45 protein-coding genes and 2 tRNA genes (2 of these 47 only partly in view) are annotated in these 57,671 nt (G+C 30.7%); 13 read left to right on the forward strand and 34 right to left on the reverse strand.

Annotated elements, in window-relative coordinates:
* Nucleotides 1–600: the 3' end of a hypothetical protein gene (locus HALO113_RS07225; protein ID WP_159778381.1), read on the forward strand. The gene continues 639 nt to the left of window position 1, outside the view; the window shows 600 of its 1,239 coding nt (coding positions 640–1,239); its start codon lies beyond the left edge, outside the window; the stop codon is at nucleotides 598–600.
* Nucleotides 584–2,137, forward strand: a complete 1,554-nt coding sequence (locus HALO113_RS07230; RefSeq protein ID WP_159778382.1) for a cellulase family glycosylhydrolase — start codon at nucleotides 584–586, stop codon at nucleotides 2,135–2,137. The genes HALO113_RS07225 and HALO113_RS07230 overlap by 17 nt, the downstream gene beginning before the upstream one ends.
* On the opposite strand, the gene HALO113_RS07235 is transcribed toward HALO113_RS07230, so the two are convergent.
* The 3 genes from HALO113_RS07235 to HALO113_RS07245 are packed head-to-tail and all read right to left on the reverse strand — an operon-like array spanning nucleotide 2,134 to nucleotide 4,025.
* Nucleotides 2,134–3,342, reverse strand: coding sequence for a glycosyltransferase (locus HALO113_RS07235; protein ID WP_159778383.1), 1,209 nt, complete (start codon nucleotides 3,340–3,342; stop codon nucleotides 2,134–2,136). The genes HALO113_RS07230 and HALO113_RS07235 overlap by 4 nt on opposite strands.
* A gap of 38 nt (nucleotides 3,343–3,380) precedes the next feature.
* The gene (locus HALO113_RS07240; RefSeq protein WP_159778384.1) at nucleotides 3,381–3,683 is read right to left on the reverse strand and encodes an STAS domain-containing protein; all 303 of its coding nucleotides are present in this window, start codon (nucleotides 3,681–3,683) and stop codon (nucleotides 3,381–3,383) included.
* Nucleotides 3,684–3,722: 39 nt separating this feature from the next.
* Entirely contained in the window at nucleotides 3,723–4,025 is a 303-nt protein-coding gene (locus HALO113_RS07245; RefSeq protein WP_159778385.1) for an STAS domain-containing protein, read from the reverse strand.
* 149 nt (nucleotides 4,026–4,174) lie between these two features.
* Between HALO113_RS07245 and HALO113_RS07250 the strand changes: the two genes are divergently transcribed.
* A complete protein-coding gene (locus tag HALO113_RS07250) occupies nucleotides 4,175–6,247 on the forward strand; it encodes a tetratricopeptide repeat protein (protein WP_236554618.1) in 2,073 nt (690 codons plus the stop codon).
* A gap of 202 nt (nucleotides 6,248–6,449) precedes the next feature.
* Here HALO113_RS07250 and HALO113_RS07255 read toward each other — a convergent pair whose 3' ends face one another.
* The 14 genes from HALO113_RS07255 to HALO113_RS07320 form a co-directional block, all read right to left on the reverse strand.
* Nucleotides 6,450–7,160, reverse strand: a complete 711-nt coding sequence (locus HALO113_RS07255) for a LytTR family DNA-binding domain-containing protein (RefSeq protein ID WP_159779577.1) — start codon at nucleotides 7,158–7,160, stop codon at nucleotides 6,450–6,452.
* Between the two features lie 13 nt (nucleotides 7,161–7,173).
* The gene (locus HALO113_RS07260; RefSeq protein ID WP_159778386.1) at nucleotides 7,174–7,491 is read right to left on the reverse strand and encodes an Hpt domain-containing protein; all 318 of its coding nucleotides are present in this window, start codon (nucleotides 7,489–7,491) and stop codon (nucleotides 7,174–7,176) included.
* 1 nt (nucleotide 7,492) lies between these two features.
* Nucleotides 7,493–8,524, reverse strand: a complete 1,032-nt coding sequence (locus HALO113_RS07265; RefSeq protein ID WP_159778387.1) for an ATP-binding protein — start codon at nucleotides 8,522–8,524, stop codon at nucleotides 7,493–7,495.
* Nucleotides 8,524–9,654 carry an FIST signal transduction protein gene (locus HALO113_RS07270; protein ID WP_159778388.1) on the reverse strand — a complete coding sequence of 377 codons (1,131 nt, stop codon included), beginning with the start codon at nucleotides 9,652–9,654 and terminating at the stop codon, nucleotides 8,524–8,526. The genes HALO113_RS07265 and HALO113_RS07270 overlap by 1 nt, the downstream gene beginning before the upstream one ends.
* 3 nt (nucleotides 9,655–9,657) lie before the next feature.
* A complete protein-coding gene (locus HALO113_RS07275; protein WP_159778389.1) occupies nucleotides 9,658–12,348 on the reverse strand; it encodes a PAS domain S-box protein in 2,691 nt (896 codons plus the stop codon).
* Between the two features lie 3 nt (nucleotides 12,349–12,351).
* Entirely contained in the window at nucleotides 12,352–12,894 is a 543-nt protein-coding gene (locus HALO113_RS07280; RefSeq protein ID WP_159778390.1) for a heme NO-binding domain-containing protein, read from the reverse strand.
* A 1-nt stretch (nucleotide 12,895) separates the two neighbouring features.
* Nucleotides 12,896–13,309 carry a response regulator gene (locus HALO113_RS07285; RefSeq protein ID WP_159778391.1) on the reverse strand — a complete coding sequence of 138 codons (414 nt, stop codon included), beginning with the start codon at nucleotides 13,307–13,309 and terminating at the stop codon, nucleotides 12,896–12,898.
* Between the two features lie 184 nt (nucleotides 13,310–13,493).
* The gene (locus HALO113_RS07290) at nucleotides 13,494–14,246 is read right to left on the reverse strand and encodes a PH domain-containing protein (protein ID WP_159778392.1); all 753 of its coding nucleotides are present in this window, start codon (nucleotides 14,244–14,246) and stop codon (nucleotides 13,494–13,496) included.
* Nucleotides 14,247–14,281: 35 nt separating this feature from the next.
* The gene (locus HALO113_RS07295) at nucleotides 14,282–14,653 is read right to left on the reverse strand and encodes an MmcQ/YjbR family DNA-binding protein (protein ID WP_159778393.1); all 372 of its coding nucleotides are present in this window, start codon (nucleotides 14,651–14,653) and stop codon (nucleotides 14,282–14,284) included.
* Between the two features lie 30 nt (nucleotides 14,654–14,683).
* The gene (locus HALO113_RS07300) at nucleotides 14,684–16,150 is read right to left on the reverse strand and encodes a glutamate synthase subunit beta (RefSeq protein ID WP_159778394.1); all 1,467 of its coding nucleotides are present in this window, start codon (nucleotides 16,148–16,150) and stop codon (nucleotides 14,684–14,686) included.
* Nucleotides 16,151–16,154: 4 nt separating this feature from the next.
* Entirely contained in the window at nucleotides 16,155–20,660 is a 4,506-nt protein-coding gene (gltB, locus tag HALO113_RS07305) for a glutamate synthase large subunit (protein ID WP_159778395.1), read from the reverse strand.
* A gap of 59 nt (nucleotides 20,661–20,719) precedes the next feature.
* A complete protein-coding gene (locus HALO113_RS07310) occupies nucleotides 20,720–21,847 on the reverse strand; it encodes a lipopolysaccharide assembly protein LapB (protein WP_159778396.1) in 1,128 nt (375 codons plus the stop codon).
* 6 nt (nucleotides 21,848–21,853) lie between these two features.
* Nucleotides 21,854–23,152, reverse strand: coding sequence for a M56 family metallopeptidase (locus HALO113_RS07315; protein ID WP_159778397.1), 1,299 nt, complete (start codon nucleotides 23,150–23,152; stop codon nucleotides 21,854–21,856).
* Nucleotides 23,145–23,510, reverse strand: coding sequence for a BlaI/MecI/CopY family transcriptional regulator (locus HALO113_RS07320; protein ID WP_159778398.1), 366 nt, complete (start codon nucleotides 23,508–23,510; stop codon nucleotides 23,145–23,147). The genes HALO113_RS07315 and HALO113_RS07320 overlap by 8 nt, the downstream gene beginning before the upstream one ends.
* Nucleotides 23,511–23,625: 115 nt before the next feature.
* Here HALO113_RS07320 and HALO113_RS07325 point away from each other — a divergent pair, with 115 nt between their 5' ends.
* On the forward strand, nucleotides 23,626–24,126 hold the full coding sequence (locus HALO113_RS07325; RefSeq protein WP_159778399.1) for a DUF456 domain-containing protein: 501 nt from the start codon (nucleotides 23,626–23,628) through the stop codon (nucleotides 24,124–24,126).
* 43 nt (nucleotides 24,127–24,169) lie between these two features.
* Here the strand turns inward: HALO113_RS07325 and HALO113_RS07330 are convergent.
* The 4 genes from HALO113_RS07330 to HALO113_RS07345 form a co-directional block, all read right to left on the reverse strand.
* Nucleotides 24,170–24,243: transfer RNA gene (locus HALO113_RS07330), tRNA-Asp, on the reverse strand.
* A 242-nt stretch (nucleotides 24,244–24,485) separates the two neighbouring features.
* A tRNA-Asp gene (locus HALO113_RS07335) sits at nucleotides 24,486–24,559 on the reverse strand.
* An 86-nt stretch (nucleotides 24,560–24,645) separates the two neighbouring features.
* Nucleotides 24,646–25,572: a DUF58 domain-containing protein gene (locus HALO113_RS07340; protein ID WP_159778400.1), complete on the reverse strand. Its 927-nt coding sequence runs from the start codon at nucleotides 25,570–25,572 to the stop codon at nucleotides 24,646–24,648.
* Between the two features lie 27 nt (nucleotides 25,573–25,599).
* Nucleotides 25,600–28,212, reverse strand: a complete 2,613-nt coding sequence (locus HALO113_RS07345; protein ID WP_159778401.1) for a tail fiber domain-containing protein — start codon at nucleotides 28,210–28,212, stop codon at nucleotides 25,600–25,602.
* A gap of 119 nt (nucleotides 28,213–28,331) precedes the next feature.
* On the opposite strand from HALO113_RS07345, the gene HALO113_RS07350 reads away from it, so the two are divergent.
* Both HALO113_RS07350 and HALO113_RS07355 read left to right on the forward strand, forming a co-directional pair.
* Nucleotides 28,332–29,033, forward strand: a complete 702-nt coding sequence (locus HALO113_RS07350; protein WP_159778402.1) for a LytTR family DNA-binding domain-containing protein — start codon at nucleotides 28,332–28,334, stop codon at nucleotides 29,031–29,033.
* Complete coding sequence (locus HALO113_RS07355; protein WP_159778403.1) at nucleotides 29,030–31,018, forward strand: tetratricopeptide repeat-containing sensor histidine kinase; 1,989 nt, start codon at nucleotides 29,030–29,032, stop codon at nucleotides 31,016–31,018. Before HALO113_RS07350 ends, HALO113_RS07355 begins: the two co-directional genes overlap by 4 nt.
* A gap of 53 nt (nucleotides 31,019–31,071) precedes the next feature.
* Here HALO113_RS07355 and HALO113_RS07360 read toward each other — a convergent pair whose 3' ends face one another.
* The 7 genes from HALO113_RS07360 to HALO113_RS07390 form a co-directional block, all read right to left on the reverse strand.
* Complete coding sequence (locus tag HALO113_RS07360; protein WP_159778404.1) at nucleotides 31,072–32,997, reverse strand: fibronectin type III domain-containing protein; 1,926 nt, start codon at nucleotides 32,995–32,997, stop codon at nucleotides 31,072–31,074.
* Between the two features lie 10 nt (nucleotides 32,998–33,007).
* Entirely contained in the window at nucleotides 33,008–37,552 is a 4,545-nt protein-coding gene (locus tag HALO113_RS07365) for a hypothetical protein (RefSeq protein WP_159778405.1), read from the reverse strand.
* A 92-nt stretch (nucleotides 37,553–37,644) separates the two neighbouring features.
* The gene (locus tag HALO113_RS07370; RefSeq protein WP_159778406.1) at nucleotides 37,645–39,318 is read right to left on the reverse strand and encodes a hypothetical protein; all 1,674 of its coding nucleotides are present in this window, start codon (nucleotides 39,316–39,318) and stop codon (nucleotides 37,645–37,647) included.
* A 324-nt stretch (nucleotides 39,319–39,642) separates the two neighbouring features.
* Nucleotides 39,643–39,960, reverse strand: coding sequence for a thioredoxin (gene trxA, locus HALO113_RS07375; protein ID WP_159778407.1), 318 nt, complete (start codon nucleotides 39,958–39,960; stop codon nucleotides 39,643–39,645).
* 138 nt (nucleotides 39,961–40,098) lie between these two features.
* Nucleotides 40,099–40,683 carry a peroxiredoxin-like family protein gene (locus tag HALO113_RS07380; protein ID WP_159778408.1) on the reverse strand — a complete coding sequence of 195 codons (585 nt, stop codon included), beginning with the start codon at nucleotides 40,681–40,683 and terminating at the stop codon, nucleotides 40,099–40,101.
* 69 nt (nucleotides 40,684–40,752) lie between these two features.
* On the reverse strand, nucleotides 40,753–45,273 hold the full coding sequence (gene dnaE / locus HALO113_RS07385; RefSeq protein WP_159778409.1) for a DNA polymerase III subunit alpha: 4,521 nt from the start codon (nucleotides 45,271–45,273) through the stop codon (nucleotides 40,753–40,755).
* A gap of 173 nt (nucleotides 45,274–45,446) precedes the next feature.
* A complete protein-coding gene (locus HALO113_RS07390) occupies nucleotides 45,447–46,133 on the reverse strand; it encodes a DUF6252 family protein (protein ID WP_159778410.1) in 687 nt (228 codons plus the stop codon).
* A gap of 169 nt (nucleotides 46,134–46,302) precedes the next feature.
* Here HALO113_RS07390 and HALO113_RS07395 point away from each other — a divergent pair, with 169 nt between their 5' ends.
* From HALO113_RS07395 to HALO113_RS07410, 4 genes are read left to right on the forward strand one after another with little or no spacing between them, the layout of a single operon-like run.
* Nucleotides 46,303–46,845, forward strand: a complete 543-nt coding sequence (locus HALO113_RS07395) for a 30S ribosomal protein S16 (RefSeq protein ID WP_159778411.1) — start codon at nucleotides 46,303–46,305, stop codon at nucleotides 46,843–46,845.
* A 15-nt stretch (nucleotides 46,846–46,860) separates the two neighbouring features.
* Nucleotides 46,861–47,388: a ribosome maturation factor RimM gene (gene rimM / locus HALO113_RS07400; protein ID WP_159778412.1), complete on the forward strand. Its 528-nt coding sequence runs from the start codon at nucleotides 46,861–46,863 to the stop codon at nucleotides 47,386–47,388.
* A gap of 34 nt (nucleotides 47,389–47,422) precedes the next feature.
* On the forward strand, nucleotides 47,423–47,770 hold the full coding sequence (locus HALO113_RS07405) for a four helix bundle protein (protein ID WP_159778413.1): 348 nt from the start codon (nucleotides 47,423–47,425) through the stop codon (nucleotides 47,768–47,770).
* A gap of 55 nt (nucleotides 47,771–47,825) precedes the next feature.
* Nucleotides 47,826–48,557: a tRNA1(Val) (adenine(37)-N6)-methyltransferase gene (locus tag HALO113_RS07410; protein WP_159778414.1), complete on the forward strand. Its 732-nt coding sequence runs from the start codon at nucleotides 47,826–47,828 to the stop codon at nucleotides 48,555–48,557.
* 1 nt (nucleotide 48,558) lies between these two features.
* Here the strand turns inward: HALO113_RS07410 and dgt are convergent, their stop codons facing one another.
* The 5 genes from dgt to HALO113_RS07435 all read right to left on the reverse strand — a co-directional run bounded on the left by dgt (nucleotide 48,559) and on the right by HALO113_RS07435 (nucleotide 54,812).
* On the reverse strand, nucleotides 48,559–49,899 hold the full coding sequence (gene dgt / locus HALO113_RS07415; RefSeq protein WP_159779578.1) for a dGTP triphosphohydrolase: 1,341 nt from the start codon (nucleotides 49,897–49,899) through the stop codon (nucleotides 48,559–48,561).
* 47 nt (nucleotides 49,900–49,946) lie between these two features.
* Nucleotides 49,947–50,177: a hypothetical protein gene (locus HALO113_RS07420; protein ID WP_140997272.1), complete on the reverse strand. Its 231-nt coding sequence runs from the start codon at nucleotides 50,175–50,177 to the stop codon at nucleotides 49,947–49,949.
* Nucleotides 50,178–50,286: 109 nt separating this feature from the next.
* Nucleotides 50,287–52,680: a ribonucleoside-diphosphate reductase subunit alpha gene (locus HALO113_RS07425; protein WP_159778415.1), complete on the reverse strand. Its 2,394-nt coding sequence runs from the start codon at nucleotides 52,678–52,680 to the stop codon at nucleotides 50,287–50,289.
* Nucleotides 52,681–53,000: 320 nt separating this feature from the next.
* Nucleotides 53,001–53,978 (reverse strand): ribonucleotide-diphosphate reductase subunit beta, encoded by a 978-nt coding sequence (locus HALO113_RS07430; protein WP_159778416.1) that lies wholly within the window; start codon nucleotides 53,976–53,978, stop codon nucleotides 53,001–53,003.
* Nucleotides 53,979–54,245: 267 nt separating this feature from the next.
* Nucleotides 54,246–54,812, reverse strand: coding sequence for a DUF3109 family protein (locus HALO113_RS07435; protein WP_159778417.1), 567 nt, complete (start codon nucleotides 54,810–54,812; stop codon nucleotides 54,246–54,248).
* Nucleotides 54,813–54,915: 103 nt separating this feature from the next.
* Here HALO113_RS07435 and HALO113_RS07440 point away from each other — a divergent pair, with 103 nt between their 5' ends.
* The 3 genes from HALO113_RS07440 (at nucleotide 54,916) to HALO113_RS07450 (ending at nucleotide 56,403) form a co-directional block, all read left to right on the forward strand.
* Entirely contained in the window at nucleotides 54,916–55,503 is a 588-nt protein-coding gene (locus tag HALO113_RS07440; protein ID WP_159778418.1) for a MarC family protein, read from the forward strand.
* Nucleotides 55,504–55,516: 13 nt separating this feature from the next.
* On the forward strand, nucleotides 55,517–55,711 hold the full coding sequence (locus tag HALO113_RS07445) for a hypothetical protein (RefSeq protein WP_159778419.1): 195 nt from the start codon (nucleotides 55,517–55,519) through the stop codon (nucleotides 55,709–55,711).
* 83 nt (nucleotides 55,712–55,794) lie between these two features.
* Entirely contained in the window at nucleotides 55,795–56,403 is a 609-nt protein-coding gene (locus HALO113_RS07450; protein WP_159778420.1) for an FAD-dependent oxidoreductase, read from the forward strand.
* 2 nt (nucleotides 56,404–56,405) lie between these two features.
* On the opposite strand, the gene HALO113_RS07455 is transcribed toward HALO113_RS07450, so the two are convergent.
* Nucleotides 56,406–57,671, reverse strand: partial view of a S41 family peptidase gene (locus HALO113_RS07455; RefSeq protein WP_159778421.1) — the 3' portion only. It continues 306 nt past the right edge of the window; 1,266 of the gene's 1,572 nt are visible here — the last part of the coding sequence; its start codon lies off the right edge, out of view — the gene reads right to left on this strand; its stop codon occupies nucleotides 56,406–56,408.

A 57,671-nucleotide genomic window follows, 5' to 3' on the forward strand; every position in this document is an offset into this window, starting at 1 on the left:
GCGGTTATTTATCCCTCAATCGCAACCGATTTTATAATTTCTGCCAAGAGAAATCATGAATTTGCAGATGGTAATCAAATAACCCAATTAATTACTTCTGAGATAAAAGATAAATTTGGCAATACAGTAAGCGATGGAACATTTGTTTCTTTTTTAATAACTACTAATGAGGGTGCTATACTCAGAACCTTTGGCACAACTCTAAATGGAAGCGCTAAAGGAGAAATTTTACATCCAGATAAAGACGACAGCTATCGTATTACAGCTTTTGTTAATGGAATATGCCAAAGCAATACTATTCAACTTAATTACAAGCCTATCAATCCAAGTGTGTCTTATTCATTATCTAAAGGAAACCGAATTATAGAAGTGGGTCCAATAAAAAGTTTCATGAATCAATTGGTTCCAGATGGTATTAAAGTGAGCTTACGTATTTATCATAAAAACAAATTAATCGATACCTTAATTGAGAACAGTTTGAAAGGAAAAGTACGCTTTAAGCTTTCTCCAGATTTTTATCCTGAAAAAGAATACCAATTTGAAATTGAAACCTTAGGACGAACCATTAAAACCTCAGAAATACATGTCGCTAATAAATAACAAAAATAGTTATCGTATTTTTTTACTCGCATCATTTATTGCAGTAAATATTTTTATTTTGTTTGCCCTTAGTGAAATTTTAGGATATCTAAACGAAGGTGCCGATCGAAGCACCATGTTACATTTAGACAAAGTAACCACAAACACATACTTACCTAAAATACAATGGTCTAGCTTAGAAAACCCAGGTCGTGAAATGGAAAAACAAACTTTAGAAACTATAGAAAAGCATTATTTATTTTCATGGTATGTAAAAAATAATGCCTTACAAAATAATTCTTTAGAAGGTATAGAAGACTATTTTACTGATAATCCTAGAAAGACTTTAGATACAATTATCCAAAGTAATAAAGAAAAAAATATTTCTATTGAAACCACTACTTTAACACATAACCCTAAATTAGAGTTTTATAGTGAAGATGGACAATTAATTGTTTTTACAGATGAAAATGTTATAGAGTTTCAGAACATTTATGAAAACAAAACATTTATTACTTCTATAAAAGATACAGCAACTTATAAAGTAATGATGTTATTAGAAGATGGCTTTTGGAGAATTAGACATTGTGAAAGAATGGAAAAAATGCCAACCCATAAAGAAGAAACAAAAATTGACAGAGCATTTGAAATTAAGAATAAAAATATCTTAAAAAAGGGAACTCCTTTTATAATAAAAGGTATTAATTATTACCCTAAAAATTCGGCTTGGGATATGTATGGCAACTTATTTAATACAGATACTATTGCTTCTGATTTTGCTATCATTAAAAAAGCAAAACTAAACACGATTCGAATTTTTGTTCCTTATGAAGATTTTGGTAAAGGAGAGGTAAAAATAGAAAAAATAGAAAAATTAAAACAAGTTTTAGATTTGGCTAAAGCCAATGATTTAGCAGTAATTGTCACTTTATTTGATTTTTATAGCGATTATACTATAATCAATTGGACGCTTTCACAAAGACATGCAGAAAGTATTGTTTCTTTATGTAAAGAGTATGATAATATTTTGGCTTGGGATATAAAAAACGAACCTGATTTGGATTTTAAATCTAGAGGAAAACAAAATGTATTGCCATGGTTAGAAGAAATGATTCATGTAGTAAAACAAACTGACCCTAACCATTTAGTAACTGTTGGCTTTGCAACTATACAGTCGGGAGAAATTTTACAAGATAAGGTAGATTTTATCTCTTTTCATTATTATGAAGATTTATCATTTTTTAAAGACAAATATAAACATTTAGAAGACATTACAAAGAAACCAATTGTTATACAAGAGTTTGGATTATCATCCAATAGAGGCTTTTGGAGTTGGTTTGGAAATTCGGAAAAAAATCAAGCGAGTTATCATGAACAAATGCAAGCTATATTTAAAGAAAAACAAATTTCATTTTTATCTTGGACGTTATATGATTTCCCTGAAGTTCCAAATCAGGTGGCAGGGAAATGGCCTTGGATAAAAAACAAACAGAAAAATTTTGGTTTTATCGATGTTAACGGAAATCCCAAACCCTCTTTTAAATACATATCAAATTAAATATATTCTGCTAGACGATGTTTTTCAATAGCTACTTCTGCTTTAATTTGATAAAATTCTTTTAAAAACATGTCTGTAATGCATTCCATAGATAATGCTTTTGCTGCTTTATAATTTGCTTTTGCAATACTTATCCTATAAACATCATCAACTAATAAATTTGAAATTGCGTTAGCTAAAGAAGATACACTTGTAGGATCAAAAAACGCCCCTTTATATCCTTCTTCTTCTACTAATAAAGCCAAATCTCCTAAATTTGGCATCACCACTGCTTTGCCATAACTTCCTGCTTGATGTAACACACCCGAACTTCCAGTTGTAGATGTGTATGGAAAAACAACCATAGCGCTTTCAGAAAAAATTTTTTCAACCTCATCTTCTGGTACATAACCTGTAAAAATTAATCCCTTCACATGAGCGTATTTCTTTTTAATAGTTTCTAAATAACCAGGAGTATTTGGGCTATCTGTACCTGCGATAACCAATTCAATAGTATCATGACAGGTTTTTCTTGCTGCTTCTACTGCTTCAATGAGTAATTCTACTTTTTTATAAGTCCCAAATTTGCCAAAAGTCATAATTTTTTTCGGTCCTTCAGCCAATTTAAAATTAGGTTCTTTGAGAGTTTCAAAACTTCCATGTGGAATTAAAACTACATTTTTAACTTTGTATTTATTATTTAAAATGGCTACATATTTATTAATCGTCACGGAAACTCTATGTGCTTTTAAAAGACAGCTCGTTAAAGTAGTTCCTATAAAATTATATATTTTTTGAACCATTCTGTTTTTAGAAAAGCCAGCTTGTTCTAAATCGACTTGTTCTAAAATATTATGCATTAGAACCATAGTTTTAAAACCAAGAATCCTTAACAATAGAGGAAGTAATAATCCTAAAGCAGCAGGGATTTTCTTATCGCCAAACTTTACAAATTGCAAATTAAAAAGAATCATTTCGGGTTTCTCTTTAAGTACTTGTTTTATTACATGAAATAAGTTAAAATAATGATTAAAAGACCAACACTCTCTCACCGTTACTTTTTCACTTTTATAAAAATCAAGCTGTTTCGGTTGTTCTGTTTTATCACAGAGTAAAATAACTTCGTCAATTTCCTCTTTTTTAACAAAATTCTTCACTAAATGATAACCATATTCATTTAAAGTAACTTTACTAGGAGGAAAAGCGGTTAAAACTGCTATTCTCATGATTTGTGTATTTTAGTTCAACAAAAAAATTAGATAGTTTAGGCTGCTCTATTTTGTAACATATAATTTAACTTTTGTGTTTGAAACAGCTTAGTAATTTTTTTATTCTTATCACTAACGATGTAAAAAACTTTATTTTTTGCCAAAGCAATTTTATACAATTGAATTAAGGTATCAAAACTAGATTTATCCATCTCTACCACTTTGTTAAGAGAAACAATAATAAAACTAGATTGCATTAATAAGGCTTCGAAAAAGTTCTTTAAAGATTTAGCATTTTCTAAGGTTAAGTTCCCATTGATTTCTAAAATGCCTGCATTGTCTTGTATTTGTAGTGCCATGATTATTTGTTTTTAAGTTAATTTTATTTCTTTCGATTATTAAAAAATATCTCTACGTAATGCATAGAACATTTTTTGTTCTCTAAATAAATCTCTTACTTTTTTGTTTTCTGAACCGATAATATAAAAAAACTGATTTTTTGACATTGCCTTTTTATATAAGCATCCTAAACAATTTACCGCTTGTTTATCAATATCTTTAATTTTATCCAATGAAAGGGTTACTGGTTTATTATTATCAATTAGAGCTTCAAAGTAACTCTTCATTGATTCTGCATTTTGAGCATTTAATAAGCCATTAATTTCATAAATACCTGAATTGTTTGTAATTTTAAGTGCCATGATTTCTTGTTTTTAATGTTATTGTTGATTCAAATTTCTTTCATTTCCTTTTAAAAGAGATTCATTTTTCGACGAACAACACTTTTGTGTAGATGAATATTAGGTAGTTTATGATTAACTTGCAGTAACAACAAAATCATTTTAGACCTATGAACATTAGTATTCCAAAAGCGGTTTTATTCTCATTATTTTTTTACATCACAAGTTTTGCTCAAAACATGCAAGAAGGTTTTTCTTATTTAGAAAATGGAGATTTTGAGAAAGCAGAAGTTTTCTTTGAAAATACCCTAAAGGAGTTTCCAACTAATAAAACCGCACGTTTGTGTTATGCTCGTGCCATAGGTTTAAATAAACAACCTGAAAATGCGCTATCCCTTTTCGTTCAATTACTTAAAGAATACCCTGAGGATTTAGAAATCCAACTCAATTATGCTGAAGCATTACTTTGGAACAAAAAATTTGAAGAGGCGAAAAGCTTTTATGAAAAATTGATAACTAATAATCCAGAAAATTTTGTTGCGCATTTAGGATATGCAAATACACTTTCCAATTTAAAAATCTATGATAGTGCTTTATATCATGTAAATAAGGCATTAACCATTTCAAATCAAAATTCTGGTGCATTGCTTTCTAGGAAATATATAAAGTTAGGTCTTGCTAATGAAAAAATAAGTTCAAAAAACTATGAAGAAGCAGAAAGACTGTATGATGAAATTTTAATTGATTTTCCAAATGATAAAGAAACACTACTTAACAAAGCCAATCTGTTTTTAATTTCAAAACAAATTAAAAAAGGAGAAGCAGTTTACCAATTGTTAGCACAGGAAAATCCTAATCTTTCGCTAAACGGACTTTCTCTTTTAGCTCATTTAGAAAATAAAGACAAAAAAGCTTTAGCAATAGCCACAACATCTTTAAAACAAAGTGATACAATTTCTGAAAAAACTATTGTAAAACAAACCCAAGAAAGATATGTACAAGCGTTGATTTGGAATCGTAAATATAAGGAAGCAAGCCAAGAAATTGATACGTTGTCTCAAAAATATCCCAATGAAAATTGGGTAATGGCACTATCAGCCACATTAGCAATTTATCAAAGTAATTTTAACCAAAGTATTCAAGATTATGAAACCATTTTAAAAAATGACGATCATTCTTTTGATGGGAATTTAGGTATTGCAAATGCTTATTATGCTTCAAGAAAAGTGCATAAAGCTTACGAAGCGGTTTATAAAACATTAGAAATTTTCCCTAATCAAAATGATGCGATGCAGTTTTTAAAAAAACTAAACGCAGAACACACTCCTTTTGTAGAAGAAAAAATGAGTTATTCCTTTGACAATGGAAATAATATTGCTTTTGCATCTTTAACTCAATTAACCATACCTACTTCATTAAAGTGGTCATTTTACTCTTCTTATCAATATAGAAAAACAGAAAACTCGGTTACAAAAGTATTTGCCACTACAAATGATTTTATGATTGGAACAACTTACAAGTTTCATCCCAAAGCAAGTTTTACATTACATTCTGGCATTTCAAACGCAAGTAGTTTTACAAATTCATACAGTCAATTGCTATTACATTCTTTTTTTAAAGTTAAACCCATGCCTTTACAGGACTTAGAAGTAGGTTATAAAAGAGAAATGCAAAATTTTAATTCCGATTTGATTGATAAAGAAATTATTAGCAATCATTTCTATACAAATTATAATATTAGTACAAACTTTAAATTAGGCTGGTTTACCCAATATTTTTACACTACACAATCCGATTCGAATACACGAAATTTATTATTTACTTCTTTATACTATAATTTTTTAGTTAAACCCGTTTTAAAAGGCGGAATTAATTATCAATATATAAGCTTTAAAAATCAAGTTCCTACCGATTATTTTAGTCCGAAAAAATTTCATGCTTATGAAGTTTTCATTGATTTTTTGAAAGATGAAAATAGTACCGAAGTGAAACGTTTTTTTTACAACCTAAATGGAGCTACTGGTTTTCAATTTATTGAGGAGAATGACAAGCAATGGACATATCGTGTACAAGGGAAATTAGGTTATAAATTTTCTGATCGATTAATAGCTAATGTATATGGTTTACGTAGTAATATAGCTTCTACTACTGCAGCAGGTTTTACTTATAATGAATTAGGCATACGTTTAAAATGGTACATTTGTAAAGAACCTATTTTTAAAACTAAAAAAACCGAAGAGTAACTTCGGTTTTTCTTGGTTAACAACATCATTTAATCCATTATATTGATGTATTCAAAAATCATTCTTTTTAAAAATAAGTAGATAGCTTAATTGTGTCTTATTTTCTATTGTAAAAATACTCATAAGTAAATTATATTCAACATTTTATTCGGCAAAAAATAAAAAAGCATCGACAAATAGTAAGAAAGTATCGATAAAGCAATTAAAGTAAATTTAAGCGTTTCATTAGTTCGGGTCTATTGCTTCGACTAACTGGAATCACTTCTTTTCCAATTAAAACGCTATTATCTTCAATATCAATAATTTTATGCGTATTAATTATAAAAGAGCGATGTACTTTTAAAAATAAATTATGAGGTAATTTATCTTCAATTTTTTTAAGTGTAGAATGTACGATATAGTTTTTCTGATCTGTTTTAATATGTATATAATCTCCTTTAGCTTCCACAATACTAACCGATTCAAATTCTATTTTAATAAGTCTCCTATCTATATTTACATAAAACTCGGTAGCACTGTCTTCAGGCATATTGGTTTCTGTAGTTATTTGTTTTGAAACAATATGACTACTACTTGCTTTATGGATGGCTTTTTGAAAACGTTCTTCCGTTAAAGGTTTAACTAAATAATCGACAATACAATCATATTCAAAAGCTTCAATTGCAAAATTTTTATCTGAGGTAATTAATATTATTTTAGGCGGATTTTTTATGGTTTGAATAAAATCAAATCCAGTAAAATCTGGCATATGAATATCTAAAAAAATTAAATCTATTTCATTTTGATTTAGAAATTTTATGGCTTGCATGGCATTGGAAAAATCGCCCACTAAACTTAATTCTTTATACTTAGATATCATTTGAGCAATAATTGCTCTTGCCATTTCTTCATCATCAATGATAATACAGTTCATCATGTTTTACAATTTATAAAGCGTTCACAAAATCGGTTATATTTTTTAAAATGAGTTCAAAATCATTTTTTAAATCTTCCCTATTTTGTTTTAAATTTTCTTCAAATGTTTCAGCAAGATAATAACTTTTTTCAAGACCTAAAATAGATATTTTATGTTTTAATTTATGAACCGCTTGTGCGGCAGCTAGAAAATTAGCGTTGTACATTTGTCTTTCGTAATTTTCGATTTCTTCTGGCAATTCTTTTTTAAGAATAGCGATCATTTTGTTTTTAAATTCTAAACTATCTCCCGATAATTCATTAATATATGTAAGATTAGGCTGTTCCATTTTACTTAGAAATTGTGAAGAAGAAAGTAGAACCAAGACCTTCTTGGCTTTCGAGCCATATTTCTCCATCATAATAATTAACTATTTTTTTTACTATCGAAAGACCTATCCCAGAAGAAGGCGTGTTGCTTTGCAACTTAGTAAATACGTTAAAAATTTTATGAAAATAATTTTCAGCGATTCCTATTCCGTTATCTTTCACAAAAAATTCAAAAGAATCTTTATTCTCTTTGGAACCAATTTCAATAATAATTTCTTCCTTATCACTATATTTAATTGCATTTTGTATTAAATTTTGAAAAACTTGCTTAAATCGCCAAGCATTACCATATAATTTAGGTAAATTTTCTTGAATTTTAAAGTTAACATTCTTAGGTATATTCATTATCCTTAAAACTTCTTCAATAATATGGTTTATATTAAGCCATCGATCCTCAGATTCTAGTTTGTCAATAGTAGAATAATCTAGAATACCTTTAATCAATAAATCCATTTTTTCTACATTTGACAACACTAGATTTAATGAATTTAAACAATTTTCACCCATTCGTTCTTTGTTATCTTCAATAACCCAATTAATCAACGTATCAATATTTCGTAAAGGTGCTTTTAAATCGTGTGAAACCACATGTGCATATTCATTTAATTCTTGATTTTGAGTTTCTAGATTTTTCAATAATTCTTCCCGTTGATTGGTCATCAAAATGATTTCTTCCGCTTGCTTTTTCAAATATTCTGTTTGATTAAACTCTTTTTCATCGGCTAACTTAGTGGCATCTAAATTGATTGATTTTAAAATATTTGATAAATTTTCATTTACTTCTTTTAAACTGTTGGCCTCTTCTCTAAGCTTTTTATTCGCTTCAAAAAGTTCGTCTGAACTTATTTTCATAGCGCGTTGTAACATACTCAACTGATCCTCATAATTTCCATACGATTCATTAACCGCATTAAAAAATGGCTGTAAGCTTTGTAGAACTTCAGGATTCGTTTTTATTAGTTTGTTTATTTGTCTGTTTAGGAGTGATTTCATTATTCACTTATAAGAGTTAATGTCATAGTTTGATTGTGTAAATCACAAAAGGTATTATTAGAAAATGGAGCCATTTCACCATACGAGTAAAAACCAGTGATAGCAGTTGTATCGCCTATTACTTCTTGCACTCTCTCGATTTCCTCCTCCACTCGCTGATTCATGACAAGTTTTCTTCCTACACAGCTTACTAATAAAGCTAATTGAGGTAATTCTTTTCTATTTTCCATGGCCTTTTTAGCGGCTTCATTGGCACCTTCTGCAATTTCGTCTACAGAAGCCATCATTAATTGTACTTTTGAATTTTCTGGCACATCTCCTGCAAGTGTCATTGATTTTTCTTCATTATCAATTCCTAAAATAGTTCTTACAACCGCTCCATTTTTCCCTTGAGGTGTAACATTTAAAGGGTATAATAAAGAGGCTTGAGGCAGTTGTTGTGCTTTATCACCTAAATATTTTTTATACAAATCGAGTGCGGGTTGACCATCAATCTCATATAATACATTCGCATTAGATTTAGTAATAATCCGTTCGGGTCCAAATGAAGACCAACCTCCAAAACTAGCAAATGAAATTTCTAAGGTTTCTCCATAAAAACCAATCAATATAACTTCTCCTTCTTTAGGATTTTCTTTATAAGAAGCTAAAGTTTTTTCAAACTTGGCATCATCACCACACATACCTCCAGAAATAGGAATAGTACTTTGAATGTTTTTCTCTAGTCCTTCTATCAGAGAACTTCCATTTACGAAACTTCCTTCAGATAAAACAAACAAGTGTTTTAATTTGTCTTTTGGAATTGAATTATATAAAGATTCACCTAATTTTTTTGCGTCTTTATTGTGATTAAAAATATTATCTGTACAAATATGAAAAGTACTTTTTTCAAATTCGATAGCTGTAACCACTATTGAATTATCAAATACATTATTGTCCATTATTTCCCCTGAAGTAGAACCAAAAACCAAATGCTCATAAGGAAATTCCTTCCTAATGTCTTCAATTACTTCTTCTTTTTCTAATAACATTCTGTTGCCAAAAATTAACACTAATGGATTTTTTAGTGTAATTTTATCTTGAAGATAATTCCAATTTTCATTTATTTTATATGCTTGATTAACTCTCATAGTTTAGTTTTTTGGTAATTTAATAAAAAAAGTAGTTCCTATATTTATCTCGCTTTCTATCCATATACTGCCTCCATAATTTTCTACTACTCTTTTAACGATAGATAATCCAATACCTGTTGACTGCTGATTATTAGTAAACGATTGAAAAATTTTAAATATTTTTTCCTGATTTTCTTTTTCTATTCCAGGCCCATTGTCTTTAATAGAGAAAATATAATTTGTTGCTTCTTCTTCAAAATCAATTTCTACCCATCCTTCAGACTTGTCTATATAAGTAACCGCATTACTAATGATGTTTTGAAACAATTGTTGCATTCTATATTTATCTGCTTGTATGACAGGTAATTTATTTTTAATACTAATTTTTATGTTTTCAGGCACATGAATAATATTGATACAGTTTTCAACTACATCGTTTAGATTTACATTCTCATCAACTATTATTTCAGAATTAACTTTGGAATAGGTTAAAATACCTTGGATTAAATGATCCATTTTTTCTACTTTATTCTCAATCAGGTTAAGATATTGCGTGGTTTGTTCGCTAAATTCTTTGCCATTATCTTCTTTTATCCAAGTTATTAAAGAATGAATACTTCTTAAGGGAGATTTTAAATCATGAGAAACTATTTGCGCATATTCATTAAGTTTTTCGTTTTGTCTTTCTAATTTGCGTAGTAACTCCTCTTTTTGTAATTCCAATTTTTTTTGATCTGTTATGTCAAGGTGAATACCAATAGAACCAATAACTTTACCATTAAGACTATAATTTGGAGCACCACTAATAAGCCAATGTCTTATTTCTCCAGATTTATTTTTTGCTGTAATTTCATATGAATCTGAAATTCCCATTTTTCTTTTCTCATTTTTAACTTCTACAATTTTTTTACTTTCTGAAGTTAAAATATATTCGGAAGCGTTTTTTCCTAAAAGTTCTGTGACTTCATAACCAGACATTTCACAAAACGATTGATTGGCAAACAAAATCAAATCATTATTGTCCACTTCGAGTAAACCCATGTTCATATTAGCAATAATGCTACTATATTTCTCTCTTTCCGCTTCTAAACTTTCTTTATACTTTTTCTTGATAGTAATATCATCGTAACTCCATAAATTACCTGCATATTTACCATTTTTATAAATAGGCAAAAAATTACGTTCAAAAATTCTACCATCTTGTAATTCAATTTCTTCAGCAATTATCTCTTTTTTATTTTCTAAAATATCATCTATTCTATTCTGAAACTCATCTGGTTTTTTAAAGAATTTTTTTAAATCTTGAGCTGCCAATTTACAATCTATTCCTTTCATCTCTTCTGGCTCTTGATTGACATTAAATAAGGAACAAAATTTCTTATTTACAACCTGAATCTTTCTGTTTTCATCTTCCAAAAGAATACCTGACTGTAAATTTTCTATTAAAGAAGTTAATCTATTTTCTGAATCTATCAATTGCTTTTGAAATTCTTTTTCGAGAGTTATATCTTCTTCAATGGCAAAAAACTTAAGAATTTCTCCTTTTTTATCCTGCAGTGCTTGACCTTGAATTCTAACCCAATATTTTTGTTTTTGCTTAGTATAATTAATAATTTCACAGTTAAAAGGCAATCCATTTTTAATTCTATTCGATAGATAAGCTATCATTTCTGGGTCGGTTTCTGGGCCTTGTAATAATTTTCCTGGTTTTTGACCTATTAGCTCTTCTACATTATAACCTGTCATTTCACAAAAACTGTTGTTCACCCATTCTATTTTTCCTTCTTTATCGCAAATGATTACTGCATTAATATTTTTTTCAGCTATAGAAGATAACATTAGCAGCTCTTCTTCTTTTTGTTTTTCTTCAGTAGCGTTTTCAATGATAGCAAAATACTGAACGAGTTTGTTTTTTTCATCATAAACAGGTTGCCCTTTAATTTTTGCCCAAAAAGGTTCTTCTGTTTTATGTGCATGAAATCCTTCTACATGAAAAAAATCACCTTCATAAAATGCTTTAACCATTTTACTTAATTCGTCACGTGATGAAAGCAAGCATTTACCCACTTCAATAGGAGTTTTACCTATAATTTCTTGTTGTGAAAAGCCTGTTAAATCGGTATAGGATTGGTTACACCAAAATATTTTACCTAAAGGATCTGTAAAAACTACACCATTTTTATTACTACTCGCTACTAGAGAAATTTGGTTTAATTCGTCTTTATCTTTTTTTAATTTTTTTCTTTGCGAATTAACTGTTTCAAGTAGTTCTTTTAATTCTTGATTATTTATTTCTTGATTTTTAAGAACATGTAATAAATCCAAAAGTGGATCAAAAATGGCGAAATCATGTAGCGTTAATTTCTTTTCTATTACATTTTCCATAGTTTGAAACCATGGTGTTCCTATAAAAAGATAATTTTCATTATGAGGATTTATTTGTCCTCTCAAAGAGATGGTTGTATCTAAATTTGAGGTAAAAACAACAAGTGTTTGTAAAGTTTCATCAAAATTATGAATTGAAAGATTGGGAATGTTAGGTCTAGTTAAATTAAAAGCTTCAATAAAATAGGTATTTTCTTTTAGTGAAGGGAGTATTTTTTTTAAGCTTTTTCCAATACTAACAATTTTTAGATTTTTATCAATTAAAATGTAGAATGGAAATATATTGTTAAAACTAGTAACATTAAAATTGAATTGAAAATCTTGCATACTTTACCAACTTATTTTAAAAATTTCGTGACTATCTCCTAAATCTCTGGTTTGAATAAGCGTAATTTCTACTTGAGTTTGAAACAAGATTGCTAGACCCTGCAAAAGACCTCTTACAAATTCTTGCAATCCTTTTCGTTTCGAAAAGTAATGTAATTTAAGACTATTTTCTGAAATTTCCGAGATTTTAAATTCAGGAGGAGTCAATTTTGGATAAATTAACATGACTCTATTGTGAAATAAAGGCAAATTAAGGATAAATTCTTTAAAAGTTGCCCCGCCCGATTCCATTAATCCTCCATATTTTTCTTTGGTTGTTTTTATTACCCACCATTCACCAAAAGCGATCAAAACTTCATTTATAGGCATATTCATTTCGTCAGAAACCGCTTTAGCTAGCTTAAACGTTATGGCATCATCATAAGGTTCACTACTAATGAAAAAATCTTCTTCTATACCACTTTTTCTCAGAATGATATCCCATTTATCTTCTCCAAAATTAGTAGTTACTAAATCTTGGATTGCTTTGTTAACAATTCCATACATATTATTGTGAAATTAATTCAGTAATACTCCAATATTCTATTAATTTTTTAATTCTATCCACATAATCTTCATATTTTAAAGGCTTCAATACATAACCAGCAATTCCAATTTTATAACATTCAAGCATATCTTTATGATTATTTGAAGTAGTTAAAATAATGGATGGAATATATTTTAAGATGTCATCATTCTTAAGAATAGTTAGAAACTCAATACCATTTAATTTAGGCATATTTAAGTCGAGTAAAATGATATCAGGAATAATTTCTTTTTGTTTCAAAATAGTCAAAGCTTCTTCGCCATTATTAGCTTCAATAATTTTATGATTATGTTCAAGTGTTTTTAATACTCTATTGAATTTCATTACTTCAATAGCATCGTCTTCAATAAGAAGAATGTTTAAAGATTTTCTCATGCTTAATTATTTTTTGGTTATAGCTGACACTAAGTCAATAACAAAGCTAATCTGAAATCATTTTCTTTTTACCATTTTTCGATTAGAGAGAAATAAGTATAGACCAATGGAATAAAAGTATAGACCAATGGAATAAAAAAAGCCTATATTTCTATAGACTTTTATAATATAACGTGGTTAAAAACTACATATATTTTAGAATGGCACTTTTTAATTTATCGTATTCTCCTTGCAGAATAAGTCCATTGTCGAGTAATCGTTTATAATTTTGAAGTTTTTCAAACAATTCTTCAGAAGACAATTCACTTAACTTTTTCTCAGACTCTTCCTCTTTCGCTGGTTGTTGAAATGATGTTTTATTTTCCTCTATTGGAATAATTTCTGCAAAATCAAAAACTTCTTCTGCGATTGTTTCTTCAATAATTTCTTCTTTAGGATGCTCTTCTGCTAAAAAACTTGGTTTAGATATGTCATCATTAGTAAAAATATTTTCTTTACTATGATTATCCTCTGTTAACGTTTCAATCGTTTTTGTTATCGGATTTTTTAATTTTTCTAATTGTTCTCTAGAAAAAGTGTGTAATTTTCTAGCTTGATTTTTGGGTAAATAATCTATGGTCAGTGTTAATTCTGTTTTTGTTGTAAAAGTAAAATCCGAACCTAAGATTCCTTCTTTAACAAAAATCGCTTCAACATCATCCCAATCATAATCAATAAATTCCATCGATAACCCGAGGTTTTTTGGTTTACAAATAATAATTCTTTTATTGGTAACTACAATACTATCAGGAAAAATGGTTAGTGCTGGCTTTTTTTGAACTGCAATATAACCTACTTCTTCATTAGTCATGATTAAATTTTCAAGTTTAGAAGTAATTTTCTCTATAGCTTTTGGATCTTGATCTTCGTTTAGAATCTTTTTTAAGTTATCTAACATAGTATTGATTTTTATTACAATAACAAAAGTAATAGCTAATTTTTAGTTTTTTCAATTTCTTGTTTGATTTTTTTTGAAAGACTTTCAAATACTAATTCGTAGGAATGATTGATCAATTCAATCATCATTTTTGCAGAGACATCATTATTAAAAAAGACAGTATTCCAATGTTTCTTACTCATATGATATCCTGGTTGAACACCTTCAAATTCAGATCTAAGCGCTATAGCTTTTTCAGGATCGCATTTTAAATTTAATGATGGATTTCCTTGCTCCCATTTTTGCAAAGAAGTTAAACAAAACATTTTCCCTCCTACTTTAAATACTAAAGTATCTTCGTCAAAAGGAAAATGTTCTGAAACACCTTTCTTAGAAAGGCAAAACTCATATAATTGCTGTATATTCATTCTTTTAAAAAGAACTAATATAGCAAAATATTATACTCGTGGTAAATCATTTTCATCTTTTAACGGTAAATTAGAATTTCCCATTAAAAATTTATCAATATGGTAGGCTGCCTGACGTCCTTCAGAAATTGCCCAAACAATTAAAGATTGCCCACGTCTCATGTCGCCTGCTGTAAAAATACCTTTTACAGATGTAGCATAATCTTTTGTCGTTGCTTTTACATTTGTCCTAAAATCCATTTCGACACCGAATTGTTCAGCTAATGTTTTTTCTGCTCCCGTAAAACCTAAAGCAAGTAGAACTAAATCGCATTCCCATTCTTTTTCTGTATCAGCAATTTCATTTAACTGTGGAGGTTGTCCTGGAGTAAAAATCCATTCCACCTCAACTGTTTTTAAACCTGTGAGATTTCCATTTTTATCTGCTAAAAATTCTTTGGTTGAAATACTAAAGAAACGCTCTACTCCTTCTTCATGTGATGATGTCGTTTTGAGTTTCATAGGCCAATAGGGCCAAGGTTGATTTACCGGCCTACCTTCTGAAGGTTTCTTTAAAATCTCAAAATTTACTACTGATTGAGCTCCATGACGATTACTTGTTCCTATACAGTCAGAACCTGTATCACCTCCTCCAATAACTATAACTCTTTTATCCTTTGCCGAAATAATTTTGTCAAAATCAACCAAACCGTCAACAAATTGGTTATTTAATTTTAAAAAATCCATCGCCTGATGAATTCCTTTCAAATGAATTCCTTTAATGGGCATGCTCCTTCTTTCGGTCGCTCCACCACAAAGCAAAACGGCATCAAAATCTGCTTTAATAGTTTCTACACTTATGTTTTTACCTACATGTGCATTGGTTTCAAAAATTATCCCTTCTTCTTTTAATATTGCCAATCTTCTATCGATGATTTTTTTTTCTAATTTAAAATCGGGAATCCCATAACGTAATAAACCGCCTATTTTGGCATCTCTTTCAAAAACCGTTACCCAATGTCCTGCTCTGTTTAATTGTTGAGCTGCGGCTAAACCTGATGGGCCAGAACCAATAATAGCTATTTTTTTATTAGTTCTATTCTTTGGTGGTTTTGGTGTAATCCAACCTTCTTTAAAAGCTGTTTCAACTATATTTTTTTCAATATTTTCTATAGTTACTGGGTTTTCATTAATTCCTAACACACAAGCTTCTTCACATGGAGCGGGGCACAATCTACCTGTAAATTCGGGAAAATTGTTTGTAGAGTGTAAAATGGCAGCAGCTTCTTTCCATCTTCCTCTATACACCTTATCATTAAAATCGGGAATTAAATTTCCTAAAGGACAGCCACTATGACAAAAGGGTATGCCACAATCCATACATCTTGCACCTTGTGTATTTAAATCTTTTTCAGCTAAAGGAATGGTAAATTCTTTATAATTTTTAAGTCTTTCTTCTACTTTTAAGTAGCTTTCATTTACTCGTTTATATTCTAAAAATCCGGTTGGCTTTCCCATACTATTATTGTTTTACGAGGTTTTCTTGTTGTATTCTGATTAATGCTTGTTTATATTCTTCAGGGAATACTTTTATAAATTTATGCAATTCATTTTCCCAATTTTCTAAGATTCTTTGAGCTAAAGGACTCATTGTAGCGTTATAGTGATTTTCAATTAATTGCTTTAGTTCTACTATATCCTCTTCCAAAACTAGCGGATCTAAATTTAATCCTTCCGTATTACATTGTTTTTCAAAAGTTCCTTTTGGATTGTAAACATATGCAATTCCTCCACTCATGCCTGCTCCAAAATTTCGACCTACTTGCCCTAAAATGACAGCTCTTCCACCCGTCATATATTCACACCCATGATCTCCAATTCCTTCAACAACAGCTGTTGCTCCAGAATTTCTTACACAAAAGCGTTCACCAGCTTTCCCATTAATATATACCTCACCCGAAGTTGCGCCATATAAAGCCACATTTCCAATAATGATATTTTCTTCAGGTACAATCGTTGCTTCTTCTGGTACTTTAACAACTAATTTTGCGCCTGACAATCCTTTCCCTAAATAGTCATTAGAGTTTCCGTTAATTACTAAAGTTAATCCTTTAGTTGCAAATGCTCCAAAGCTCTGTCCTGCTGAACCCGTAAAATTTATTTTAAGTGTATTTTCTGGAAGACCTTGGGAACCGTAAATTTTAGAAATTTCATTACTCAAAACAGCACCAAAAGCTCTATCTCTGTTGGTAATTTTTGATTCTAATACGGTTTTTTCTTTCCTAAATAAAGCAGGGTGTGCTTGACGAATAATTTTAAAGTCTAATGATTTTTCTAAATGATGATCTTGCGATTCTGTATGATACAACTTAGTTCCTTCAGGCACTTCCACTTTGTGTAAGATTGGAGATAGGTCTAATCCCAATGCCTTATAATGCTTAATCGTTTTATTTCTATTTAATTTTTGCACTTGACCTACCATTTCATTCACTGTTCTAAAACCCAGTTGTGCCATAATTTCTCTTAATTCTTGTGCAACGAAATACATGAAATTGACTACATGTTCTGGTTTTCCTTGAAATTTTTTTCTCAATTCAGGATTTTGAGTAGCGATTCCAACTGGGCAAGTATTTAAATGACAAACACGCATCATCACACATCCTGAAGCTACTAAAGGAGCCGTTGCAAAACCAAATTCTTCGGCACCCAATAAACAAGCAATAGCTACATCACGACCTGTTTTTAACTGCCCATCACATTCTAAAACCACTCTATTTCTAAGGTTGTTCATGACCAATGTTTGTTGAGCTTCAGCTAAACCTAACTCCCAAGGTAATCCTGCATGTTTTAAAGAAGTCAATGGAGACGCTCCTGTGCCACCATCATGACCAGAAATTAGAATAACATCCCCTTTTGCTTTGGCTACACCAGCTGCCACGGTACCAATACCCACTTCAGAAACTAATTTTACATTAATTCGTGCTTCTCGATTAGCCGACTTTAAATCATATATAAGTTGCGATAAATCTTCAATTGAGTAAATATCATGGTGTGGTGGTGGAGAAATTAAACCTACATAAGGTGTAGAATTTCTCGTTCTTGCAATTTCAGGATTTACTTTCGGTCCTGGTAATTGTCCTCCTTCACCTGGTTTAGCTCCTTGTGCCATTTTTATCTGAATTTCAGATGCATTGGTAAGATAATTAGAAGTAACTCCAAACCTTCCAGAAGCTACTTGCTTTATAGCTGAATTTTTCCAATCCCCATCTACATCTCTATAAAAACGCTCTTCATCTTCGCCTCCTTCACCAGAATTACTTTTACCACCAATTCTATTCATTGCAATAGCTAAGTTTTCATGTGCTTCTTTGCTAATAGAACCATAGGACATCGCACCTGTTTTAAATCTTTTTACAATTTCTGTCCAAGGTTCTACTTCTTCTAATGGAATTGGGTCATAATTTGTAAATTCAAACAAACCTCTTATCGTCATTAATCTTTTTGATTGTTCATTTATAATTTCTGAATATTCTTTAAAAGTATTATGTTTATTACTTCTAACGGATTCTTGTAATTTTGCTACAGACAAAGGGTTGAAAGCGTGTTCTTCTCCGTTTCTTCTCCATTTGTAATCGCCTCCAAATTCTAGTGTTAGCTCAGCATCAATATCATTTTTTTCGTAAGCTTTTTTATGTCTTTTAGAGATTTCATTTTCAATTTCTTTTAATCCAATACCTTGTATTCTTGTTATAGTATTTGGGAAATATTCCTCTACAATTTTGGTATTCAAACCAATACACTCAAAGAGTTGAGCTCCTCGATAAGAGTTTAAAGTTGAAATTCCAATTTTGTTCATCACTTTTAGAATTCCCATTCCAATAGCCTTATTGTAATTTTGAATAGCTTGGATATAATCAATGTTTTCAATTTCTTTATTTTGAACTTGATTAAAAACAATTTCGTTAACAATATAGGGATTGATCGCACTAGCTCCATAACCAAACAACAAAGCAAAATGATGTACTTCTCGAGGTTCGGCTGATTCTACAATAATACTTACTTTTGCTCTTTTTCCTATTTTATATAACTCGTGATTTACATAGGAGCAAGCTAGCAAGGCGGGAATTGGTGCTAATTTATTAGTTACTCCTCTATCAGATAAAATAATAATATTACCACCTTCATCTATCGCTTTGGAAGCCGTTTCAACTAATTTCACTAATGCTCTCTCTAATTCATTTAACCCTTTTCCTACTTCATATAATATAGATATGGTAGTTACAACAAAATCTGGATTATTTGAATAGTTCTTAATTTTATCTAAGTCATGTTTAGAAATTACCGGATTTTGAATTTTAAGCTTTCTACATTGATCTTCATTAACTTTGAAAATATTTGTATCACTTCCAAGTGTCAAACTAATATCTGTAATTAATTTTTCACGAATACCATCTAAAGGCGGATTAGTAACTTGAGCAAATAACTGCTTAAAATAATTGTAAATTAATTGTGGCTTTTGAGACAAGACAGCAATCGGTGCATCATTACCCATTGACCCTATTGGCTCTTTACCCGTTTGAGCCATTGGCAAAATAATCGTTCTTAAATCTTCTTCAGTGTAACCAAAAAGAACTTGTCTTTTTTCGAGGCTATCTTCTTTGTGTTTAATAGGCCCTTTTTTAGCAGGAATATCTTTTAAGTGAACTAAATTCTTTTCCAACCATTTTTTATAGGGATGTTTAGAAACAATTTTCTCTTTAATCTCCTCATCATTTACAATTCTTCCTTGATTCATATTAACCAAAAACATCTTTCCTGGTTCTAATCGACCATGACGTTCAATATTTTTAGGATCAATATCGATAACTCCCGTTTCAGAAGACATAATAACGTAACCATCTTTGGTAACCGTGTATCGAGAAGGTCTCAATCCATTTCTATCTAAAACAGCTCCTATATAATTCCCATCTGTAAATGGGATTGATGCAGGACCGTCCCAAGGTTCCATAATACAAGAATTATATTCATAAAACGCTTTCTTTGCTTCTGACATGGTTGGATTTTTCTCCCATGCTTCTGGAACAAGCATCATCATTACTTCGGGTAAAGAACGACCTGTCATTAATAACAATTCTACCATCATATCCATCTGTGCAGAATCTGATTTTCCAGGTAAAATTATTGGAAATAAACTTTTTATTTCTTCACCAAACCATTCACTCTCCATCAATTCCTGTCGTGATAAAGTTCTTGATACATTTCCTCTCAACGTATTGATTTCTCCATTGTGACACATATATCTAAAAGGTTGTGCCAAATCCCATGTAGGGAAAGTATTAGTTGAAAATCTTTGATGTACAAGTGCTAATCGTGTTACCAACAATGGATCTTGTAAATCTTTATAGTAGAGTTTTATGTCTTCTGGTATTAAAAGTCCTTTAAAGATGATTGTTTTTGTAGATAAACTTGGTAAATAAAACTTTTTACTTTCCGACAATTTAGAACTATTGATATCGTGTTCAGCTTGTTTTCTAGCTGTAAACAGTTTTAAGTTAAAACTAAAGTCGTCTTGTTTTTTATCTTGTTTACCAATAAAAATTTGTTTAATATAAGGTTCAGTTTCCGCAGCAATTCTTCCTATTACCGAAGTATCTACAGGAACTTCTCTCCATCCTAAAACTATTAATCCCTGTTTTTGTATGTAAAACTCTAATCTTTGAATACAATATGCTCTTTGATTTTCTTTTTTAGGTAAAAAAACATTACTTACTGCATATTCCCCTTCTTTAGGCAAATGAAAATCACATTTTTGAACAAAGAAATCATGTGGAATATCTATTAGAATACCAGCTCCATCACCTGTTTTACCATCAGCACTTACAGCACCACGATGTTCTAACTTTTCTAAGATCTCTAATGCTTTGTGTATGATATCATTTGATTTATTTCCTTTTAAACTACAGATAAAACCAGCTCCACAATTATCGTGTTCAAATTCTGGTAAATAAAGCCCTTGTTTTTTTAGCATAGTTGTCATTTTTAGTTGATTTTTTTAACCCTTTCACTACTAAATTATAATTAAGAATTTTAATAATAAAATATCATAGAACGACTATTGTCTTCTAGCTGAATTAATCGTTGCATTATGTAGCCTCTTTTTTCGTTTGACACTTCAGGGAATTGTTTTAAAAAATCTTTATAATTTTGAATTGTTTGCTTAGAACTATTTCCTAAAAAATCTTTAATAGCAATTAATTGATAATTAGCTTCTAAATGATTCTTATCTTCTTTCAAAGTCATATTATAATAATAAACTGCTTTTTTAAAATCTTCATCCTTCTGAAAAAAATATGCCATATAAAAATATTCATTTTCGAAGGAAAACTTTTTCAATTCTATTACTCTTTTAATATCTTCTTCAGCTTTTTCAGGAAAACCTAAAAATCCATTACATTTAGCTCTAAACATAAGATAATTAGGCTCTTCATTTCCATCTAATAATTTAGAAAACAAATTAATACTTTTTTTATATTCTTTAGTTTCATAATAAGAAATAGCTAATTTTTCAATTATAAATTCATCTTCATATCCATATTCAATTAACTTTTCGAAATCCTCAATAGCAAATAAATAATTATTCAAAGCAAAATATAATTGCGCTCTCAATTTAAGCATATCAATATCTCTTATTTTGTTGTTCAAGAATCGGTTACATATATCTTTGGCTTCTAGGAATTTTTTTTCGTTTGTAAGAAGAACAGCCAATCTATAGTTACTTTTTAAAAATAAAGAATCACAAGCTATACTTCTTTGATAAAATAATTTCGCCTCAGCAGTATTATGCTGCTTTTCTAAGACATAACCTAAATAATAATTAAACAAGGCATTAGGTTCAAGATTTACAAGTTTTTTGAAAAACATTTCAGCTTCTTTAAATCTTGATAATTCTAATTGCAATAATGCATAATCATAATTAACCGCTCTATTTAGCGAATCTTTCTTTAAATAATCTTTATAATAATCAGAAGCTTGGTCATAATTACCTTTAATTTGCAAAGCCTTTCCAATTTTATAAAACTTAACCGGACTAATCTCTTTTTTATATACATTAATAGCTTCATTTACAAAACCCAAAGATAAAAGACTATCTCCCTGCTTGATGTGTTGTGAATAAACAGTTTGAACAAGTGTAAAAAAGACAAATAAAATTCTCATTTACTTCTATATTAGTTTGAATGTAATTGGAAGGCCGTATCTTACATTTACACACTTCCCTTTTAGTTTTGCAGGAATAAATTGAGGTAGAATTTTAATTAGCCTGATTGCTTCTTTTTCTAAAAGCAATCCGTTTTTTGGGCCTTTCGCCATAATATCGGTAACATTACCTTCCTTATCAATAATAAATTGAACATTAACACGTCCTTGAATATTTCCTTCGGCAGCCATTTCAGGATAAGTAAAATTTTTCATTATGTGCAAATTCATTTGTTCATTAAAACACTTTAGAACAACTTCTTTACCTGCCTTTTCACAATCTTTAAAACGAGGCGCTTCATCTACTTCTCCAAATTGAACAAAAGAAACTATGGTGTCATTATCAAGCCAAGAAGATTCACTCTCTCTATTTGAATTCGATTTTCTGTCAAGTAAATGATTTTCATCATCATTTTCAATACATCTTGAAAACAACAATATACTCAGAAACATCATTGGCACAACTAATACGTACTTAATTAATGCTTTTTTGGGAGATTTTGATTTTTGTAACATAAAAATTCTTTTTTTGATTAAAGACTTATTAAAAAAATTATTTGTAATAGACCAATTTTTAAGTTGAAACATTTGATTTAAAATAGTCTCAAAATATCTACCTTTATCATTTGACACCACTAATGCATCAGCCTCAAATTCATGAACTTCTGCTAAACTATTTTGGTACACTTTTAATATTGGATTAAACCAAAATAAAATTGAAGCTATTTCTAAAATTAACAAATCGAAAGAATGCTTTTTTAATCGATGCACTAATTCATGTTTTAGAATAGTTTCTATATCATCATTATTTTTTCCAATAAAAACAAAATTTAAAAATGTAAATGCTTCATAAGGCTGTTCGTGTAGGTAGATTTTATTTGACTGATACATTATCTCTTCAGATTCTGACTTTATCTTCCATATTTTAAATATTTTAATAAAAAAAAGAATGGCAGAAAGAATTAATCCCAATAAATAGAAATAGAAAAAAAGGTTATTTGTTTTTAATTCATTTTGTACTATTGATGTGATTTCATATTTATTAAAATTAGACAAAACAATCTCATTTAATTGAATTACTTGATTGCTATCGCCAAGATTTGATACAGAAATAGTAGGAACAACAAATGAGAAAAAAACAGAACCTAAAAGATATAATCTATTATATAAGAAAAAAGTTTCTTTTCTAAACAACAAGTAATAAATACCTAAAAAAAGGATTTGAATGAGTGTAACTTGAAAGCTATAAGTAATAAAACTATGCATCTTTTTGCTTTTTAATTTCCTTTAATAAAAACTCCACATCTTCTAGATCAATATTATTTTTCTTTACAAAAAAAGATACCATATTTTTAAAAGAACCTTGAAAATAATTCTCCACGAGTCTATTTAAAGAGCTATTACTATACTCCGTCTTTTTTACAATTGGGAAATAAATATATCCTTTACCTTCTTGCCTATGTTCAACAAATTTTTTTGTTTCTAAAATTCTAATTATAGTTGACACAGTATTATATGCAGGTTTAGGCACAGGAAACAAACCAATGATATCTTTGACACTAGCTTCTTTTAATTCCCATAAAACTTGCATAACCTCTTCTTCTGCTTTAGTAAGTTGTTTCATATTTAATTCAACTAAGTTTTTAGTTTATAAAAACAAATATAAACTAATTTTTTAGTTGTAACTAATTTTTTAGTTAAAAATATTTTCATTACATTTAATACTTATAAATTTTTATATGGAATATCTTTTATTAGTTTTTGGTGTAATTTGTATGATTACAGGAATAATAGGAAGTTTTTTACCCGTTTTACCTGGCCCACCTATTAGTTGGATTGGAATTTTACTACTCTATTTAACTCCAGAAATAAAAACAAATTACTGGATTTTAGGCATTACACTTACTATTGCATTAATAATTAGTGTTTTAGATTATATTATTCCTGCCAAAGGAACAAAACGTTTTGGAGGCAGTAAATATGGTATTTGGGGTACAAATATTGGATTGGTAGTAGGTTTGCTCGCACCTATTCCGTTTGGATTTATTATAGGGCCTTTTCTAGGTGCTTTTATTGGCGAATTAATATATGATAAAAAAGATCATAACCGAGCTTTAAAAGCAGCCACAGGATCCTTTATAGGTTTTTTAGCTAGTACTTTTATGAAATTTTTGATTTCCACAATTTATTTTGGTCTCTTTGTCGTAATTGTATGGAAAAATTGGGAAGTCTATTTTTAAACATAAAAAAAGCACCTTTTAGAGGTGCTTTTTTTAAAATTAGCGGTCTGGACGGGACTCGAACCCGCGACCCCATGCGTGACAGGCATGTATTCTAACCAACTGAACTACCAAACCTAATTTTATAATTTAATACTGATTTAACAAATTCCTTAAATTAACATCAATATTTTAATATTTTCAATAAAAACAAAGTCGTTTAAACAAAAAAGCCATCCACCTTAAAGGTGAAAAGCTTTTCATCGGTCTAACTACTAAACCATTCCGATGTTACTCGGAACTAAACAACACAACTATTTTAGATGCTTTTATGGGGCAAAAAAGCATTTCGATTTCTCGAAATGCTTCTCCCAATTAAGCGGTCTGGACGGGACTCGAACCCGCGACCCCATGCGTGACAGGCATGTATTCTAACCAACTGAACTACCAAACCAGTGCCTTATTGCGAGTGCAAATATACAACGCTTTTCTAATCTTGCAAATATTTTTTAAAAAAAAATTAAAAAAAATATTCAAAAACTAACCAAACCTTTGTTTTTCAACCAAATATGTAGTTAAAATTTTTTCGAAATTTTTTCCTACCTCAACAGGAACATATTGAATTTTATATTGCAAACAGGTATTTTTTATTTTTTTAAAATATTCATGAACTTCTTTCTCGTAATTTTCTTTAATATTTTCAGCAAATAGCTGTACGGTATCACCTGTTTCTACATCGATAAACTTCCTAGGTGTATTGCTAAAATCAAAATTAAGTTCAGTCTTTTTATCATAAACATGAAAAACAACTACTTTGTGTTTATTATGTTTTAAATGTTGTAAAGCTTTAAAAATTTTTTCTTCTTGTTCGTATTGGAACATATCTGTAAATAAAATAACCATAGATCTTCTATGAATATTTTCTGCAATTTGATGTAAAAATTTAACTGTATCTGTTTGTCTGTCTTTAGTTTTATTTTGAAGCAATCCTTCTAATACATTCAAAATCATTCTATGGTGTCTTTCGCTTCCCTTTTCGTTTGCATAAAATTCATAATCATCGGAATAAACACTCAAACCAACCGCATCACGTTGTTTTTTTAAAAGGTTCATTAAAACTGCAGAAGCTAATACTGAAAATCCAATTTTATTTTCATAAAAATCTTCTCCTTTTTTCAAAATAGGATAATGCATTGAAGAAGAATTATCAATTACCAAATGACAACGTAAATTAGTTTCTTCCTCGTATCTTTTGGTATACAACCTATCGGTTTTCGCAAAAAGCTTCCAATCAATATGCTTAGTACTTTCTCCTGTATTATAAATTTTATGTTCCGCAAATTCTGCCGAAAACCCATGAAAAGGGCTTTTATGCATTCCTGAAATAAATCCTTCCACTACTTGGTTAGCAAGCAATTCAAGATTTTTAAAACTGGTTATTTTTTCTAGTTGAGATTCTATCTTCATAAGGTAAAGATAAGAATTTACAAACGTTTACTCTTTATCCTTAAGTAAACTTTCTATTTTGGATAATCTTTCCTCTAAAGATTTAATTTTGTTTTGTTGTTCTTGAATCATAATTTGTTGCTCTTGAACCGCTTTAACCAATGGAACAACAAATTCCGCATACCGCAAACCATAATAATCTGTATCATTTTTAGGCTTATCAATTCCTGAAAAAACAAAACCTAGTTCATTTGCTACAGCTTCTACTTCTTGCGCAATGAATCCTGTTTGGATTTCTTTCTTTTTTTCTAGTTCAATTTCAACTTTACGAATGGTATCTGGTGTTTTTAGATAACCATGAATAGCATCCAAATCTAAAGAATAAGTCACCGGTTTTAATTGAGTTACAAAAGCCAATCCTGGAACATTTTCTTGGATATTCTTTTTAAAACGCTTGTCTGAAACATTTGTCCAATTCGCAAAACCACCAATACTGGTTACACCTGCATCTCCCATTCTAATTTGATTATTAGCACTCACAACCGTAGCGTCACCTATAGCTACAGAATTAGAGTAGTTTCCAGAATAAAAAGCATTAGCACCAAGAGCAGTAGAAAAAGACGCACTAATATTTTCATGCAAAGCATTAGAACCAATAGCCGTATTTCGATTCGCTGAAGTAGCGCTAAACAAAGACTCCACTCCTAAAGTGGTATTTGTAATTCCAATTTTTCCAGAAACTACATTATTTCTTTTAAAAATTAAATCTTGAGCATCTGTAGTTCCAATAAAATTAATAGTAGCATTTGTTCCTGCATTTCCTGTTGTTTTCCAAAATGAAGTACCTAATCCAGTACCAGCATCAACCCAAGAAGTATTACCAACACCATCTGTTTGAATAATTTGACCCGCTGTTCCTCTGCTCAAAGGCAAGATATAGCGATCACCTAATCCTAACCCAATGGTTACGCGTCCTAAAAAACTAGCAGCATAACCAGAAAGACTTGGAACACTTATATCCAATCCATAGTGGGTTCCACCACTACTGCTAGGTATGTACACACCATAACCTACTTTACTTCCACTTCCTGAATAAGACGTATCAAAAAAAGTATAGTGCCCATACATCGTATTACTACTATTGCCTCGCATGTAGGTTCTAGAACCATAAGAATAAGCTGAACCACTAGAAACAACTTCAGTATAATAACCATATTTATTACCAGAGCCATTAGCTATTGTTAAATAATTACCATACTTTTCTCCTGTACCACTTCCTGACAAATACATATAATCTCCATAATGGGTTCCATTTCCAGAATTAGAATTTGTACTATATCTATTATATAATACATCCCCTGTATTACCTGATATGGTGTTATTAAATAATTTTCTAGCACCAAGCGTATTACTAACGGATAATGTTGCATTGATTGCATTTATTTCATTTGTACCTGAAACATCTAATGGGTAATTGGCTATATTTTTACCAATTGCCACATAGCCTAATCGATAAATATTATTATTAATATCTGTTGGCGAGCTTGTGCTTCCTTCTTCAAACCAATCTGCATCAGTAGAAGGAGATTGCCATGTAACATTTCCATTTCCATCTGTTTGCATAACTTGCCCATTGGTTCCACGAGTTAAAGGCAAAATATAATGATCAGTATCCAATGAAGTGTCTCCAATTGAAACCCTTCCAGAAAAATAACCAGAATAACCCGTTGTTAAATTTCCAACATAAGATTGAACACCATATTGGGTACCTCCACCAACTGATGGAGGAATAGAAACTGAATATCCGTATTTATCACCTGAACATATTGTTGTTGTAACATAATCAAAAGTCACATTGTGACCATACCAGTTACCCGTACCCGAATTATAATCTGCACTAAATCGTGTATAAGACCCATATCTATCTCCATTATCTGTTCCAGTGAAATTATTATCCAAACCAATACCTGCTCCAATAAAACTATTCGCTGTTCCTATTTTCCAAGCGTTTGCATTTTGAAAATCATTAAACAAACCATATTGACCTCCATTAGCTGTAGTATTAAAAATGTTATACAAACCATATTTAAAACCAGTACCCGTACCAAAAATATTATTCTTTAAAAAGGTAAAATCATTATTAGAAGGTCCTGTAATAGTGTTTGACAATCCTACTCTTTCAGAGGCATTTGTCGAGGCACTTAAACTCAAATTCAAATTAGTTAGTGCATCTGTTCCAGTAACTTCTAGCGGATAATTAGCCGTGTTTTTACCAATAGCTACATTGCCCAAATGATACATATTGTCATTAATTGTTGTAGGAGAAGATGTACCCCCAACAGTAAACCAATCAGCATCTGAAGCCCCTTTAATTGCAATCCATGAACTAGTTGCATTGTCCCAATAGTAAAAACCAGGAGCATTTAACCCAATAGTAGTTGTTAAATACACCATCATTCCTTGTTGAGCAATGGTAGGGTTTATTGCAGGAAATGCATCAATTTTAGGAATCAACAATCCATCCTTATTTGTAGGCAGAGCCTGATTACTTGATTTTATTTCTAGTTGTGCATTGGGGGTTGTAGTATTAATCCCTACTTGAGAAAAAATAAATTGGATCCAAAAAAGGAAAATAAAAAAAAGAAATGGTTTATTTAACATAGCAGTTATTTTCAGACAAAAATATTTTGAAATCATCAAATTAAATTCTAAAATCGACAAATAACATTTTAAATAGACCAATGAAAAAAAATTGTACATTTGAGTTATAGATTTTTAAAATGAATAACTTTAAATGCATTATAGTAGATGACGATGAGATAGATAGATTAACCGTCTTATCATACGTAAAGAAATTTAAAAATTTTGAAATAGTAGGTGTTTATGATTGTGCCCAAAAAGCTTTAGATCATGTTGACGATTCAGTATCCGTTTTATTTCTTGATATAGACATGCCTGGAATTAATGGCATAGAACTTAGAAAAAAACTCAGCACAATTCCAGTTTGTATATTTATAACTTCTCATCCGGAACATGCTGTTGAAAGTTTCGAATTGGATACGCTAGATTTCATCATTAAACCTTTAAAACTAGACCGTTTTACCCAAACAATAAATCGAATTGAAGAATTTTTGGAAGTTAGACACAAGGCTTCTCTATTTGAATCGTCTATAGGTGGTGATGTCGTTTACATTAAAGATGGTCATGAGCAGATCAAGGTTAAACTTCATGATATTTTATATTTAGAAGCATTAAAAGATTATACTCTTTTAGTTACACCACAAAAAAGGCATTGTGTTTTATCAAATATTGGCTCTCTCTTGAAAGAACATCACTTTCAATCCTTTATAAGAGTACATCGTAGTTATGCAGTTCAAAAGCAATTTATTGAAAAAATTAGCACTCAGGAAATAATACTTAGAAATAATTTTCCTATTCCTATAGGAAGAAGTTATAAAAATGATTTGAAACAACTTTTATGAAAAAGATATTCTTATTTATTGTTTTTACTATTATAAATGTGTCTTTCAGTCAAGTACCAAAATCATTTGACTCATTAGAAATTTATGTAAAGAATCAACCAATTGACACAAACTATGTAAAAGCATTAAATAGTTATACTTTTTTTAAGGTGAAGCAAGGAAAATTTAATGAAGTAGATTCATTAATAAAAAAGATGGAAGTGCATTCCAAAAAATTAAAATACATAAAAGGCGATTATTTAACTATTAACATGAAAGGTGTGGTGGCATGGTCAAATCAAAAGCCAGAGGTTGCATTACACTATTTTCTTGAAGCAAAAGTTTTTTTAGAAAAAAATAATATGTCAAAGAAAAACCTACAGTTTTTATTAGAAAATATTATGTCTACTCAAAACCAAATTGGGGATAGAGAAAAAGCTACAGAAACTGCATTTGAAATTATTCGCTTACAAGACAAACACAAATTAAATCCTATTACAAGTCCTTATATAACTATTGCTCAAAATCTAAAGCTACATGGTAAACATAAAGAAGCCATTAGTTATATACAAAAAGCTATCGCAATTAATACAAAAAATGAAAATTATTCTGGATTAGGAATTGATTATAATAGATTAGGTAATATTTATGAAGATTTAGGAGAATATCAAAAATCTATTGCAAGTTTCAAAAAAGGTATTTTTTATGCCCAAAAAGATGAATATGTTCTTTTAGAAGCTGAATTATCTGTTAACATAGGAAGGTTATATAAAACAATAAAAGATTATAGTAATGCTGAAAAATATTTATTACTCGGTGAAAAACTATGTAGAGAAGTAAACGCACCTCAAACCTTATTAATTGCTTGTTCCGATTTAGGATCTTATTATTTAGAAAAAAATGATATTGAAAAATCTTTCCTTTTTTTTAATGAAGCATATCAATTAGCCAATGAAGCTGAAGATTACAAATTTCTTCTAATTGCTGCTGAAAACCTTTCAGAATATTATAAGACAAAAAATGAGAGTGCTCTTGCCTATCGTTATTTAAAAGAAGCCTTCATCGCAAAAGATTCAGTTTTCGATTTAGAAGTTGCGGACAAAACCGAAACATTATTGAGAGAATATCAAAACGAGTTAAAAGAACAAAAAATAAAGAATTTAACAATTGAAAATGATATTAAAAATTTAAAAATAACTTCTTCTAATAAACAAAAAATCTATTTAAGTATTGGTTTGTTATTATTAGCTTCTATTGGAGGGATATTATTTTATCAAAATCATCATAGAAAGAAAACCAATTTAAAATTACAATACTTAAACGCAGAATTAGATGAAGCGAATAAAACAAAAACACAATTTTTAAGCATTTTAAATCATGATTTAAGAAGCCCAATTAGCCAATTGATTCATTTTTTGCATTTGCAAAAAAACAGTCCAGAATTATTAGATGACGAAAGCAAAAAACGTCTTGAAACCAAAACTATTTCAGGAGCAGAAAATCTTTTAAATTCTATGGAAGACATATTATTGTGGAGCAAAAGCCAAATGCAAAACTTCAAACCACAACCAAAAACCCTAAAAATTGAATCTGTATTTTTAGACATTAAGAATCATTTTTCAAGTTTTGAAAACATTTCTATTACCTTTCAAAACGATTCAAATTTAGAAATTCATACCGATGAAAACTACCTTAAAACTATAGTTAGAAACTTAACGGGTAATGCGATTAAAGCGGTCAAAAACAAAGAAACTCCTTTTATATTGTGGAAGGCATGGAAAGAAAATGACACATTCTTTCTTTCTATAACAGATAATGGTGATGGAGCGAGTTCAGAAGAATTCAAAGCATTATATGACGAAAAAGAAATTGCAAGTATTAAAAATGGATTAGGCTTACATTTAATAAGAGATTTAGCGAAAACTATAGCATGTGAAATTGTTGTAGAAACCCAAAAGAACATAGGAACAAAAATTATTCTTAAATTAAAAAAAGCAAACAGTTAGGTCTGTTTGCTCAAAAAATGTTTCTTTTTTAGGATTTCATTTTTATATACTAATTAATAAACATTATTAATACTCCTCTTTTCCGATCTAATCCTTGAATTATCATTAAGAATAACTTCTACAAAATATTCATAAATAGTATTTTCTTCGGTATTTAAATCTAAAAATTCATTCTCAACAAAATGAGATGGTATTATAGAAAAACCTCCTTGCCCTATTTTTTTAAACAACATCACTTCACTAACCTCATCTAATTTAATACCTAACAACTTTATAAGTACTTTTTTTGATCTTATCTCTTGATTTAATTGGACAGACAAATCTCTTTCTAAATCGCCTGTTACAATAGCTATTTTGTTTGATGCATTAGATCTTAATTGTGAAGAATCTACTGCTTTTACATAATATGCAATTATACCATTATAGTTAATCTCATCAATAAAAGAATTTTGTGATATCAAATCTCTAGAGATTTTTTCTTCTTTTTCTTCAATTATTCGATATACTTCATAGCCTTGAATAGCGTCATCTAATACAGGATTCCAATTTAAAATTACCTGATTTTTTTCTGTCTTTATATCACTTAAAAAAGGAGCAACTGGAGGAATAACATCTGGTAATTGAACCCAAATTACCGCTTTTTCACTCTGATTAAATGATCTGTCAACTGCTACCACTTTATAAATAAATTTAGTTCCCGCTTTTTCATTAAAAGTATCTACAAATAAGGTTTTAACTTGTGGCTCTACATTAAGTAATGTCATATTATTTTCATCATCATCAATTAAACCACGATAAATGCGATAACCTGCTAAGTCTTTTTCTGGATTTGGTCTCCAACTTAATGTTATTTTGCCTACTTCTGATTGTGCCACTAGATCTACAGGTTGTAAAGGTGCTTGCGTATCAGGCACAAAAACACTAACAGGATTAGACATATTTCCATTACCGTTTTTATCAATTGCTTCGATTTTAAATTGATATGTATTTACTAAATCGGTTGCCACCTTTTCAATATATTTGCTTTCTGAAGAGGTTAAGGGTTGAGAAGTAATTTTTTCAAATGATTTTCCATTATCAATACTTTTATGAATATAATACCCTGCTACATCTTCCTCTGTAGATAATTTCCAAGTTAAAATAATTTCATTACCATTTCTACTCCCTTTGAAACCTTCTATTTTCTTAGGTGGTGTTTTATCATTAATATTTATATCAACTTTTGAAGAAGGATTTGATTCTGTATTCAAAAAAGTAATCCCTTTTACAATGTAGCTATAATTCCCAGCAAGAACATCATTATCAACATATTTCACGTGAATTATTTTTCCCTGTTCTGCATTAGGTAAAATAGGTTCATTATTTACTTTAACATTATTTCTATATAAATTATAGCCTATATAATTTTCATTAGCTTCCCAAGATAAACCCACATTTTGATTTACTTGTTTTGCACTCAATTTCTCTGGAGCTATACCTAATTCGCCAACTTTTAGATTGGTAATAATAGATAATTCTTTTTGAGAATTTGCATCTACTAATTTATAGGAATAAACTTTATTATTTTGAACAGTACTATCTTCAAAATAAATACCTCTGTGTTTAGCCAAATCATTACTAAAGATTGAATTAACGGCTAAGTTGTAATTCGCAAATGCTTGTTTATTTGGATCCTTTTCATTCTTAGAATAATGCTTAATATATATTTTATAGGCTTCATCATTTGGAAAATTATTTTTTGAGGTATCTAACTCATTTTCAGCAATAATTACTGAAGGAACAATTGGTGAAAGGTTTAATTTTTTCCAATTCCCCTTTTCTTGCCTAAAAATATCAAAAGCTGTTTCTTTTACTATTTTTTTGGACATCCATTTCAATTCTACTTTATTATTTCCAGAAGCTGCAAAAAGTTGGTATTCTTGTGCGCGCACTGAAAATGAACATACGAAAACAACGACGTATATATATAACTTTCTCATCTTAATTATTTTAAACCCAAATACTAAAACCATCATTTGAAGACCATCTTGCATGCAAAGTAAAATCGGGAATCCATCGACTCACATCGCAACTCACACTTCCTTCAAAAACTACAGGATTAGGCATTGTTGCTGTTAGCTCTGCACCTACACCACAACTACCGCTTACACAGCCTTCATACAAATAGGTATCCACACAGCCTTTACCATACGCTCTTCCAGAGAACGAAGCTTTACCTGTAGCTTGAAAAGGTGAGAATTGTACAGTTAACTCAGCAGAAAGGTTTGTAACCAATTTACCTTGTGCGGATGCGACTTTTAAATCTAGACCTTTCCATCCAGAGTCGTAATGCTCTTTCACTCCTATATCTAGTTTATTCTTATCTATACCAAACCAAACTCCCATTTTTAGGCCACTTCCACACATTACTTCAGCCTCAATAGGGTTTTCTTCTGTACCCATTTTTACAAAAAATTTATCCGCCCCAAAATGGAAAAATATGGAGTCTTCATTTGCTTGACCTTCATTTAAACAGACTATATCTTTAACCTTACCCCATATTTGCCCCTTACCATCAATACATTTGTTCACCCAATTTAAAGATCCATTAAATCTAGCTTGAAGCATCCCACTTGCATTAGAATTTTCGTTAATGGCATCTGCTTTAATATAATAATCAATTCCTTTAATGCTCGATCCATTTAATTCGGTTACAATTTGCGCATGCCCATGCAATGTTCTTCCATTATCATAAGCTGTTCTTACAAAAGCTTCAGCTACAATTCCAATCGAAATTTTATTGTCTGGATTTAAATCTGTAATATTCCCTAAATTATCATACGTTGGTTGCATATGATAATATGCTTTTCCTCCAAAGCCATGAGCCTCAATTATACCAGGCACAATAGGAATTATTACAAAATCCTTTTGTTTGAATTCGAAAAACCAATAGGTATAATCATTTTTATTTTCTGTTTTTTTACCTAAAATCAATTTTGTTTCTAATTGTTTGGCTACAGGTTGTTTGGCTTCATAATTCCCTTCTAATATAAAATAATCACCCCATTTTTCATCATGTGCTATTTTAAATCCCCCACCAAATTTTTGTGCTCCATCTTCATAAGCACCACTAATACCTTTTCCGTCATCTGAAATAGTAATATTATTTTCAAAAGGATTTGTATAATGTTCCGTTTCATAATACGGTCCTCCTTTTGTTTTATTTAATTGGTATGCCACATTATTTTTCTTACTTAAAATTTCTACATCATAAAAATCCCCAACAGATTTTTCAGGATTAGGAGCTATTCCTTTGTATTTAAAACCCATTTCCTTTTTAGAATGTATTTCAATTTCTGGACCTAAGTTAACTTCGCCAACAAATAAGAAATCCGCATCCGTTTTTGTTCCTCCTCTTTTTATTTTCATTCTATCCACCCCAAAGTGAAACTTATAGTAAGTAGCAAATTTTTTAGTTCCTTCACATACTGATTCTGAATTGAGAGAAAAGTTAGTATTATATGAGACACTCCCTTCAGGATTAATAAAAAGTTCACACATTGACATATTCTGGGCTTCAAAGCCCTTGTTTTTAGCATCTTTAATAGTTAAACTTGGATAAACTACAATAGAATTATTTTCAAATCTTCCTGAAGATATTGTAAAGTAAGCCATACTTCCTGATTGATTTTTAGACAAATAATATTTCTTATTGTAGTCAAATATTAGATAGGCTTCTTGTAATTTATTTTCATCGATTGATAAATTTATAAGAGACCAATCATTTAAAAAAGGAACATAGATTTGCCCTTTAACATTTAATAAAACTAACTTATTATATTTAATTAGAAAATCACTTTTGTCTAGTTTTGTCGTAAACCCAGCAATATTAGTATTCGATTTTACTAAATTTTCTCCTTTTTTGTTATTTGTATATCCTTTGCCATTATTATAAATGTTGTCAAAACTTAAATTAATTGTAGAAGGTTTCGTTTCACCTGTCTTCATAGGCAATTTAACCTCAACTAAAAATTTATCTAAATTTAATCCATAGGGATAATTTTTGAATTTATCTCTTATAACACCTTCTGGAGATAAATGAACATACATCTCTTTTATATCAGCATATACAGATTTATCTTTATTAATTTGCCAATGTAATGGGGTTTCTAATTTATACGAGAAATTCAAATTAGCCATTTCCTTGAAAGGAATTTCTAAGCTAGTTAGAGATAATGAGGTTCCATCTGTTTCTATCTTTACAGAAGCATTTTTTGAACTTGCTTTTGGAACAATAATCTTCCCGCTTAAACTAGATTTAACCTCTAACCCTTTTATAATAGCAACCACTCCGTTTGAATCAAAATTTACATCAATACCATTATTTAATAAATTGGTCATCTTTGTAGTGGCATAATTTATGCTTCCATCTATTTTATTACTAAAAGATAAATTAACAGTTTGTTCTAAAGCTGTTTCAAAAACATATTGTTCGTCTCTACTTGAAGAACCCGATTTCCAAATAAAAAAATTTGTCTTCCATTTTGATTTTACTTTAGCTACATTCTTTCCTAAATTTTCATCTACTATAAAAACACCATTATTACCTCCTTCTTTACCTTGTAAATCTGCGTTAAAAGTGATTTGTGAGAATTCAATTTCAAAACTACCTTCACTTTCTTTATTAGTAGAAAGGTTTAGAATATTTTTTTTGTATGGAAATGCGTTATCCGCTGGCATATCTATGGTTCCTTTAACAGCAGCATATATATAGGTTTTTGTTTTAGGGCGATATAAAATAGGTCTAATCTTTAAATCCTTAAACCAAACAGATATTGTGGGCCCGTTTTCCCAAAGCAAAACTTTTCCTTGTCCAGAATAAGAATCAGGATTTTTATCATTAATTTTAGTTATTTCAATAGTATAATCATTAAACTGCAATGTTTTTAAATTTGCTAAATCTGATTTATCTTTAACAAAATCAATATAACTTGGCAAACTACTATCTACTATTTTTCCTTTATTAAGTCCTATAACTCTCCATGCTTTTATGCTTTCATCTTGATCTACTTGTGTTTTCATCGTAAAAGATGTTTCTTTAAATGGACCTATCCCGTAGATACCTTTGTTTGAAAAAAGATTTTCATTCAATTCACTTTTATTAGTAATATCTGTAGATTGTAATATATATTCCTCTACAGATTTATTTTTTGATGCTGTCCAAGTATAATTTACTGTAACACCTCCATCTATTTTTTCTCCTTGAGTAGGTGTTAAAATTTTGATACGATCTTTATCTTGCATTTCGCTAATTTCAAACATTCCTAAATTGCTCTTATCAACTATTGAGTTGTTTTTATCTACAGCAATCACTCTCCAAGCGTATTTCCCTTTTTGATTTATTATGGCTATGGGCAAAAAGGCTTTTTTATTTTTACCCGCATTTATTTTGTAATAATTATAATTATCAATAAATAAAGATTCTGAAACATCAGACCATTGTTGAATATCTTTTTTTTCATGGACTGAACTCGTGTATTGTACAACATATTCATTTACTACATCCTTTTTAGATGCTTCCCAAGAAAACTCTAATTCAACACCATTAGAGATTTTTTCTTTATTACTAGGATTAATCAAAACAATGGTGTTTTGATTTTGTAATGAGGGAAGTTGGGATAAATTTTTAGATTCATACACAAAGCTACAAACCTCACTATTTCCATTATTTTGAAGATTCAAAGGTACTCCTGCTCTTACTCCAGAAGCTGGAGGCAAAACTGTTACTCTCCACGCGTATTTTTTTCCGTTTTTAAGAAGGGGTTGTGAAGGTCCGTAAACCAATGAAAATGAATGAGTAATAGTTTCAAAAAATGCAGGTGTAGTAGCACTATTCATTGCTTCATTAGGATTACGAGTAGAAGGAACTAATTCAACAATTTTTAATTTATATTGACTTCCTGCAGGAGCTCCTTGTGGAGGCAACCATGAAAAAACTATATTTTGAATAGGTCCAGATTGGAGGGTTTCATTACAAATAGGTGAAATTAATTGAGGTGGAGTTAGTTGCTCTATAGAAAATGAATTACTACAACCTAAGGGTTCAGGATCACTCAATGGATTACCTGTGTTATAATCTAGTACTTGTACACATAGAGTGTAATTTCCTTCTGGTATGCCAGAACCCCGAAATAAAGCATTCTTATTTATACCCGATACAATAGATGAATTAAAATCGAGATAATTTTTTAAATCAATTCCTGTAATCATTTTTTGCTGATACGCATTTAACACAAGAGGAGATGCAGGTCTATAATTATCTGAAGTCGCAATAGTAATACCATTATCACCTGTTATTGATGCTTTTAATTTTACATTTGCATTAGTATAAGACAATAAACTTATTACTACTTTATTTGAAGTATTCAAATAATCTTGAAGATAAGTAGAATAAGGAGGAAGCACTTGTACTGTTACATTAACAGTAGGTGCTGTTTGCGCAAAAAGATGCTGTAAACTCCAAAAGGCGATAAGTAATAAATATTTTTTTTTCATCAGTATAAATATTTAAGTAAGAAAGTAATGATGCTTATAAAATCATTTCTAATAATTAACTATTTGTGATATTCTTTTTCAATTAGATAATTTTAGAACGTGTAGGTATAACCTAAATCAATATTAAATTCTCTAAAAGAGCTATTATTTATATTTTTAGATTGATTATCTAAAAACATTCCCATGAGTGCAAGACCATGATGATCGTTTATTTTATAATTACTCTGCAATGAAAAATTAAAAATATTGGCAAATTCTTCTTTGTTTAGTAATTGTTTGGTTGCATTTCCAGTAAAACTCGTTGTTAATTGATTATTTAAAAAGGGTTTAGATACATTTATTCCTATACCATTTAATCTATTATTATTTGCTTCAGAATCAAAATGAGACAGGATATAATTTATTCCAAATGTAAGTCCTGACTTATTAAAAATTATATTACTATTATGATTTATATTATATATTTCGTAATCGGTCAAAATTGCAGTATTGGGATTTCTATCAGTCATCCATTGCTTATTAAGCAGAATAGTATGAAAGTGTGTGAACTTTTCTTTAACAAAAGTAAATCTTGGCAATGCCACTATATTCTGAGAGACGAATGATTGTTGTGTAGCTTGGTTGGGAATTTTTAATCCTTTTCCCTGTTCTCCAGAAAAATTTGCGTACAAGAGATTGAATCCAAAAAATTTGTTTAAATTCCAATCCAATCCTATATTTCCTATAAACCTTTTTGTTGTATATGCTTTCTTATTTAATAAATTATCTGTTTGTTGTCCAGCACTTGCATTAATTTTAAGTTTTTTATTTAAAAAATAAGCAGAAGGTTCTAAAGTTATATTTTGTATATCCGTTTGAAAATAGTAAGAACCCATACTTTGAAAATCTGGCTCAACTCTTCTGTATTTTGCTTTTATTTTATAATTATTTTCTTCATATCTTATTTCTGATTGATAAGCATTATACCATTGAGAAGAAGAATTGGCATTTATTAATGAAGTAAATTTTTGTAATGGAGAATCTTCATCTAATTCTTGAGCGTTTATATCTCTTGTAAAAATACTTGAGGCAACATCAACATCCCAAAAAAGATGATTAGTTAACTTCAATTTTGAAGAAATACCTGCTACAATATTTTCACTCGGTAAAACTTGTGTTAAAGTAGGAATTGTTTGTAAAGAATTTTGATCATCCTTCCCTTTCAAATAAATAAAATCCACATGACTTGTTTCTGTTCCATAACCTAGTCGCATTGCATATCCTATACGTTTAAATGTGGGCATAATGGCTTCCGGAGAAGTTAAATCTTCTTCCACGGCTCTGTTCAATCTACCATACAATAAACCAAAACGAAATTTATCCGGATTGAGTTCTACTCCACCACCCATTACCGTTTGTCCAGACCAAGTAAAAGGCGACCATGACAAGTTAGAATAACCCAAATGCAATTTAGCCCATTTATAAGATGGAGATAAAGCAAATTGATTGAAAGGTTGTCTAAATGTCCTTTCTTGTTCGCTTACTGTAAAAGAAAAAGGAATTTCAACTCCGTATAATTTCAAAACTGGACTACCTGTTAAATACCATGAAAAATCTTTTCTTCTTGGATCTATTCCATTCACATTATAGTACGATCCATAAGTTGAAAACGAGCCTATAATTTCAACAGCTTTTTGTTTCGATATATTTTCTATTTCTTGTGAAAAACAATTTTCAAACAATACAAGAATAAAAAATAATATTATTAACCATTTATTCCATTTCATAATTTGTTTGCTATTTTATAAAAAACCACAAGATGTTTATAAAAAGATGAAATGAATTTTATTTATAAAACCGCATTTATCAACTAACTAAAAACAAAGTGCATCGATTTTTTAGTCAAAAATGCTTCATATGTTTGATGAAAAAAAGCACGGATATACTAACGACTTTAAAAATAGACAAACAACATATTCTTAAGAAAATGGAAATTATATCTTTATCAAATGATTATAAAATAGTATGTAAACAAGAGTTTGAAAGAAAACTCAAAAAAAGTCAAAAAAAAAGTCTAGCTTTCACTAGACTTTTTTTTCATTGTAAATCAATTATAATAACTTATCAATTAAGTCAGTATAAGTTTTTTTAGGAGCTACTCCTACTTGTCTGTCAGTAACTTCTCCATTTTGGAATATTAAAACAGTTGGAATGTTTCTAACACCATATTTAGCTGCGAATTCTTGATTTGCGTCTACATCCACTTTTCCAACTACTGCTTTTCCTTCATACTCAGTAGCTACCTCATCGATAACTGGTCCAACCATTCTACATGGTCCACACCAAGCTGCCCAAAAATCTACTACTACTGGTTTATCTGATTTTAATACTACTTCTTCAAAAGTTGCATCTGTAATTGCTAATGCCATTTCTTTCTTTTTTTATATTTAAAAATTGCTTTACCTAACTTTGAGTTTGTTTGAACTCGATTACAAATTTAGAAATAAAAATTCCAATTTTTCTAATTTAATATAAATTTTGCCTATAGCTCAATTTAAAAACTGAATTTATAAATTCTTTAACACATTTACTAATACGTTACCGCTTAATCGTTTGGAATAATCAGGATTAATATATAAGAATTCAATTTCTTGATTCTCATTTAAAACATAAACCGTTGGTACGGGTAACCAATTCGTATTTTTATTCTCGGAATATTTTCCTAACATCTTACTGTACTTTTCTGGAGCTGCAAAAGCAATCCCTAAAGCTTTTGAAAAATCTCCCTGACTATCCGAAAATAACTGATAATTCAATTTGTCTTTTTCTGTTGTTTCTTTTAAAAAAGAAGGGGCATCTGGACTTACTGCTATAATTTGGTAACCCAAACTCAAAATATCTTTTTCTATTTCTTGCATATCGGCCAATTGCGCATTGCAATAAGGACACCAACCACCTCTATATATAATTAAAACTGTATTTTTTGTAAAAATTGAACTAGTTGACACTTTTTTACTATTACTGTCTTGAAGATCCACATTTGGAATTTTTTCACCTATTAACAGAGGAGAAATATTTTCAGGCTTATCGGCTATTTGTGCTTGTAAAGAAACCATTAAACTAAACACGATAATTGTAACTACTTTTTTCATTTTATTATTTTGTAAATTCTAATACAAAAGTATTTCATCTATCGTTTTTGGTTTGTCATCTAGCTAACATTAATTGAGTTTAAAATTAATTTGCATGCTTTCCAGTTCCTGTAAGAGTTCGTTAGAAATTTTAACTTTCATTTTCCTACTCGGCATACTCAACTTCGTTACCACTTTTATTTCTTCTACCTCTTTAATTGTAGGAGCAATTGCAACTGACTCTAATGCTTCTTCCGAATCTGTATCATCACTCACATCTATAGTTTCGTCTTCAACCGTTTCGATAATTTGTTTCTTTATTTTTTCCAACTCCATAACTTCAATAGTAACGGTGTTCTCGCCTTTTTCTTTGGTAAACAAATCATATAAAGATTGAATTAAGCTTTCACTTAAATCGGTAATACTAAATTGTAAAATCAGTTTTTTTGCAAAAGTCGTCAACACATCTTGCAACATTTTTACTTCTATAAATTGTAATCGTGGATCTCCTTTTTTCCCTTCAGCGTTTACCCAACCTTCTTTTACTACCAATTTAATAAAGGTAAAATTGTTTTGAATTAAAAAGTGCCTAAACTTTAAATATTCTTCTCCAAAAATTCTAAATTCGTAGGTTTCATCATAACCTTCCAAAGTAAACATACCCCAACCTTTTCCATTTTTTGCCACACGGTGTTCTACTCTGGTAATGATTCCACCAATACTAATATTTTTACCAACGAAATTATTTAAATCTTTCAGCTCTTCTAACTTCGCATTACAGAAATATTTCATCTCATATTTATAATCATCCAAAGGGTGACCCGAAATATAAATCCCAACTACTTCTTTTTCTTTGGCCAATTTTTCCATGGTATTCCATTCTTCACAAGGTGGAACAACCGGTTCAGCTATTTGTACTTCGGAAGCATCACCAAACAAACTGACTTGAGAAGAATTCTCATTTTCTTGAAACTTAGAACCATATCGCATCGCTTTTTCCAAGAAAGTAATATGATCGCCTTCCTCATGAAAATATTGCGCTCTATGTGTATCTGAAAAACAATCAAAACCACCTGCTAAAGCTAAATTTTCAAATGCTTTTTTATTGGCTGCACGCAAATCGATTCGTTTAGCTAAATCAAAAATAGATTTGTATTTGCCCTCTTTTCTACTTTCAACAATCGTATTTACAGCTCCTTCACCCACACCTTTAATGGCTCCCATTCCAAAGCGAATGGCATAGTCTTCATTTACGGTAAATTTATAATAGGATTCATTCACATCTGGACCTAAAACGGCTAATCCCATACGTTTACACTCTTCCATAAAGAAAGAAACCTGCTTAATATCATTCATATTATTAGAAAGCACGGCTGCCATATATTCCGCTGGATAATGTGCTTTTAAATAAGCGGTTTGATAGGCTACCCAAGCATAACAAGTAGAGTGTGATTTATTGAAGGCATAACTTGCAAAGGCTTCCCAGTCTTTCCATATTTTTTCTAAAACAGTAGCATTATGTCCTTTTGCTGCCGCTTGCTCTACAAACTTAGGCTTCATTTTGTCCAAAACATCTTTCTGCTTTTTCCCCATTGCCTTACGCAAGACATCGGCTTCACCTTTTGTAAAACCCGCTAAAGATTGAGACAAAAGCATTACCTGTTCCTGATATACCGTAATTCCGTAGGTTTCACCTAAATATTCTTCACAGGCATCTAAATCATATACAATAGGTTCTTCTCCATTTTTTCTTCTTACGAATGAAGGAATGTATTCCAAAGGACCTGGACGATACAACGCATTCATGGCAATTAAGTCACCAAAAACGGTTGGTTTCAAATCCTTCATGTACTTTTGCATTCCCGGTGACTCATATTGGAAGATTCCAACCGTTTCCCCTCTTTGGAATAACTCATAGGTTTTTGGATCGTCTATAGGAAATTCGTCTGGATTCAATTGAATTCCCGTTCGATATTTAACTAATTTAACGGTATCTTTTATTAAGGTTAGGGTCTTCAGACCCAAGAAGTCCATTTTTAATAATCCAGCGCTTTCAGCAACCGAGTTATCAAATTGGGTGACATATAAATCAGAATCTTTAGCCGTTGTTACCGGAACATAATTGGTAATATCAGAAGGTGTAATAATTACCCCACACGCATGAATTCCGGTATTACGCATCGAACCTTCTAATATTTTTGCTTGCTGAATCGTTTCACCAGCTAAATCACCTTCGTTTGCGATGGCAATTAATTCTTTAACTCGATCAAACTCATCCGAACGTAAGGCTTTTTTAACCTCTTCTTCTTTTTCAGAAATGAATCGGGCTAAATTCCATTTGGAAGGCATCATTCCTGGAATTAATTTGGCAATTCGATCGGCTTCAAACAAAGGTAAATCCAGCACACGAGCCGTATCTCGAATAGCTGATTTTGTTGCCATTTTACCATACGTGATAATTTGCGCTACCTGATTGGCTCCGTATTTTTTAATTACGTAATCCATCACACGTCCACGTCCTTCATCATCAAAATCAATATCAATATCGGGCATGGATACACGATCTGGGTTTAAGAAACGCTCAAAAAGTAAATCGTATTTAATAGGATCTATATTTGTAATTCCTAAACAGTATGCTACCGCAGAACCCGCAGCCGAACCACGACCTGGACCTACAGAAACATCCATTTTTCTAGCTTCAGCAATAAAATCTTGTACAATTAAGAAATAGCCTGGATACCCTGAATTCGAAATCGTTAACAATTCAAAATCCAAACGTTCTTGAATATCTGGAGTGATTTCAGTGTACCTGCGTTTGGCACCTTCCATAGTAAGATGTCTTAAATACGCATTTTCACCTCGAACACCACCATCTTCTGCATCGGCAGGATCGACAAATTCATCTGGAATATCGTATTTTGGTAGTAATACATCGCGATAAAGTGAGTAAATTTCGACCTTGTCAATTATTTCTTGGATGTTTATAATGGCTTCTGGTAAATCGGTAAAAAGTTTTTTCATTTCTTCTTCCGACTTAAAATAATATTCTTGATTGGGTAAACCGTAGCGATATCCTCTTCCTCTACCAATAGGCGTTGCTTGTTTTTCTCCATCCTTCACACACAATAAAATATCATGTGCATTAGCATCTTCTTTGTTTAGATAGAATGTATTATTGGTTGCAACCAATTTTACTTGGTGCTTTTGAGCCAATTCAATTAAGGTTTTATTTACCCGATTTTCATCTTCTTGATTATGCCTCATGATTTCCAAATAGAAATCGGCTCCAAATTGATTTTTCCACCAAATCAAAGCTTCTTCGGCTTGGTTTTCACCAATATTTAAAATTTTACTAGGAATTTCTCCGTATAAATTCCCAGACAAAACCATGATATCTTCTTTGTATTTTTCAACAATTGTTTTGTCAATTCTAGGAACATAATAAAATCCATCTACATAAGCGATGGAAGCCATTTTAGCTAAATTATGATACCCTTTTTTATTTTTTGCTAATAAAACCACCTGATACCCATTGTCTTTTTTGGTTTTATCCAAATGATTGTCGCAAATATGAAATTCGCAACCTACAATGGGTTTTATTTCGGTATCGGTAGGTGCTTCACCAGCTTCAATTGCCGCTTCAATCTTTGCTTTTGCAGCTTTATTATGATTCATAACTGCACTCACAAAGTGAAAAGCGCCCATCATATTTCCAGTATCGGTCATCGCAACAGCCGGCATATTATTTTTAGCAGTTGCATTTACTAAAGCTGGGATTGCAATGGTCGATTGCAATACTGAAAATTGAGTATGATTGTGTAAGTGCGCGAACTTCGCTTTAGAAAAATCTTTTTTATCTTCTTCAGAAATAGTCGTTTGAACATTTTCTTGTTCAATTTTTTGCAGTTTTTTACGAATGGCGTCTGAAGCTGCTTTTAAATTGATGTGCTGTAATCCAATTAATTGAATTTTAGCCGGATTATTTTCTTTAAAACGTGTAAAATAATCGGGAGCAACGTCCAATTCTTCTTTTGTAAAGACCTCTCTTTTGATTAATTCTAAAAAACAACGCGTGGTTGCTTCCACATCGGCTGTAGCATTGTGCGCTTCTGCAAAAGGTTCTCCAAATAAATATTCATGTAATTCAGTCAAGGTAGGCAACTTAAATTTACCTCCTCTACCTCCTGGTAATTTTAGTAATTCGGCTGTAACTTCTGTACAAGTATCTAAAACAGGCATTTTTGCCATTTCGGAAACGACACCCATTCGATAAAATTCACAGCCCATAATATTGACATCAAAACCTACATTTTGACCCACAACAAACTTGGCTTTGGAAAGCGCTATATTGAATTTTTCCAATACTTCGCTCAAAGAGACCCCTTGTTCTTCTGCTAGTTCAGTAGAAATACCATGAATGCGTTCGGCATCATACGGAATATTAAACCCATCTGGCTTTACCAAATAATCTTGATGCTCGATAAGATTTCCCATAGCATCATGCAATTGCCACGCAATTTGTATACAACGAGGCCAGTTATCGGTGTCGGTTATGGGTGCAGCCCAACTTCTAGGCAATCCTGTGGTTTCCGTATCGAAGATTAAATACATAATAGATTTATTTCCAGATAATTATAGGGTAAAATTTCAAAAAATAAAAATTCCAAATTACAAAATTTGGTAGTGTTCAAAAATACAATTATTAAAAATGATGCACAATTTTAGTTGTTAACAAGAAAAAAACCATCTCAAATGAGATGGTTTTATAATTATTTTTAAATTTTTTAATTGATTGGTAATCGGTAAAATATACCTTCAGAAAAAGTAACTACTTGTCCGTCATCATCCACAGCATTTAACTTAAACGTACCTGTATAAGTACCATTTTCTACTTTTTGAATCACTACTTCTCCGTTACTTTGTTGTGTATTTAACACTCTAAAAGTAGCATTATTATTTCCTCCATCAACAGTTACTACATCGCCAGCTAGATAATTAGCTCCTCTTGCTTTAATAGTATCGGTCACAATAGCACCTAAATTGTTAACCGTAATTTTAAATACTAAACCGCTACCAGAACCGCCTGTTGTTAAAGCTGAAGTAGAAGCTGAATAAGCATTCCCAGAAGTTAATTTTCTTGTTAAAAAAGCTGGACCAGGAAAAGCTCCAGTATCAAAAATAGTTGTATTAGTTCCTGACTTTAAAGTATAAGTACCAAAATTAGCTTGATTTGTAGTCCCTAAAATATAGGTTCCAGGATTAGCGGCACTTGTTGTAAGCACTAATTTTTCATTCCCTCTTAAAGCTGTAATAATTAAACCTCCATTAGCTCCAATAGACAAGGACGTTTCTTGTGATTTCCAATTGGCATCATTAAATTTTGCTTGGAATGCAGGGTTGTTGATCTGCGTTTCATTTACACAAGAAGTCAATAATAAAACACAACCAAATAAAGCAACTATTTTTTTCATTTAATAACTTGTTTAGTACATAATTAGACAAAAATAATTTTTTTAATCTAAACAAAACACAAAATAGAGAAAAATATTTTTTCAAAACTTATACTATTGTAAAACAAAGTTTTGTACATTTGCACCCTTAAATAACCGAGGTCGGGTACCTCAAATTAATCAAAAGATTATGCCTGTAAAAATTAGATTACAAAGACATGGTAAAAAAGGAAAACCTTTTTACTGGATCGTAGCAGCAGACGCTCGTTCAAAAAGAGATGGTAAATTCTTAGACAAAATCGGAACTTACAATCCAAACACTAACCCAGCAACTATCGATTTAAATTTAGATAGCGCTGTACAATGGTTACACAACGGTGCTCAGCCAACTGATACTGCAAGAGCAATTTTATCTTACAAAGGTGCTTTATTAAAACACCATTTAGATGGAGGAGTTCGTAAAGGTGCTTTAACTCAAGAGCAAGCAGATGCTAAATTAGCTGCTTGGTTAGAAGAGAAAGCTGGAAAAGTTGATGCTAAGAAAGATGGTTTAAGCAAAGCACAAGCTGACGCTAAAGCGAAAGCATTAAAAGCTGAAAAAGAAGCTAACGAAAAACGTTTAGCTGCTCAAGCTGAGGCTGCAAAAACCGCAGAAGCTGAGGCTGCTACTGAAGAAGCTGCTGCTGAAGAAGCTCCAGCTGTTGAAGAAAACAACGAAGAAACAGAAGCTTAATTTTAATTCGTAATAATGCATAAAAAAGAATGCTTCTATTTAGGCAAAATTGCGAGAAAATTTAGTTTTAAAGGGGAAGTTCTAATCTATTTAGATACAGACGAACCTGAATTGTATGAAAATTTGGAATCAGTATTTGTGGAACTCAACAAATCACTGGTTCCTTTTTTTATTGAAAAAAGCGCCCTTCACAAAGACAAATTTTTACGCGTACGTTTTGAAGATATTGATTCTGAAGCTGCGGCTGATGAAATTATGAATTGTGAAGTGTATCTTCCGCTTTCGATGTTACCTAAATTAGAAGGAAATAAGTTTTATTATCATGAAATTGTAGGTTTTGAAGTTGAAGATGTTCGCTTAGGAACTATTGGCACAATGAAAGGAGTGAACGATAGTAATGCACAACCACTTTTTGAAATTCTAAATGGTGAAATCGAAATCTTGGTTCCCATGATTGATGACTTTATTGTAAAAATTGATAGAACCAATAAAAAAGTAATTCTCAACACTCCAGTGGGATTGGTTGACTTATATCTTTCATAAAATTTCAACATTAAAATTCCAAATTCCAACATCAATGAATAAACCATTTGATTTAGAGGAAAGAACTTTTTTATTTGCAAAGGATTGCAGATTATATATACAAAAACTACCAAAAACAATTTCCAATATTGAAGATGGCAAACAATTAATCCGATCTTCTGGTTCAGTAGGTGCAAATTACATTGAAGCAAATGAAAAATTAGGCAATAAGGATTTTCTATTTAGAGCTAAAATAGCTAGAAAGGAAGCAAAAGAATCAAAATATTGGATAAGTTTACTTCATGAAATGAATATTGAATTTCAAGAGGTTTCGAAAGCTTTGATAGAGGAATCAGAAGAATTGAGGAAAATTTTATCAACAATTATTTCAAAAAGTAACTAATTTATCTCACATCCCACATTTGGAATTTGGAATTTCTAATATTAGAATTTTAAAAATGTTTAAATTCAAACAATTCACAGTAAACCAAGATCGTTGTGCTATGAAAATTGGCACTGATGGTGTTTTATTAGGTGCTTGGACACCCTTGATTAACAATCCTTACAATATTCTTGATATCGGTGCTGGAACAGGTATTGTAACACTCATGCTTGCTCAAAGAAGCAATGCGGAACAGATTGATGCTATAGAAATTGATGATGATGCTTTTGAACAAGCGGTAGAAAATTTTGAAGCCTCACCATGGAACGACCGTTTATTTTGCTTTCATGCAGGACTTGATGAATTTATGGAAGAGCCTGAAGACGACTCGAGCGAAAGCGAACTGGTGCAACAATATGATTTAATCGTTTCCAATCCTCCTTTTTTCACTGAAAATTACAAATCTGAAAACAAACAACGAGATGTAGCTCGCTTCGAAGACGCCTTACCTTTTGAAGATTTAGTAGAAGCGGCTGATTTATTACTTTCAGAAAACGGGATATTTTCAGTAATTCTTCCGTTCAAAGAAGAAAATCGGTTTTTAGCTTTAGCAGCCTCTTTTGAATTGTATCCTTTACAAATTACTCGTGTAAAAGGCACTCCAACTACGGAAATAAAAAGAAGTTTACTGGCTTTTTCAAGAATCCAACAAAATCCTTTAATTGACGAATTAATTATTGAAATTTCTCGTCATGAATACACTCCTGAGTACATCAAGCTCACTCAAGACTTTTATTTGAAGATGTAATTTAATTTGGATTTCCTTCAATGATATTATAGGTTTGAAGGGCTTTCCCATCGGTTAAAAGAGAAACAAAATGACAAATATGTAACAATTGATCATATACTTTTTCTTTAGGATGCAGAAAACGTTCGGGTAATAATTTTAACACAATCGTGTCATAATTGGATGCTTTACCTTCAATCGTATTATGATAAGCCGTACAAAATTTATCCAATAAGGTGTTGATAATTTTGTATCCAATAACCTCTTTTTGAACCACTTCACGACATTGGTACACATTTTTAACACTAATATTAATAATGTCTTTCATTTGAGCGATATACTGACTTTTGTCCATTAAAGAATAAGGAAAATCACCTTTTAAAATGGCTTCTTCATTTTCCATAAAGACTTTCACCGCATCATTGATTAAACTTCCAATTGCTAAGGCACGCAAGTAACTGATACGGTCTTCTTTTGTAGTCAACTGATGATATTTATTGGTATCGATGCCATTTTTAACCAATTTGATTAGGTATTCCAAAGCAAATTCTTCTTGAATTAAACCTAAATTGATACCGTCTTCAAAATCAATAATCGTGTAACAGATATCATCGGCTGCTTCTACCAAATAAGCCAAAGGATGACGTTCAAAGCCAATATCTTCTCCTGATTTATTAGGTATGAGTCCTAATTCTTGTGCAACATCTTTAAAAAAGGCTTTATCTTGTTGAAAAAAGCCGTATTTCTTATCGCATATTTTTGAAGTGGGTTTTTTGGGCAAACTTTCCTTTGGGTATTTCATAAAAGCACCTAAAGTAGCATAGGAAATACGCAACGAACCTTCAATACCTTCTCTAGAAGTAGCCAAAACCGAAAAACCATTCGCATTTCCTTCAAAATCGATTAAATCTTGCCATTCTTTATCGGTTAGTTGTGCTTTAAAACGCAAACCGTTTCCTGTTTTAAAATATTCTCCAATGGCTTTTTCTCCTGAATGTCCAAAAGGTGGATTGCCAATATCGTGTGCCAAAGCGGCAGCGGCTACAATGGCTCCAAAATCGTTCATTTGATACCCCAATTCTTTCAAATAGCTGTGTTTTTCTAACACTTGTTTCCCAACCAAACGACCTAAAGATCTTCCTACAACCGAAACCTCTAAACTATGGGTTAAACGATTGTGCACAAAATCGGTTTTAGAAAGTGGAATGACTTGGGTTTTATCTTGCAAACTTCTAAAAGCTGCAGAAAAAATTATCCGATCGTAATCGACTTCAAAACCCAAACGCGTATCGTCTTGGTCTTTTCGTAGTCGTTTTGCTGTATCGCCTTGTCTTTTTAATGAAAGTAATTGTTCCCAGTGCATCATTTGAAGTTAGAAATTTGAAGTTAGAATTTAGAAATCGGAATGAATTATTTAGCAGGCTTATCGTTAGCTAAAAAGAAATCTTTCGATTTTTTGGGATATTGATCATAGCTAATATCACTAGGGTTTTCAATTACGGATTTAATTGTAATTTCATCACCAATAGCAAACTTAGCAGTCGTATATTTATAATCTAATAAATATTCCCCACAGAAAAAATTCCCTTTTTCATCTTGCTCAATTTTTCCAGTATAAATTCCTTTTTTCTCTTTTGACATGATTTTTTATTTGGTTCCAAAGGTACGAATTGAAATGCAATTCTACTTTACAAAAAACAGCCATCGTTTGATGACTGTTTTTATTTATTTTATAATTATAAAAGACATATTAAGAACCACACATTTCGCAATCGTCTGGTCCTGCATTTTTAGAACGCTCTAACATCGCTTTAAATTCTGAAGCTGTCATTTCTGGCTCTACTTCTACGGCTACAGGAACGGGTTGCGCTTTTTTATCATTATTTAAAGTAAACTTAATGGCGTCAACGGCTGCTTTTGTACGTAAATAATACATTCCAGTTTTTAAGCCGCTTTTCCAAGCATAAAAATGCATCGATGTTAATTTTGCCATGGTAGCACCTTCCATAAATAAGTTTAACGATTGCGACTGATCGATAAAATATCCTCTGTGACGTGACATATCGATAATATCTTTCATACTCATTTCCCAAACGGTTTTATACAACTCTTTTATATCTTGAGGAATTATATCTATATTTTGGATAGAACCGTTATTTCTCATGATTTCTTGTTTCAAGTTTTCATTCCATAAACCTAAACCTACTAAATCGTGTAATAAATGTTTGTTTACTACTATAAATTCACCTGATAATACTCTACGTGTGTAAATATTAGAGGTATACGGTTCGAAAGCTTCATTGTTTCCTAAAATTTGAGACGTAGAAGCTGTAGGCATTGGTGCTAATAATAAGGAATTACGCACTCCATTTGTCATTACCTCTTTACGTAAAGAAGCCCAATCCCATCTTCCTGATAAATCTTCATCTTTTAATCCCCACATGTTGTATTGGAATTCTCCTTGAGAAATAGGAGACCCTTCAAATGTAGAATAGGGTCCTTCCTCTTTTGCCAATTCCATAGAAGCAGTAACAGCTGCAAAATAAATCGTTTCAAAAATTTCTTGATTTAATTTTTTAGCTTCATCGCTTGTAAATGGCATTCTCAACAAAATGAAAGCATCAGCCAAACCTTGTACTCCTAATCCTACTGGACGGTGACGCATATTTGAGTTTTCTGCTTCTTTAACAGGATAATAATTTCTATCGATAACTCGATTTAAATTTCGTGTAATTCTTTTGGTTACATCAAATAAGAATTGGTGATTGAATTTCCCTTCTTCCACAAACATTGGTAACGAAATCGAAGCCAAATTACATACTGCAATTTCATCTTCAGAAGTATATTCTAAAATTTCTGTACACAAGTTAGAAGAACGAATCGTTCCTAAATTCTTTTGATTGGATTTTCTATTCGCTGCATCTTTGTACAACATATATGGTGTACCTGTTTCAATTTGAGATTCTAATATTTTTTCCCAAAGTTCACGTGCCTTTATCGTTTTTCTCCCTTTACCTGCAGCTTCGTAAGACAAATATAAAGCATCAAATTCTTCACCATACACATCATATAATCCGGGACATTCGTTAGGACACATTAACGTCCATTTTGCATCTTCCTCTACTCTTTTCATGAATAAATCACACATCCACATGGCATAGAATAAATCTCTAGCTCTCATTTCCTCTTTTCCGTGATTTTTCTTTAAATCTAAGAAATCAAAGATATCGGCATGCCATGGCTCTACATAGACTGCAAAACTACCTTTTCTTTTTCCTCCACCTTGGTCAACATATCTTGCGGTATCATTAAACACTCGTAACATAGGAACAATTCCGTTTGATGTTCCATTAGTACCACGAATGTAAGAACCTGTAGCTCTCACATTATGAATAGAAAGACCAATTCCTCCAGCAGATTGTGAAATTTTTGCCGTTTGTTTTAATGTATCATAAATCCCATCAATACTATCGTCTTTCATCGTTAATAAGAAACAAGAAGACATTTGTGGTTTTGGCGTACCTGCATTAAACAAAGTGGGCGTAGCATGTGTAAAGAACTTTTTCGACATTAATTCGTAGGTTTCAATTGCTGATTCAATATCGTTTAAGTGAATCCCAACAGAAACACGCATTAACATATGTTGGGGTCTTTCAACAATCTTTCCGTTAATTTTTAATAAGTACGAACGCTCTAAGGTTTTAAAACCAAAATAATCGTAGTTAAAATCACGGTTGTAAATAATCGTAGAATCCAATCTTTCCGCATTATCCATTATTACTTGATACACCTCATCAGATAACAAGGGTGCTTTTTGATTGGTTCTAGGATTAATATAATTGTACATCTCAGTCATGGTTTCTGAGAATGATTTTGTCGTATTTTTATGTAAGTTCGAAACAGCAATACGAGCTGCTAATTGAGCATAATCAGGATGTGTAATAGTCATTGAAGCAGCTGTTTCCGCAGCTAAATTATCTAATTCAGACGTGGTAACACCATCATATAATCCTTCAATTACCCTCATAGCAACCTTAACTGGATCCACCAACTCATTTAGCTCATAGCATAAAAATCTAATTCTATCAGTAATTTTATCAAACATTACTGGCTCTTTTCTTCCGTCTCTTTTTACTACATTCATATTACACTTGTTTATATAATGGTTAATTAGCCAAAGCATCTTTTACTTCCTTAGCTCTGATGGAAGCGAAATTTTTATTCTCAATAATTCAATTACTTGTTTCTTAATTTAGATACGTCTTCGATTTCAATCAAAAACTATTTGAATGAAAGAAGCGATAGCAACTAAAACATCTGAATGAGAGAAACAAATTGCTTGATTTTTTTAATCATGCCATTGTTTCAAATTATAAAATATATTGTTTAAGACAAACAATATGTTTATTTGTTTGTTTGTTTATTTTTTTTACAAAATTCTTAAATAGAATTTTTTAAGAAAAGCTAAAAATCGGCATCAAAGCTTATTTTTCCAGCTTCAGAATCATTATTCATTACACCTGCTTTTTGATATTCAGCTACTCTTTTTTCAAAGAAATTCGTTTTACCTTGTAACGAAATCATATCCATAAAATCAAATGGATTTGAAGCATTATATACCCTTTCGCAGCCTAGCTCAACTAAAAGTCTGTCTGTAACGAATTCTAAATATTGAGTCATAAGAGTTGCATTCATTCCAATTAAACTCACGGGTAATGATTCTGTAATAAACTCTCTTTCAATATTTAATGCGTCAACTATAATTTCTCTAATTCTTTCTTTTGGTACTTTATTAATTAAGTGATGATTATGTAAGTGTACTGCAAAATCACAATGCATACCTTCATCACGTGAGATCAATTCGTTAGAAAAAGTCAAACCTGGCATTAAGCCACGTTTTTTCAACCAGAAAATTGAACAAAATGCCCCTGAGAAAAATATTCCTTCTACAGCAGCAAAAGCAATTAAGCGTTCAGCAAAAGAATCGGATTCAATCCATCTTAAAGCCCATTCTGCTTTTCTTTTAATAGCTGGAAAAACCTCAATAGCATGAAACAGTTTGTCTTTTTCAGCTTCATCTTTTACATAGGTATCAATTAATAAAGAATACGTTTCGCTATGAATATTCTCCATCATGATTTGGAAACCATAGAAAAATTTAGCTTCAGCATATTGCACTTCATTGACAAAATTTTCAGCTAAGTTCTCATTTACGATACCATCTGATGCTGCAAAAAATGCCAAAATATGTTTGATGAAATATTTTTCATCCTCATTTAATTTGGTATTCCAATCCGTAATATCTTGATGTAAATCTATCTCTTCAGCAGTCCAAAAGCTGGCTTCCATTTTTTTATACCATTCCCAAATATCATGGTGTTTGATAGGAAAAATTACGAAACGATCTTTGTTCTCTTTTAATATAGGTTCTACTGCCAACATAATTGTTTTTTGTTTATACGATTTTTTTATAGATTTTTGATTGGTTTAGAGTTTACAAAGTTTGTAATTTGTAATGAGAAATGAAAGTCAAACTTATTCACAATTAAAGTAAGTTTTTAACAACCAGTAAAAATTTTCTTACTCAAAAATCTTTTTTCAAAACACTGATTTACAATTATTTGTGTTTTTTAAAAACAATAGAAAAATAACCGTAAACAGCAGTAAATTCATCTGTTAAGAGCGGTTTTCCAACGTAAATTTTAACGCCTATTTTTTTAAATCTTGAGCTACTTTTTCTAACTCGTCATACCATTGTTGTCCAAATTTTCTAACAAGCGCTTCTTTGACAAATTTATAGATGGGCACTTCAAGTTCTTTACCTAAAGAACAGGCATCTGAGCAGATATACCATTTATGATAATTTACAGCGGCAAAATCAGAATATTCTTTTACTCGAATAGGGTATAAATGACAAGAAACTGGTTTTTTCCAGTCAATTACTCCTTGGTTGTACGCTTGTTCAATACCACAAAGAGCGGTTTCTTTATCAAAAATAACATACGCACAATCTCTACCATCAATTAAAGTGGTTTCAAATTCTCCATCTTCTCCAGTAACAAAAGTTCCTTGCTCTTCAATGGCTTTTATTCCTTCTGGTCTTAAAAAAGGTTTTACTTTAGGATAAATTTCTTGTAATATTTTTGTTTCAGCTTCATCTAAAGGAGCACCCGCATCACCATCTACACAACATGCTCCTTTGCAAGCAGATAAATTGCAGACAAATTCTTTTTCTAAAATTTCTTCGGAAACGATGGTTTTATTTAGCTGAAACATAAATGATATTAAATTATTTTGCAAAGATAAGGCTTTCGTTCTATTAAATAAATATACTTTAATTAGTAATAATTTCTTTGTTAGTAATTGCTATCTTTGCACTATGAATATTGCGGAATTATTAGACTGGAAACATGTTTTTACTGTGAGTATGATTTTATTTGCAGTAATAGACATCATAGGTAGCATTCCTATCATTGTTGACTTACGTAGTAAAATTGGACACATACAATCTGAAAAAGCTACTATAGTTGCTGCAATTATTATGATTGCCTTTTTATTCTTAGGAGAAGAAATTTTAAAATTAATAGGAATAGATGCCAACTCTTTTGCTGTAGCAGGCTCGTTTGTGCTCTTTTTTTTAGCTTTGGAAATGATTTTAGGGATTCGCTTATACAAAGAAGACAACCCAACGACAGCCTCGATAGTTCCTATAGCTTTTCCATTAATAGCTGGAGCAGGAACCATGACTACTTTACTTTCTTTGCGTGCCGAATATGCTAAAATTAATATTATTATTGCTATTATTATAAACGTAATAGTTGTATATATTGTTTTAAAGGTATCTGGGAAAATCGAGAAAGTATTAGGCCCAAATGGTTTAGGCATTATTCGAAAAATATTTGGTATTATACTATTGGCTATTTCAGTAAAACTATTTGGAGCCAATGTAAAACAATTGTTTATATAAACTTTATTATAAAATGAAAATATTTAGTATTGTAGTTATTGTTATAGCTTTAGCCTTAATTGTTTTTAATGCTACAAAAATAAATTATAATGCACCACTAGAAGGAAATAGTAGTGTTGCTTTAATCGGAATTGTTTCTGGATTATGTGCTATAGTTTTGATGTTAATCTTTTTGGTTTCCAAAAAAATAGAAGAAAAAACAAAGTAATATTTTTAAATTTCCAATAAATAAATTCCAAAATAAGAAATCTAAAATCTTGGAATTTAGACTTTAAAAGTTGATTATTTCTTATGTATGATATTTTAATCATTGGCGGAGGTGTTTCTGGCGTTTCTTGTGCCTTAGTATTAGGTTCTGCTTACACCAAACCCTTTGCGTCAGAGAAAAAAATAGGTTTGATTGCTCATCAAAAGGCATCTTCATTACAAAATGGCGTTTACAACAATGCTTATGGCATTCCTCCAGGAAAACTAGGTTCTGAATTGTTAGACGAAAGTTTAGAGCATCTTCAGCAATTATATCCTCATGTAACACAAATCGAAAATGAAAAAGTACTAAAAATTGAAGGTTCAGTTGAGAATTTTACGGTTGTAACCCATAAAAATGAGTATCATTCTAAATTGATTGTTGTTGCTATTGGTTCTAGTAATCCTTTTTTAATTGAAGGTTTAGAATCCTATGTAATTCCTCATAAAAAAGCACTAGCTATAAAAAATAGAATTCAATTGCAAAACGAGGATCATTTAGTTTGCGAAGGTATTTATGTTTGTGGGACATTAGCTGGACATCGAAGTCAATTATCTATTGCTGCAGGAAGTGGAGCAAGCGTAGCGGCTGACATTTTGACTTTATGGAATGATGGCAATCATGTACAAGTGCACGATGCGGTTGGAAAATAAACTTATTTAATTTCTAAAACTTTTTTAATCATAGCATCTTCGGAAAGAATAATTTCATAATAATTGTTATCATCGTAGAGTTGTTTGACAAACTCAGCATATAAATACTTTTTAATTTTTTCTTTATCAGAAAAATTTAAGACAATTCCACTTTCAGCAATATATTTTTTAAAAGCTATTAAATATTCATCTTTACCTAGTATTTCATCTTTAAGATTTCTATAAGTTATTTCATTGAAGAAATTTCTTTTTTTATCCAATTGTTCAAATACAAAATAACTCACCACACCCGATTGCATAATCATAAGTGTTGCTTCTTCTCCATGTTTGGCTTCAAAAGGCACAAAAACATCAGGAGTAATACCACCACCACCATATACTATTCGACCTTTTTTTGTTTTAAATTTTAAACTATCTGCTACCTTAATACTATCTGCTTCATACAATTCACCACTGTGAAAACGTTTCTCAAATTCATTAAAATAATTCTCCCCTTTATCTTCATAGGGTTTTTGAATAGAACGTCCTGATGGCGTATAATAACGTGCTATTGTTAATCTTACAGCCGAACCATCTCCTAATGGCATTTCTCGTTGCACTAAACCTTTTCCAAAAGAACGCCTTCCAACAATAATCCCTCTATCATTATCCTGAATAGCTCCAGCTAATATTTCACTTGCTGAAGCGCTATTTTCATTAATTAGCACATAAACTTTACCCTCTTCAAAATCCCCTTTTGTAGTTGCATACGTTATATCTTCAGTACCTTTTTTATTTTTAGTTTTTACAATTAATTCTTTATCTTTTAAAATCTCATCTGCTATAGCTACAGCCATTTCCAAGTAACCACCTCCATTATCCCTTAAATCTATAATTAAATCTTTAACCCCTTTATTTTTAAGAGATAATAATGCTCTATGAAACTCATCATAAGTAGTTTCGGCAAAACGATTAATTTTAATATAACCTGTTTCGGCATCAATTTTTAGAGCAATATCTACACTTTTTATTGGAATGACATCTCTTTTTACTTTAAGTTTTAATTTCTGATTGGTAGACTTTCTAAAAACAGTTATTAAAACTGTTGATCCCTTTTCTCCTTTTAGTTTAGAAAAAAGACTATCATTTTGTATTTTTTTATTGAATAATTGATAATTATCAGCATATAAAATTCGATCTCCTGCTTTAATTCCAGCTTTTTCTGAAGGCCCATTCTTTATCGGTTTAATAACAGCAACCGTGTCTTTATACATATAAAAATTAACACC

The sequence above is a fragment of the Flavobacterium sp. 9AF genome (assembly GCF_902506265.1).
Taxonomy (GTDB): Bacteria; Bacteroidota; Bacteroidia; order Flavobacteriales; family Flavobacteriaceae; genus Flavobacterium.

Bases quoted from the DNA above. Each gene is read 5' to 3' on its own strand.
- HALO113_RS07230 (WP_159778382.1), top strand. From the start codon at position 584: ATGTCGCTAATAAATAACAAAAATAGTTATCGTATTTTTTTACTCGCA.
- HALO113_RS07235 (WP_159778383.1), bottom strand. From the start codon at position 3,342: ATGAGAATAGCAGTTTTAACCGCTTTTCCTCCTAGTAAAGTTACTTTA.
- HALO113_RS07240 (WP_159778384.1), bottom strand. From the start codon at position 3,683: ATGGCACTACAAATACAAGACAATGCAGGCATTTTAGAAATCAATGGG.
- HALO113_RS07245 (WP_159778385.1), bottom strand. From the start codon at position 4,025: ATGGCACTTAAAATTACAAACAATTCAGGTATTTATGAAATTAATGGC.
- HALO113_RS07250 (WP_236554618.1), top strand. From the start codon at position 4,175: ATGAACATTAGTATTCCAAAAGCGGTTTTATTCTCATTATTTTTTTAC.
- HALO113_RS07255 (WP_159779577.1), bottom strand. From the start codon at position 7,160: ATGAACTGTATTATCATTGATGATGAAGAAATGGCAAGAGCAATTATT.
- HALO113_RS07260 (WP_159778386.1), bottom strand. From the start codon at position 7,491: ATGGAACAGCCTAATCTTACATATATTAATGAATTATCGGGAGATAGT.
- HALO113_RS07265 (WP_159778387.1), bottom strand. From the start codon at position 8,524: ATGAAATCACTCCTAAACAGACAAATAAACAAACTAATAAAAACGAAT.
- HALO113_RS07270 (WP_159778388.1), bottom strand. From the start codon at position 9,654: ATGAGAGTTAATCAAGCATATAAAATAAATGAAAATTGGAATTATCTT.
- HALO113_RS07275 (WP_159778389.1), bottom strand. From the start codon at position 12,348: ATGCAAGATTTTCAATTCAATTTTAATGTTACTAGTTTTAACAATATA.
- HALO113_RS07280 (WP_159778390.1), bottom strand. From the start codon at position 12,894: ATGTATGGAATTGTTAACAAAGCAATCCAAGATTTAGTAACTACTAAT.
- HALO113_RS07285 (WP_159778391.1), bottom strand. From the start codon at position 13,309: ATGAGAAAATCTTTAAACATTCTTCTTATTGAAGACGATGCTATTGAA.
- HALO113_RS07290 (WP_159778392.1), bottom strand. From the start codon at position 14,246: ATGTTAGATAACTTAAAAAAGATTCTAAACGAAGATCAAGATCCAAAA.
- HALO113_RS07295 (WP_159778393.1), bottom strand. From the start codon at position 14,653: ATGAATATACAGCAATTATATGAGTTTTGCCTTTCTAAGAAAGGTGTT.
- HALO113_RS07300 (WP_159778394.1), bottom strand. From the start codon at position 16,150: ATGGGAAAGCCAACCGGATTTTTAGAATATAAACGAGTAAATGAAAGC.
- gltB (WP_159778395.1), bottom strand. From the start codon at position 20,660: ATGCTAAAAAAACAAGGGCTTTATTTACCAGAATTTGAACACGATAAT.
- HALO113_RS07310 (WP_159778396.1), bottom strand. From the start codon at position 21,847: ATGAGAATTTTATTTGTCTTTTTTACACTTGTTCAAACTGTTTATTCA.
- HALO113_RS07315 (WP_159778397.1), bottom strand. From the start codon at position 23,152: ATGCATAGTTTTATTACTTATAGCTTTCAAGTTACACTCATTCAAATC.
- HALO113_RS07320 (WP_159778398.1), bottom strand. From the start codon at position 23,510: ATGAAACAACTTACTAAAGCAGAAGAAGAGGTTATGCAAGTTTTATGG.
- HALO113_RS07325 (WP_159778399.1), top strand. From the start codon at position 23,626: ATGGAATATCTTTTATTAGTTTTTGGTGTAATTTGTATGATTACAGGA.
- HALO113_RS07340 (WP_159778400.1), bottom strand. From the start codon at position 25,572: ATGAAGATAGAATCTCAACTAGAAAAAATAACCAGTTTTAAAAATCTT.
- HALO113_RS07345 (WP_159778401.1), bottom strand. From the start codon at position 28,212: ATGTTAAATAAACCATTTCTTTTTTTTATTTTCCTTTTTTGGATCCAA.
- HALO113_RS07350 (WP_159778402.1), top strand. From the start codon at position 28,332: ATGAATAACTTTAAATGCATTATAGTAGATGACGATGAGATAGATAGA.
- HALO113_RS07355 (WP_159778403.1), top strand. From the start codon at position 29,030: ATGAAAAAGATATTCTTATTTATTGTTTTTACTATTATAAATGTGTCT.
- HALO113_RS07360 (WP_159778404.1), bottom strand. From the start codon at position 32,997: ATGAGAAAGTTATATATATACGTCGTTGTTTTCGTATGTTCATTTTCA.
- HALO113_RS07365 (WP_159778405.1), bottom strand. From the start codon at position 37,552: ATGAAAAAAAAATATTTATTACTTATCGCCTTTTGGAGTTTACAGCAT.
- HALO113_RS07370 (WP_159778406.1), bottom strand. From the start codon at position 39,318: ATGAAATGGAATAAATGGTTAATAATATTATTTTTTATTCTTGTATTG.
- trxA (WP_159778407.1), bottom strand. From the start codon at position 39,960: ATGGCATTAGCAATTACAGATGCAACTTTTGAAGAAGTAGTATTAAAA.
- HALO113_RS07380 (WP_159778408.1), bottom strand. From the start codon at position 40,683: ATGAAAAAAGTAGTTACAATTATCGTGTTTAGTTTAATGGTTTCTTTA.
- dnaE (WP_159778409.1), bottom strand. From the start codon at position 45,273: ATGTATTTAATCTTCGATACGGAAACCACAGGATTGCCTAGAAGTTGG.
- HALO113_RS07390 (WP_159778410.1), bottom strand. From the start codon at position 46,133: ATGAAAAAAATAGTTGCTTTATTTGGTTGTGTTTTATTATTGACTTCT.
- HALO113_RS07395 (WP_159778411.1), top strand. From the start codon at position 46,303: ATGCCTGTAAAAATTAGATTACAAAGACATGGTAAAAAAGGAAAACCT.
- rimM (WP_159778412.1), top strand. From the start codon at position 46,861: ATGCATAAAAAAGAATGCTTCTATTTAGGCAAAATTGCGAGAAAATTT.
- HALO113_RS07405 (WP_159778413.1), top strand. From the start codon at position 47,423: ATGAATAAACCATTTGATTTAGAGGAAAGAACTTTTTTATTTGCAAAG.
- HALO113_RS07410 (WP_159778414.1), top strand. From the start codon at position 47,826: ATGTTTAAATTCAAACAATTCACAGTAAACCAAGATCGTTGTGCTATG.
- dgt (WP_159779578.1), bottom strand. From the start codon at position 49,899: ATGCACTGGGAACAATTACTTTCATTAAAAAGACAAGGCGATACAGCA.
- HALO113_RS07420 (WP_140997272.1), bottom strand. From the start codon at position 50,177: ATGTCAAAAGAGAAAAAAGGAATTTATACTGGAAAAATTGAGCAAGAT.
- HALO113_RS07425 (WP_159778415.1), bottom strand. From the start codon at position 52,680: ATGAATGTAGTAAAAAGAGACGGAAGAAAAGAGCCAGTAATGTTTGAT.
- HALO113_RS07430 (WP_159778416.1), bottom strand. From the start codon at position 53,978: ATGTTGGCAGTAGAACCTATATTAAAAGAGAACAAAGATCGTTTCGTA.
- HALO113_RS07435 (WP_159778417.1), bottom strand. From the start codon at position 54,812: ATGTTTCAGCTAAATAAAACCATCGTTTCCGAAGAAATTTTAGAAAAA.
- HALO113_RS07440 (WP_159778418.1), top strand. From the start codon at position 54,916: ATGAATATTGCGGAATTATTAGACTGGAAACATGTTTTTACTGTGAGT.
- HALO113_RS07445 (WP_159778419.1), top strand. From the start codon at position 55,517: ATGAAAATATTTAGTATTGTAGTTATTGTTATAGCTTTAGCCTTAATT.
- HALO113_RS07450 (WP_159778420.1), top strand. From the start codon at position 55,795: ATGTATGATATTTTAATCATTGGCGGAGGTGTTTCTGGCGTTTCTTGT.